The 51875-nt window shown below is 61.3% G+C and carries 69 protein-coding genes and 3 tRNA genes (2 of these 72 cut by a window edge); 18 read left to right on the top strand and 54 right to left on the bottom strand.

Annotated elements, in window-relative coordinates; translation table 11 throughout:
* A protein-coding gene (locus tag NKJ09_RS23730; protein WP_352496194.1) for an Rne/Rng family ribonuclease crosses the window boundary here: on the bottom strand, positions 1 to 709 show its 5' end (the start). Its footprint begins 2282 nt before the window's first position; 709 of the gene's 2991 nt are visible here — the first part of the coding sequence; the start codon lies at positions 707 to 709; the stop codon falls past the left edge of the window.
* A 667-nt stretch (positions 710 to 1376) separates the two neighbouring features.
* On the opposite strand from NKJ09_RS23730, the gene NKJ09_RS23725 reads away from it, so the two are divergent.
* From NKJ09_RS23725 to NKJ09_RS23700, 6 genes are all read left to right on the top strand, one after another.
* A complete protein-coding gene (locus NKJ09_RS23725; RefSeq protein WP_023717484.1) occupies positions 1377 to 2639 on the top strand; it encodes an N-acetylmuramoyl-L-alanine amidase in 1263 nt (420 codons plus the stop codon).
* A gap of 214 nt (positions 2640 to 2853) precedes the next feature.
* Positions 2854 to 5310 (top strand): penicillin-binding protein 1A, encoded by a 2457-nt coding sequence (locus tag NKJ09_RS23720; protein ID WP_023717485.1) that lies wholly within the window; start codon positions 2854 to 2856, stop codon positions 5308 to 5310.
* 150 nt (positions 5311 to 5460) lie between these two features.
* Positions 5461 to 6592, top strand: a protein-coding gene (prfB, locus tag NKJ09_RS23715; protein WP_352496193.1) for a peptide chain release factor 2 whose coding sequence is annotated in 2 segments (ribosomal slippage) — positions 5461 to 5526 and positions 5528 to 6592 — 1131 coding nt in all. Because the reading frame shifts where the segments join, the coding sequence is not laid out codon by codon here.
* A 473-nt stretch (positions 6593 to 7065) separates the two neighbouring features.
* A complete protein-coding gene (locus NKJ09_RS23710) occupies positions 7066 to 7452 on the top strand; it encodes a hypothetical protein (RefSeq protein ID WP_023717488.1) in 387 nt (128 codons plus the stop codon).
* 200 nt (positions 7453 to 7652) lie between these two features.
* A complete protein-coding gene (locus NKJ09_RS23705; protein ID WP_352496192.1) occupies positions 7653 to 8021 on the top strand; it encodes a GFA family protein in 369 nt (122 codons plus the stop codon).
* Between the two features lie 174 nt (positions 8022 to 8195).
* The gene (locus NKJ09_RS23700) at positions 8196 to 8843 is read left to right on the top strand and encodes a YiaD family glycine zipper/OmpA-like lipoprotein (protein ID WP_023717490.1); all 648 of its coding nucleotides are present in this window, start codon (positions 8196 to 8198) and stop codon (positions 8841 to 8843) included.
* A 90-nt stretch (positions 8844 to 8933) separates the two neighbouring features.
* On the opposite strand, the gene NKJ09_RS23695 is transcribed toward NKJ09_RS23700, so the two are convergent.
* Both NKJ09_RS23695 and NKJ09_RS23690 read right to left on the bottom strand, forming a co-directional pair.
* Positions 8934 to 9206 carry a DUF2798 domain-containing protein gene (locus tag NKJ09_RS23695; RefSeq protein WP_023717491.1) on the bottom strand — a complete coding sequence of 91 codons (273 nt, stop codon included), beginning with the start codon at positions 9204 to 9206 and terminating at the stop codon, positions 8934 to 8936.
* 48 nt (positions 9207 to 9254) lie between these two features.
* Entirely contained in the window at positions 9255 to 10139 is an 885-nt protein-coding gene (locus NKJ09_RS23690; protein ID WP_352496191.1) for an NmrA family NAD(P)-binding protein, read from the bottom strand.
* Positions 10140 to 10220: 81 nt separating this feature from the next.
* Here NKJ09_RS23690 and NKJ09_RS23685 point away from each other — a divergent pair, with 81 nt between their 5' ends.
* Positions 10221 to 11153: a LysR family transcriptional regulator gene (locus NKJ09_RS23685; RefSeq protein ID WP_352496198.1), complete on the top strand. Its 933-nt coding sequence runs from the start codon at positions 10221 to 10223 to the stop codon at positions 11151 to 11153.
* A 25-nt stretch (positions 11154 to 11178) separates the two neighbouring features.
* Here NKJ09_RS23685 and NKJ09_RS23680 read toward each other — a convergent pair whose 3' ends face one another.
* Entirely contained in the window at positions 11179 to 11421 is a 243-nt protein-coding gene (locus NKJ09_RS23680) for a hypothetical protein (protein WP_352496190.1), read from the bottom strand.
* A gap of 175 nt (positions 11422 to 11596) precedes the next feature.
* Here NKJ09_RS23680 and NKJ09_RS23675 point away from each other — a divergent pair, with 175 nt between their 5' ends.
* Entirely contained in the window at positions 11597 to 13609 is a 2013-nt protein-coding gene (locus NKJ09_RS23675; RefSeq protein WP_352496189.1) for a BTAD domain-containing putative transcriptional regulator, read from the top strand.
* Positions 13610 to 13689: 80 nt separating this feature from the next.
* Here the strand turns inward: NKJ09_RS23675 and NKJ09_RS23670 are convergent, their stop codons facing one another.
* The 7 genes from NKJ09_RS23670 to NKJ09_RS23640 form a co-directional block, all read right to left on the bottom strand.
* On the bottom strand, positions 13690 to 15285 hold the full coding sequence (locus tag NKJ09_RS23670) for a DEAD/DEAH box helicase (RefSeq protein ID WP_031193535.1): 1596 nt from the start codon (positions 15283 to 15285) through the stop codon (positions 13690 to 13692).
* A 190-nt stretch (positions 15286 to 15475) separates the two neighbouring features.
* On the bottom strand, positions 15476 to 16249 hold the full coding sequence (locus tag NKJ09_RS23665) for an NAD kinase (RefSeq protein ID WP_352496188.1): 774 nt from the start codon (positions 16247 to 16249) through the stop codon (positions 15476 to 15478).
* Between the two features lie 448 nt (positions 16250 to 16697).
* Positions 16698 to 17456 carry an MBL fold metallo-hydrolase gene (locus tag NKJ09_RS23660; protein ID WP_352496187.1) on the bottom strand — a complete coding sequence of 253 codons (759 nt, stop codon included), beginning with the start codon at positions 17454 to 17456 and terminating at the stop codon, positions 16698 to 16700.
* Positions 17457 to 17458: 2 nt separating this feature from the next.
* Positions 17459 to 18523 (bottom strand): ABC transporter ATP-binding protein, encoded by a 1065-nt coding sequence (locus NKJ09_RS23655; protein ID WP_352496186.1) that lies wholly within the window; start codon positions 18521 to 18523, stop codon positions 17459 to 17461.
* On the bottom strand, positions 18520 to 19302 hold the full coding sequence (locus NKJ09_RS23650) for an ABC transporter permease (RefSeq protein ID WP_352496185.1): 783 nt from the start codon (positions 19300 to 19302) through the stop codon (positions 18520 to 18522). Before NKJ09_RS23650 ends, NKJ09_RS23655 begins: the two co-directional genes overlap by 4 nt.
* A gap of 2 nt (positions 19303 to 19304) precedes the next feature.
* The gene (locus NKJ09_RS23645; RefSeq protein ID WP_352496184.1) at positions 19305 to 20150 is read right to left on the bottom strand and encodes an ABC transporter permease; all 846 of its coding nucleotides are present in this window, start codon (positions 20148 to 20150) and stop codon (positions 19305 to 19307) included.
* 13 nt (positions 20151 to 20163) lie between these two features.
* The gene (locus NKJ09_RS23640) at positions 20164 to 21270 is read right to left on the bottom strand and encodes a polyamine ABC transporter substrate-binding protein (protein WP_352496183.1); all 1107 of its coding nucleotides are present in this window, start codon (positions 21268 to 21270) and stop codon (positions 20164 to 20166) included.
* Between the two features lie 91 nt (positions 21271 to 21361).
* On the opposite strand from NKJ09_RS23640, the gene NKJ09_RS23635 reads away from it, so the two are divergent.
* Positions 21362 to 21976, top strand: a complete 615-nt coding sequence (locus NKJ09_RS23635) for a TetR/AcrR family transcriptional regulator (RefSeq protein ID WP_352515795.1) — start codon at positions 21362 to 21364, stop codon at positions 21974 to 21976.
* Positions 21977 to 21982: 6 nt separating this feature from the next.
* Here the strand turns inward: NKJ09_RS23635 and NKJ09_RS23630 are convergent, their stop codons facing one another.
* The 4 genes from NKJ09_RS23630 to NKJ09_RS23615 all read right to left on the bottom strand — a co-directional run bounded on the left by NKJ09_RS23630 (position 21983) and on the right by NKJ09_RS23615 (position 23669).
* Positions 21983 to 22621, bottom strand: a complete 639-nt coding sequence (locus NKJ09_RS23630; RefSeq protein ID WP_352496181.1) for a cupin domain-containing protein — start codon at positions 22619 to 22621, stop codon at positions 21983 to 21985.
* A gap of 107 nt (positions 22622 to 22728) precedes the next feature.
* Complete coding sequence (locus tag NKJ09_RS23625) at positions 22729 to 22926, bottom strand: hypothetical protein (protein ID WP_352496180.1); 198 nt, start codon at positions 22924 to 22926, stop codon at positions 22729 to 22731.
* A 275-nt stretch (positions 22927 to 23201) separates the two neighbouring features.
* On the bottom strand, positions 23202 to 23441 hold the full coding sequence (locus tag NKJ09_RS23620; protein WP_031193539.1) for a hypothetical protein: 240 nt from the start codon (positions 23439 to 23441) through the stop codon (positions 23202 to 23204).
* 152 nt (positions 23442 to 23593) lie between these two features.
* A tRNA-Thr gene (locus NKJ09_RS23615) sits at positions 23594 to 23669 on the bottom strand.
* A gap of 156 nt (positions 23670 to 23825) precedes the next feature.
* Between NKJ09_RS23615 and NKJ09_RS23610 the strand changes: the two genes are divergently transcribed.
* The 3 genes from NKJ09_RS23610 to NKJ09_RS23600 all read left to right on the top strand — a co-directional run bounded on the left by NKJ09_RS23610 (position 23826) and on the right by NKJ09_RS23600 (position 25333).
* Positions 23826 to 23993 carry a hypothetical protein gene (locus NKJ09_RS23610; protein ID WP_023717505.1) on the top strand — a complete coding sequence of 56 codons (168 nt, stop codon included), beginning with the start codon at positions 23826 to 23828 and terminating at the stop codon, positions 23991 to 23993.
* Positions 23994 to 24036: 43 nt separating this feature from the next.
* Positions 24037 to 24480, top strand: a complete 444-nt coding sequence (locus NKJ09_RS23605) for a BA14K family protein (RefSeq protein WP_245278519.1) — start codon at positions 24037 to 24039, stop codon at positions 24478 to 24480.
* Positions 24481 to 24976: 496 nt separating this feature from the next.
* The gene (locus NKJ09_RS23600) at positions 24977 to 25333 is read left to right on the top strand and encodes a hypothetical protein (RefSeq protein WP_352484569.1); all 357 of its coding nucleotides are present in this window, start codon (positions 24977 to 24979) and stop codon (positions 25331 to 25333) included.
* Positions 25334 to 25373: 40 nt separating this feature from the next.
* On the opposite strand, the gene bhcR is transcribed toward NKJ09_RS23600, so the two are convergent.
* Positions 25374 to 26231 (bottom strand): HTH-type transcriptional regulator BhcR, encoded by an 858-nt coding sequence (gene bhcR / locus NKJ09_RS23595; protein WP_352496179.1) that lies wholly within the window; start codon positions 26229 to 26231, stop codon positions 25374 to 25376.
* Positions 26232 to 26433: 202 nt separating this feature from the next.
* Between bhcR and gcl the strand changes: the two genes are divergently transcribed.
* From gcl to NKJ09_RS23580, 3 genes are all read left to right on the top strand, one after another.
* Entirely contained in the window at positions 26434 to 28215 is a 1782-nt protein-coding gene (gcl, locus tag NKJ09_RS23590) for a glyoxylate carboligase (RefSeq protein ID WP_352496178.1), read from the top strand.
* 23 nt (positions 28216 to 28238) lie between these two features.
* On the top strand, positions 28239 to 29036 hold the full coding sequence (gene hyi, locus NKJ09_RS23585) for a hydroxypyruvate isomerase (protein WP_352496177.1): 798 nt from the start codon (positions 28239 to 28241) through the stop codon (positions 29034 to 29036).
* Positions 29037 to 29262: 226 nt separating this feature from the next.
* Complete coding sequence (locus NKJ09_RS23580) at positions 29263 to 30150, top strand: 2-hydroxy-3-oxopropionate reductase (RefSeq protein WP_352484573.1); 888 nt, start codon at positions 29263 to 29265, stop codon at positions 30148 to 30150.
* A gap of 86 nt (positions 30151 to 30236) precedes the next feature.
* Here the strand turns inward: NKJ09_RS23580 and NKJ09_RS23575 are convergent, their stop codons facing one another.
* On the bottom strand, positions 30237 to 31085 hold the full coding sequence (locus NKJ09_RS23575; protein WP_352496176.1) for a TrmH family RNA methyltransferase: 849 nt from the start codon (positions 31083 to 31085) through the stop codon (positions 30237 to 30239).
* 201 nt (positions 31086 to 31286) lie between these two features.
* Here NKJ09_RS23575 and NKJ09_RS23570 point away from each other — a divergent pair.
* A tRNA-Tyr gene (locus NKJ09_RS23570) sits at positions 31287 to 31371 on the top strand.
* 67 nt (positions 31372 to 31438) lie between these two features.
* Positions 31439 to 31512, top strand: a tRNA-Gly gene (locus tag NKJ09_RS23565).
* A gap of 84 nt (positions 31513 to 31596) precedes the next feature.
* On the opposite strand, the gene NKJ09_RS23560 is transcribed toward NKJ09_RS23565, so the two are convergent.
* The 31 genes from NKJ09_RS23560 to NKJ09_RS23410 are packed head-to-tail and all read right to left on the bottom strand — an operon-like array spanning position 31597 to position 47956.
* Complete coding sequence (locus NKJ09_RS23560; protein ID WP_352763937.1) at positions 31597 to 32820, bottom strand: site-specific integrase; 1224 nt, start codon at positions 32818 to 32820, stop codon at positions 31597 to 31599.
* Positions 32813 to 33139 carry a hypothetical protein gene (locus NKJ09_RS23555; protein ID WP_352763935.1) on the bottom strand — a complete coding sequence of 109 codons (327 nt, stop codon included), beginning with the start codon at positions 33137 to 33139 and terminating at the stop codon, positions 32813 to 32815. Before NKJ09_RS23555 ends, NKJ09_RS23560 begins: the two co-directional genes overlap by 8 nt.
* Positions 33136 to 33483: a hypothetical protein gene (locus tag NKJ09_RS23550; protein ID WP_352763933.1), complete on the bottom strand. Its 348-nt coding sequence runs from the start codon at positions 33481 to 33483 to the stop codon at positions 33136 to 33138. The genes NKJ09_RS23555 and NKJ09_RS23550 overlap by 4 nt, the downstream gene beginning before the upstream one ends.
* A complete protein-coding gene (locus NKJ09_RS23545) occupies positions 33480 to 33878 on the bottom strand; it encodes a hypothetical protein (protein ID WP_352763932.1) in 399 nt (132 codons plus the stop codon). Before NKJ09_RS23545 ends, NKJ09_RS23550 begins: the two co-directional genes overlap by 4 nt.
* A complete protein-coding gene (locus tag NKJ09_RS23540; protein ID WP_352763929.1) occupies positions 33879 to 34343 on the bottom strand; it encodes a hypothetical protein in 465 nt (154 codons plus the stop codon).
* On the bottom strand, positions 34343 to 35341 hold the full coding sequence (locus tag NKJ09_RS23535; RefSeq protein ID WP_352763927.1) for a hypothetical protein: 999 nt from the start codon (positions 35339 to 35341) through the stop codon (positions 34343 to 34345). Before NKJ09_RS23535 ends, NKJ09_RS23540 begins: the two co-directional genes overlap by 1 nt.
* The gene (locus NKJ09_RS23530) at positions 35338 to 35670 is read right to left on the bottom strand and encodes a hypothetical protein (RefSeq protein ID WP_352763925.1); all 333 of its coding nucleotides are present in this window, start codon (positions 35668 to 35670) and stop codon (positions 35338 to 35340) included. The genes NKJ09_RS23535 and NKJ09_RS23530 overlap by 4 nt, the downstream gene beginning before the upstream one ends.
* Positions 35663 to 35905: a hypothetical protein gene (locus NKJ09_RS23525; RefSeq protein ID WP_352763922.1), complete on the bottom strand. Its 243-nt coding sequence runs from the start codon at positions 35903 to 35905 to the stop codon at positions 35663 to 35665. The genes NKJ09_RS23530 and NKJ09_RS23525 overlap by 8 nt, the downstream gene beginning before the upstream one ends.
* The gene (gene ybiA / locus NKJ09_RS23520; RefSeq protein ID WP_352763919.1) at positions 35905 to 36513 is read right to left on the bottom strand and encodes a riboflavin biosynthesis intermediates N-glycosidase; all 609 of its coding nucleotides are present in this window, start codon (positions 36511 to 36513) and stop codon (positions 35905 to 35907) included. The genes NKJ09_RS23525 and ybiA overlap by 1 nt, the downstream gene beginning before the upstream one ends.
* Positions 36513 to 36755: a hypothetical protein gene (locus tag NKJ09_RS23515; protein WP_352763917.1), complete on the bottom strand. Its 243-nt coding sequence runs from the start codon at positions 36753 to 36755 to the stop codon at positions 36513 to 36515. The genes ybiA and NKJ09_RS23515 overlap by 1 nt, the downstream gene beginning before the upstream one ends.
* Positions 36752 to 37165 carry a hypothetical protein gene (locus NKJ09_RS23510; RefSeq protein WP_352763914.1) on the bottom strand — a complete coding sequence of 138 codons (414 nt, stop codon included), beginning with the start codon at positions 37163 to 37165 and terminating at the stop codon, positions 36752 to 36754. The genes NKJ09_RS23515 and NKJ09_RS23510 overlap by 4 nt, the downstream gene beginning before the upstream one ends.
* Positions 37162 to 37563: a DUF968 domain-containing protein gene (locus tag NKJ09_RS23505; RefSeq protein WP_352763911.1), complete on the bottom strand. Its 402-nt coding sequence runs from the start codon at positions 37561 to 37563 to the stop codon at positions 37162 to 37164. The genes NKJ09_RS23510 and NKJ09_RS23505 overlap by 4 nt, the downstream gene beginning before the upstream one ends.
* Positions 37563 to 38411, bottom strand: coding sequence for a DUF5131 family protein (locus tag NKJ09_RS23500; protein WP_352763908.1), 849 nt, complete (start codon positions 38409 to 38411; stop codon positions 37563 to 37565). The genes NKJ09_RS23505 and NKJ09_RS23500 overlap by 1 nt, the downstream gene beginning before the upstream one ends.
* A complete protein-coding gene (locus NKJ09_RS23495; protein ID WP_352763905.1) occupies positions 38401 to 38571 on the bottom strand; it encodes a hypothetical protein in 171 nt (56 codons plus the stop codon). The genes NKJ09_RS23500 and NKJ09_RS23495 overlap by 11 nt, the downstream gene beginning before the upstream one ends.
* A 14-nt stretch (positions 38572 to 38585) precedes the next feature.
* Positions 38586 to 40184, bottom strand: a complete 1599-nt coding sequence (locus NKJ09_RS23490; protein WP_352763903.1) for a hypothetical protein — start codon at positions 40182 to 40184, stop codon at positions 38586 to 38588.
* 28 nt (positions 40185 to 40212) lie between these two features.
* Positions 40213 to 40647 carry a Ros/MucR family transcriptional regulator gene (locus NKJ09_RS23485; protein WP_352763901.1) on the bottom strand — a complete coding sequence of 145 codons (435 nt, stop codon included), beginning with the start codon at positions 40645 to 40647 and terminating at the stop codon, positions 40213 to 40215.
* Positions 40648 to 40661: 14 nt separating this feature from the next.
* Entirely contained in the window at positions 40662 to 41249 is a 588-nt protein-coding gene (locus NKJ09_RS23480; RefSeq protein ID WP_352763899.1) for a hypothetical protein, read from the bottom strand.
* A complete protein-coding gene (locus NKJ09_RS23475) occupies positions 41246 to 41581 on the bottom strand; it encodes a hypothetical protein (RefSeq protein WP_352763897.1) in 336 nt (111 codons plus the stop codon). Before NKJ09_RS23475 ends, NKJ09_RS23480 begins: the two co-directional genes overlap by 4 nt.
* Positions 41578 to 42066, bottom strand: a complete 489-nt coding sequence (locus NKJ09_RS23470) for a TrmH family RNA methyltransferase (RefSeq protein WP_352763896.1) — start codon at positions 42064 to 42066, stop codon at positions 41578 to 41580. Before NKJ09_RS23470 ends, NKJ09_RS23475 begins: the two co-directional genes overlap by 4 nt.
* Positions 42066 to 43181 (bottom strand): ATP-dependent DNA helicase, encoded by a 1116-nt coding sequence (locus tag NKJ09_RS23465; protein ID WP_352763894.1) that lies wholly within the window; start codon positions 43179 to 43181, stop codon positions 42066 to 42068. Before NKJ09_RS23465 ends, NKJ09_RS23470 begins: the two co-directional genes overlap by 1 nt.
* On the bottom strand, positions 43178 to 43861 hold the full coding sequence (locus NKJ09_RS23460; RefSeq protein ID WP_352763892.1) for a hypothetical protein: 684 nt from the start codon (positions 43859 to 43861) through the stop codon (positions 43178 to 43180). Before NKJ09_RS23460 ends, NKJ09_RS23465 begins: the two co-directional genes overlap by 4 nt.
* Positions 43854 to 44234: a hypothetical protein gene (locus tag NKJ09_RS23455; protein WP_352763890.1), complete on the bottom strand. Its 381-nt coding sequence runs from the start codon at positions 44232 to 44234 to the stop codon at positions 43854 to 43856. The genes NKJ09_RS23460 and NKJ09_RS23455 overlap by 8 nt, the downstream gene beginning before the upstream one ends.
* Positions 44234 to 44500: a hypothetical protein gene (locus NKJ09_RS23450; RefSeq protein ID WP_352763888.1), complete on the bottom strand. Its 267-nt coding sequence runs from the start codon at positions 44498 to 44500 to the stop codon at positions 44234 to 44236. Before NKJ09_RS23450 ends, NKJ09_RS23455 begins: the two co-directional genes overlap by 1 nt.
* A complete protein-coding gene (locus NKJ09_RS23445; protein ID WP_352763885.1) occupies positions 44500 to 44730 on the bottom strand; it encodes a hypothetical protein in 231 nt (76 codons plus the stop codon). The genes NKJ09_RS23450 and NKJ09_RS23445 overlap by 1 nt, the downstream gene beginning before the upstream one ends.
* A complete protein-coding gene (locus NKJ09_RS23440; protein WP_352763883.1) occupies positions 44723 to 45154 on the bottom strand; it encodes a hypothetical protein in 432 nt (143 codons plus the stop codon). Before NKJ09_RS23440 ends, NKJ09_RS23445 begins: the two co-directional genes overlap by 8 nt.
* Complete coding sequence (locus NKJ09_RS23435) at positions 45151 to 45828, bottom strand: hypothetical protein (RefSeq protein ID WP_352763881.1); 678 nt, start codon at positions 45826 to 45828, stop codon at positions 45151 to 45153. The genes NKJ09_RS23440 and NKJ09_RS23435 overlap by 4 nt, the downstream gene beginning before the upstream one ends.
* Positions 45825 to 46364, bottom strand: a complete 540-nt coding sequence (locus NKJ09_RS23430) for a DUF1643 domain-containing protein (RefSeq protein ID WP_352763878.1) — start codon at positions 46362 to 46364, stop codon at positions 45825 to 45827. Before NKJ09_RS23430 ends, NKJ09_RS23435 begins: the two co-directional genes overlap by 4 nt.
* Positions 46361 to 46801 carry a hypothetical protein gene (locus tag NKJ09_RS23425; RefSeq protein WP_352763876.1) on the bottom strand — a complete coding sequence of 147 codons (441 nt, stop codon included), beginning with the start codon at positions 46799 to 46801 and terminating at the stop codon, positions 46361 to 46363. Before NKJ09_RS23425 ends, NKJ09_RS23430 begins: the two co-directional genes overlap by 4 nt.
* Positions 46794 to 47009, bottom strand: coding sequence for a hypothetical protein (locus NKJ09_RS23420; protein WP_352763875.1), 216 nt, complete (start codon positions 47007 to 47009; stop codon positions 46794 to 46796). The genes NKJ09_RS23425 and NKJ09_RS23420 overlap by 8 nt, the downstream gene beginning before the upstream one ends.
* Positions 47002 to 47691, bottom strand: coding sequence for an FAD-dependent thymidylate synthase (gene thyX, locus NKJ09_RS23415; protein WP_352763872.1), 690 nt, complete (start codon positions 47689 to 47691; stop codon positions 47002 to 47004). The genes NKJ09_RS23420 and thyX overlap by 8 nt, the downstream gene beginning before the upstream one ends.
* Entirely contained in the window at positions 47684 to 47956 is a 273-nt protein-coding gene (locus NKJ09_RS23410; RefSeq protein ID WP_352763870.1) for a hypothetical protein, read from the bottom strand. The genes thyX and NKJ09_RS23410 overlap by 8 nt, the downstream gene beginning before the upstream one ends.
* A gap of 44 nt (positions 47957 to 48000) precedes the next feature.
* On the opposite strand from NKJ09_RS23410, the gene NKJ09_RS23405 reads away from it, so the two are divergent.
* Positions 48001 to 48378: a hypothetical protein gene (locus tag NKJ09_RS23405; protein ID WP_352763868.1), complete on the top strand. Its 378-nt coding sequence runs from the start codon at positions 48001 to 48003 to the stop codon at positions 48376 to 48378.
* On the opposite strand, the gene ssb is transcribed toward NKJ09_RS23405, so the two are convergent.
* The 6 genes in view from ssb to NKJ09_RS23375 are tightly spaced (at most 50 nt apart) and all read right to left on the bottom strand, a layout consistent with a single transcriptional unit that may run on beyond the window.
* The gene (ssb, locus tag NKJ09_RS23400) at positions 48375 to 48896 is read right to left on the bottom strand and encodes a single-stranded DNA-binding protein (protein ID WP_352763866.1); all 522 of its coding nucleotides are present in this window, start codon (positions 48894 to 48896) and stop codon (positions 48375 to 48377) included. The two genes, NKJ09_RS23405 and ssb, sit on opposite strands and share 4 nt — an antisense overlap.
* The gene (locus tag NKJ09_RS23395; RefSeq protein WP_352763864.1) at positions 48896 to 49129 is read right to left on the bottom strand and encodes a hypothetical protein; all 234 of its coding nucleotides are present in this window, start codon (positions 49127 to 49129) and stop codon (positions 48896 to 48898) included. The genes ssb and NKJ09_RS23395 overlap by 1 nt, the downstream gene beginning before the upstream one ends.
* 50 nt (positions 49130 to 49179) lie before the next feature.
* The gene (locus NKJ09_RS23390; protein WP_352763862.1) at positions 49180 to 49641 is read right to left on the bottom strand and encodes a DUF5662 family protein; all 462 of its coding nucleotides are present in this window, start codon (positions 49639 to 49641) and stop codon (positions 49180 to 49182) included.
* Positions 49642 to 49643: 2 nt separating this feature from the next.
* The gene (dnaN, locus tag NKJ09_RS23385) at positions 49644 to 50759 is read right to left on the bottom strand and encodes a DNA polymerase III subunit beta (protein WP_352763859.1); all 1116 of its coding nucleotides are present in this window, start codon (positions 50757 to 50759) and stop codon (positions 49644 to 49646) included.
* Positions 50756 to 51676, bottom strand: a complete 921-nt coding sequence (locus tag NKJ09_RS23380; RefSeq protein ID WP_352763856.1) for a DNA polymerase III subunit epsilon — start codon at positions 51674 to 51676, stop codon at positions 50756 to 50758. Before NKJ09_RS23380 ends, dnaN begins: the two co-directional genes overlap by 4 nt.
* Positions 51673 to 51875, bottom strand: partial view of a hypothetical protein gene (locus NKJ09_RS23375; protein ID WP_352763853.1) — the 3' end only. The gene runs 1000 nt beyond the window's last position; only the last 203 of its 1203 coding nucleotides appear in the window; the start codon falls outside the window, past its right edge; the stop codon is at positions 51673 to 51675. Before NKJ09_RS23375 ends, NKJ09_RS23380 begins: the two co-directional genes overlap by 4 nt.

Raw genomic sequence — 51875 nt, 5'->3', positions numbered from 1 at the left:
CATTGTCTTCGGACGTCGCTTCGCCGCTCGTCTCGGCCCCGCCTGTCTCGACCTCCCTTGTCTCTACTTGCGGGACGGCTTCCGAGATTACGTCGGCGTCGACGCTGGCAGCGATGGAACTGGATCCGCCTTCGGACGGCTCGGTCTCGCCGCTATCGGCGACTTCATCACTCTGTCCGGCGGCATCCTCGCTCTGTCCGACAGTATCGGACATGGTGTCGCCGCCGTCGGCAGCGGCATCCAGGTTCTCTGCGACGGCATCTTCGCCGCTCTCGCCATTCTCACCGTCGGACGCGCCTGCCTCGCGCCTGTGCTCGCCGCGGTCGCGGCTCTTGCCGCCACGCCGGCGTCCGCGCTTGCCGCGGTCGCGGCTCTGGCGGTCGTCGCCCTCGGCGGCTTCCTCGTCCTCTTCGTCCTGGGCTTCCTGTGCTTCCGCACGCAGCAGCGCCTGACGGTCGGCGACCGGAATCTGGTAATAGTCGGGGTGTATTTCACTGAAGGCGAGGAAACCGTGACGGTTGCCGCCATATTCGACGAAGGCTGCCTGGAGGGAAGGTTCGACGCGCGTTACGCGGGCGAGATAGATGTTTCCTTTGAGCTGCTTCTTGTCCTGGGATTCAAAGTCGAATTCTTCAATACGGTTACCGCGAACGACGACAACGCGTGTTTCCTCCGGGTGGGAGGCGTCTATCAGCATTTTGTTGGGCATTATTTCGTTTCCCCCCGGCAGCCGTCGGCCGCAGCTTGCGGGGCAATGCCCGCTGCCGTGGACCTGGAACATGGGTGCCGGACAATTGAACGTCCGCCGGCCGCTGCCTGAGCGCCATGGCGGTGCCGCCCGCAGCCGTAGTGGCGCGGTTTGTTGCGGACCTTTCCATGATTGCGCTTGAAGCCATCGTAACCAGCAGAACCTTTTGAACCAAAGCCCGGGAAAAACCGGACCAGCTTGTTTGCTCATACAGAGCCGGCACGGGACAATCCCGGCCGTTTTGCTCACGCAGGCGATTCCCCCGCCACGGGAGCACGCCTGCGAAAATCGTCGCGATCACCGATGCCTTCTTCGCCTGAAGCGAAAGGAGCCGTCTTGCGTCTGACCTGTAGCAGGAAGCTGCGGAGGAGGACGGTTCCAGGATTGCAGTGATCCACCATCGCTTTTATGATTTGGCGGGTTGGAAGGCAACCCCGATTCCCGACGCCGGCAAAAAGCCGTTCCGCAACGGAAGCCCAGGTTCCAAGCCTTCCATGAAAAGGCTTGGTTAACCTTCTCTGGATACCAATCGTTAATCGAGTTCGCGGCCTGCCGGCACTTTGACAAGCAATAGGGCACTTTGACGAACGATCGGGCATGACGCCAAACAGGAGCGACTGGTAGAAAGATGGGACTGGCAGGCTTCGCAGACAAGGGCCGTCATCATGGAGGCTGGTTGTTCCGCACCGCCTGCCTGCTGCCGCTGATCCTGGCTTGCCTAGTCTTTCCGCCACTTTCGCGTGCTGCCGACGTACCGATCGGCGCCACAAGCTACAAGATGGCCGGCGATGCCACCAAGATGCGCATCGTCATCAATTTCGACCGCGATCCCGACATCAAATGGTTCCTGCTGCGCGGCCCCAATCGTCTGGTCATCGATCTGCCGGCCACGAGATTCGCCCTAAATGCCAAGGATGTGAAGCCGCGCGGCCTTGTCCGCGCCGTGCGTTACGGCGGACTCGGCGAGGGAAAATCGCGGCTGATTCTCACCGGCAAGGGACCGTTCGCCGTCGACAATCTCGACGTGCTGAAGAACGATGACGGCAGTGGCTACCGCATCGCCATCGACATGTCGGCGGCGTCGCAGCGGGAATTCGATGCAGCGCTCGCCAATCAGGCGCTGACCACCGGCTCGACAGTCTCTGCCGACAAGGCTGGCAGGGTCGGTACCGGGCCGGTCTCCAATCCGGGCCATCGTTTCACCGTCGTCGTCGATCCCGGCCACGGCGGCATCGACGGTGGTGCCGAGGGCCTGAACGGCACTGTCGAGAAGAACGTGACGCTCGCCTTTGCCATGGAACTGCGCGACAAGCTCACCGCCAGCGGCAAATATGACGTGTTCCTGACGCGCGAAACGGACGAGTTCCTGCGGCTCGACGATCGCGTGCGCATTGCTCGCCAGCATGAGGCCGACCTGCTCATCTCGATCCATGCCGACACGATCAGCCTCAAGGGCATTCGCGGCGCAACCGTCTACACCGTGTCCGACAAGGCTTCCGATCCCGAGGCACAGGCGCTTGCCGACCGTGAAAATCTTTCCGACCAGTTCGCCGGCATGGAGATCAAGGACGACAGCAAGGAAGTGACCGATATCCTGATCGACCTGATCCGCCGCGAGACGCATAATTTTTCGATGAGCTTCGCGCACACTCTTGTCGGCCAGCTTTCCACCAGCGTCGGCCTGATCAACAACCCGCAGCGTTCTGCCGGCTTCAAGGTGCTGAAGGCGCCGGACGTTCCGTCCGTGCTGGTCGAACTCGGCTATCTGTCGAACGCCAAGGACGAAGCGCAGTTGCTCAGCGCCGATTGGCGCAACAAGGCGACCCAAAGCATAACCAACGCCGTTGCACTGTTTGCTTCGGCCAAGAGCGGAACGGGGGCCGGAGGCTGAAATGCCCGCCGGCGCCCACAACCTGAGGCAGCGTTGCACGGCGACAACACCCTGTGCTTTTATTTCCGGCATTCGAAACCGAAATTCCACGCTGCCGTATTTTGCCCACATGGTCGCGACATGGCTTTTGCGATTACGGGTTGGGATCGTCCCGAAAGCTTGCGCGAAGGGCGGCTTCGTTTAGGAAATTCCCGAACCAAGGACTGGAGCGGGTATGATTCGTCTCATTGGCTATTTCTTCGGCATCGGCACGACGCTGGCCCTTTTGGTCGCGGCGGGCGTGGCGATCTATATCGGCCATTTGTCGAAGGACCTGCCCGATTACGAGGTGCTGGCCAAATACGAGCCGCCGGTGACGACCCGCATCCACGCGTCGGATGGCGCGCTGATGGCCGAATATGCGCGTGAGCGGCGGCTTTATCTGCCGATTCAGGCGATCCCGGATCGAGTCAAGGCGGCCTTCCTGTCGGCCGAGGACAAGAACTTTTACAATCATCCCGGCATCGACGTGACCGGCCTTGGCCGCGCCATTGTCGTCAACCTGCAGAATCTTGGCTCGGGAAAGCGCCAGGTCGGCGCCTCGACCATCACCCAGCAGGTGGCGAAGAACTTCCTGTTGTCTTCAGACCAGACCTACGAGCGCAAGATCAAGGAGATGATCCTCGCCTTCCGCATCGAGCAGGCCTATTCGAAGGATCGCATTCTCGAGCTCTATCTCAACGAGATTTTCTTCGGTTTCGGTGCCTATGGCGTCGCCGGTGCTGCGCTCACCTATTTCGACAAATCAGTGAACGAGCTCACCGTGGCCGAGGCTGCCTATCTTGCCTCTCTGCCGAAGGGGCCGAACAACTATCATCCCTTCAAGCATGCCGATCGCGCCTTGGAGCGCCGCAACTGGGTCATCGACCAGATGGTCGAGAACGGTTACGTCACCCATGAAGAAGGCGAGAAGGCCAAGGCCGAGCCGCTCGGCGTCACGCCGCGCCGCACCGGCAACTATCTCTTCGCCGGGGAATATTTCACCGAGGAAGTGCGTCGCCAGATCATCGCGCGCTACGGCGAGAATGCGCTCTACGAGGGCGGCCTTTCCGTCCGTACCACGCTCGATCCGAAGATGCAGTTGATTGCCCGCAAGGCCATGCAGAACGGTCTCATGAAGTTCGATACGCTGCGCGGCTACCGCGGGCCGGTCACGAGCATCGATGTTTCCGGCGACTGGGGCGTGCCGCTGGGCAACGTCAAGCGACTGGAGGACGTGCCGGAATGGTCGCTTGCCGTCGTGCTCGATAGCTCGGCCACCGGCCTGTCCATCGGCCTGCAGCCGACGCGCCAGATCTCCGGCGAAATCGTCAAGGACCGCCTCGAAGGCACCGTCAGCAAGGAAGACATGAGCTTCGCCATGCGCCACGTGGTCGACGGCAAAACCGTCAAGGCGAAGTCGCCGGCCGACGTGCTGAAGCCGGGCGACGTGATTTTCGTGCAGAGGAACGACGGCTCGGACAACAGCTACAGCTTGCGCCAGGTTCCCGAAGTGGAAGGCGGCCTGATCGCCATGGATCCGCATACCGGACGCGTCCTGGCCATGGTCGGCGGTTTCTCCTATGCGCAGTCGGAGTTCAACCGGGCGACGCAGGCCATGCGCCAGCCGGGGTCGTCGTTCAAGCCGATCGTCTATTCGGCCGCCCTCGACAATGGCTATACGCCCGCCTCTGTGATCATGGACGGGCCGATCACCATCCAGAGCGGCAACACGACCTGGACGCCCAAGAATTACGACGGAACGGTGGCCGGTCCGGCGACCTTGCGCTCCGGCATCGAGAAATCGCGCAATCTGATGACGGTGCGGCTTGCCAACGACATGGGCATGAAACTGGTCGTGGAGTATGCCGAGCGTTTCGGCGTCTACGACCATCTCGCGCCGTATCTGCCGATGGCGCTGGGTTCCGGCGAGACGACGGTGATGCGCATGGTATCGGCCTATTCGATCATGGCCAATGGCGGCAAGTCGATCAAGCCGTCGCTGATCGACCGCATCCAGGACCGCTACGGCAAGACCGTCTTTAGGCAGGACGAACGCGGCTGCTCAAACTGCAACGCCGCAGAATGGCAGAACCAGCCAGAGCCGGAGTTGGTCGACAATTCCGAGCAGGTGCTCGATCCGATGACCGCCTACCAGATCACATCGATGATGGAGGGCGTCGTTCAACGCGGTACCGGCGCCACCATCAACGAACTCGGCCGTCACATCGCCGGCAAGACCGGAACGACCAATGACGAAAAGGACGCCTGGTTCATCGGCTATACGCCGAACCTCGTTGTCGGCCTTTATATGGGCTACGATCAGCCGAAAGGTCTTGGCAAGGGCGCGACCGGCGGCGGCCTTGCTGCGCCGATCTTCAAGGATTTCATGCGCGTAGCGCTGGACGGCACGCCCAATGTCGACTTCAAGGTTCCCGAAGGCATGAAGCTGATTGCGATCAATCGCAAGACCGGCATGCGGGCCAACGAGGGTGACGCCGGAACCATCATCGAAGCCTTCAAGCCGGGTACCGGTCCCGCCGACAGCTATTGGGTGATCGGCATGGGTGCGGACGGCTCCAACGCCACCGGCGGGGCGCTGTCGCCGCAGGCCAACCAGGCTATCCAGTCGGGCGGCGGCGGGCTCTACTGACAATCGTTACATCCGGTCGGGCCGGCTTGACGATCATGGTCGAGCCGGCCCATCCCGATTTACAGGGGCCGGTGCTTTACAGGGGACATTGCCGTCCCTATGTATCGCGCCACCAAACCGCCATTCAGCAACAGGACAGAACAGCCAGCCATGCGCGCGGAAACGCAAAATATTGTCGACGAGATCAGGCAGGCGATCACCCTGCTGAGGAGGCATCTTTGACTGGGACCAGGCCATAAAGCGGCTTGAGTACCTGAATGTCCGCGCCGAGGATCCGAGCCTCTGGAACGAGCCGTTGGAAGCGCAAAAGCTGATGCGCGAGCGTCAGGGCCTCGAGGAAGGCATTGCCGCGGTCAAAGGCCTCACCCAGGCTCTGGAAGACAATATCGGCCTGATCGAGCTTGGCGAGGAAGAGGGCGACGAGGGCGTCGTCGCGGAGGCCGAGGCGGCGATCCGCTCGATGCGCGGCGAGGCCAAGGCGCGCCAGATCGAAACGCTGCTGTCGGGCGAGGCGGACGCCAACGATAGCTATCTGGAAGTCCATGCCGGCGCCGGCGGCACCGAAAGCCAGGACTGGGCCTCGATGCTTCTGCGCATGTATACGCGCTGGGCCGAGCGCCGCCGCTTCAAGGTCGAGGTGCTGGAAGTGCATGACGGCGAAGAGGCCGGCATCAAGTCAGCCACGCTGCTGATCAAGGGCCACAACGCCTATGGCTGGCTGAAGACGGAATCCGGCGTGCATCGTCTCGTGCGTATTTCGCCCTATGACAGCAATGCGCGCCGCCACACCTCCTTCGCCAGCGTCTGGGTCTATCCCGTCATCGACGATACGATCGACATCGACGTTTCCGAATCTGACGTCCGTATCGACACGTATCGTTCTTCGGGATCGGGCGGCCAGCATGTCAACACCACCGATTCGGCGGTCCGCATCACCCATCTCGCCACCGGCATCGCGGTTGCCTGCCAGGCGGAGCGCTCCCAGCACAAGAACAAGGCCAAGGCCTGGGAAATGCTGCGCTCGCGGCTTTACGAGGAAGAGCTGAAGAAACGCGAAGCGGTGGCGAACGCCACCGAAGCGTCGAAGAGCGATATTGGCTGGGGCCACCAGATACGGTCCTACGTGCTGCAGCCCTATCAGCTGGTGAAAGATCTGCGCACCGGCGTCGAGAGCACCAGCCCGTCGAGCGTGCTCGACGGCGACCTCGACGATTTCATGGAGGCCTCGCTGTCGCAGCGCATCGAGGGTGGCGCCGGAGAAACGGTGGCCGACATCGACTGAAGGCGGGCACCAACCCGGCAATTTCAATCCATCACGCGAGAGTTACGGCCACGGCGCGAGAGTGACGAGTTCTCAGCTTGAACTTACCTGTCGTTCTACAACTTTGTTTTTCATCAGAATTTCCAAAATCGATTTCCGCTTTTGACGCGAATGCTTCGAGCCTGCCGGTGCCGAGCCCGGAACCACTGCGAGCCGAATTCCGTTATTGGCAACCCTCGCTGCCGGGGGTGATCGTACCAGTCTCGTCAACCCGGCCGGCAGGCTGGTTCCGGCCGCAGAGGTCGGCGTTCGGTTTGCGACAGCAATTCCTTGCGCCGACCAAGGAATCAGCCCAGCATCCAAGCGCTGGGGAGGAAAAAAGCATTTATGGCCGGGCGCGGCGTATCTGCGACCTGACGATCCGGCCACTGGGAAGACACGTTCCGGGAACGGGCAAGCGAGATGCTTGACAACCGTTGATAGGAACTGCGCCCATGCCTGCTCTTACAACCAGACCGGCCCATGCCGTTCACACGGCGCGCCGATTTCTGAATTCCCTTGTCGCGGCAGTGGTTTTGATAGCTGCCGCGATGCCATTCGCGGCGCCTGCTCTGGCGCATGATGCCAAGCCGACCGCGGCGATGCCGCAAGGCTGGAGCTATCCGTTCTCCTGCTGCTCGGGCTATGACTGCCGCGAGGTTGCGCCGATATCTATCGGCGAGCGCCCCGAAGGCTATGTCATCAAGGGGACAGGCGAAGTCGTGGCCTATAGCGACAAGCGCATCAAGAATTCGCCCGACGGCGCATATCACTGGTGCTCGGTCGCCGGCGCCAATGACGGAAAGACCATCTGTCTGTTCGTGCCGCCATCGTCCTATTGATGCATGTCGCCCCCAAAGGCTTGCCCTTGGGCTTGACCCGAGGGTGTGCAGGGTTTTTGGGATCGACACGCCCTCGATTGGGTTACAACACTTTTGAAACTGCGCATTGCAGACGACAGATCTGCTGACGGAGAGTTGTCAGGAGCGTTTCTTTATGGTGCCTTGCCGTAGGGGCGGCGGGCATTGTGAGGGACTAATCCATGACCATCAAGGCAAGCTGCCACTGCAAGGCGACCACGTTCGAGGTTTCGCAAGCGCCGCAGACGGTGACGCGATGCACCTGTTCCTTCTGTTCGAAACGCGGGTCGTTGTGGGCCTATTACACGCCATCGCAATTCAGACTTACCAGCCCGCCGGAGAATGTTTCGTTCTACCGATGGGGATCGAAAACCATAAAACACGGTTTTTGCGCCACCTGCGGCTGCGGCACCTTCACCGAAACGCCGGACTGGTCGACGGGCGAGCCGAATTTCGACAATCCGAAGATCAGCGTGAATTCGCGGCTGTTCGACCATTTCGATCTCGACAAGGTCGAAGTGGTGGTCATCGACGGCAAGAACCTCTGGTAGACGGTCGAATTGCGGTGGTCGCGCGAGCCGCTGGCAGCCGGGTGGAATGAGCCGGGGAAAGCCGCCGCAGCGGCTTTTGCTGGTCCGCTTTTCGCCGCATTTCATGTTACAAGTCGCTGGAAGGGCTGATGCGGTGCGCCATTGCGCGGCCGTGGTATGGAGAGGGACCACCATATGAAAAAGATTGTGCTCGCCGTCGTGGCGACGGCTGTGCTCGTGAGCGCATGCACCACCGATCCCTACACCGGGGAGCAGAAGGTTTCCAACACCGCTGCCGGCGCCGGTCTGGGAGCGTTGGCTGGTGCCGGGCTCGGCATGCTTGCCGGCGGCAACGACCGCCGCAACGCGCTGATCGGCGCGGGCATCGGTGCGCTTGCCGGCGGCGCCATCGGCGCCACCATGGACCAGAACGAGGCCGAACTGCGCCGGCAGCTTGAGGGCACCGGCGTCAGCGTCACCCGCACCGGCGACCAGATCATCCTCAACATGCCGTCCGACATCACTTTCAACGTCGACCAGGATGCGGTGAAGGCTGGGTTCTATCCGGTGCTGAATTCGGTTGCCCTTGTGCTGAAAAAGTTCCGGCAGACCACCGTCGACGTGTTCGGCCACACCGACTCGACCGGCGGCGACGAGCACAATTTCGACCTGTCGCAGCGCCGCGCTTTGGCGGTCGCCAACTATCTGTCCGGGCAGGGCGTCGATTCCCGCCGCTTCGCCGTCACCGGCTTCGGCAAGACGCGTCCGATCGCCTCCAACGCGACCGCTGCCGGCCGGGCTCAGAACCGCCGCGTCGAGATCCAGCTGTCGCCGCTCACCTGAGGCAAGCGCATGAACCGAGAGCGGCCCCGTCCGGGGCCGCTCTAATGGTTATGCCGGACCGCCGGCCGCCGGCGCGCTGCGTTTGTGATATCAGGACCGGGCCGGCTGATCGACAATCGCGGCAACGATCCGGCGCACGATCGGAAGCACAATCAGCAGGCTGGGAAACGCAACAAGCCATGAAGCGCCCCATGCATAGCTCCAGGCCGCAATAAACCCGTCCGTCCAGCCTGCGCCGATTGCCGTCGAAACCGCCGAGACAATCGAGGACATCAGAATCGAAAGAACCAACGGCATCACCACCGCGCCGTAGGAGGGCGGCAGCTTTCTCAATTTGAAGGCTCGGTCCGGTGATGCTTGCATCGAAATCTCCTAATCAGAAAGTGTGCGTAAGCGTTATTGTGAGGACGATCAGGCGGCACGTGCCACCGGCAGCGCCAATTCCCGAATGAAGCTTCGCAGCGAACGCGGCTCGCGGCCAAGCGCGGCGCGCAACGCCAGGCTGTTCCCGCCGAGGCCGTATTTGGCGTAGTGGCTGTGTACTTTGGCCAGCATCTGCAACTGCCGGTCGGTATAGGGAAGGCGGGCTTTCGCCGCCCAGTCCTGAAATGTCGGCTCGCCGGCTGAAACCGGCCGGCCAAGCGCTTCGCTCATCATGGCAACGACCTCTTCGCGGCTGTGCATACCGTCGGCGCACAGCTCGAGGGTCGCATAGGACAAACGCGTTTCGGTCAGTGCGATCGCTGCCACTTCAGCCACGTCGCGATAGTCGACGCGGGCCAGCTTCGCCGTCTTTGGAAACGGCTCGGCGAAAACGCCATGCTCGACGACGGACGGCCAGGCCGCCGCGATATTTTGCATGAAATTGGCCGGGTGCAGAATGGTGTATTCCATGTTCGTCGAATAGAGGGCAGCTTCGACCGGTACCTTGCTTGCATGGTTTTCCAGCCTCGTATTGGTGGGCTGGATCACAGATGAGAAGACGAATTTCCGAACGCCTGCTCGCGCCGCTGCCTCAACCATGGCAACCCCCATGGCAGCTTCGTCGGGAGCAAAGGCCGGTCCGATGTGGAAGACACCGTCGACACCTTCGACGGCCTGTTCAACGCTTTGATGGTTGCGCAGATCCCCGATCGCGATCTCGGTTGCGCCGGCTTTCCGGGCTTTTTCGGCAGCCGCGGCGTCACGAACAAGCGCTCTAACCCTGGCATTGCGGCGGGCGAGTTCAGGCACCACCAAACCGGCAACGCGGCCTGCGGCGCCTACGACCAGGACGGTTGGACTGGGTGTTCGCATGACGATCTCCTTCCCTCGAGTCTGCCTTTCGGCCTGTGCAGGGAAGATAAAATCTAGCGAACTGCGTTACAATTGATCGATGTGGCGATAGTTTATCCCGATTTTCGGGAGAAATACGCGATGAGCCGGATAGATGATTTCGAAGCCTTCATTGCCATTGTCGAGCATGGCAGCCTAACGGCTGCCGCACGCCGGCTGAATCGCTCACTGCAGTCGGTCAGTCGGTCTTTGACGACATTGGAGGAATCCATCGGGGTCGAGCTTCTGCACAGGACGACGCGCCGCTCGACGCCGAGCGAAGCCGGTGCGGCCTTTTTCCAACGCATCAAGCCCGCCATCGAGGAAATAAACGAAGCCAGGCTTCAGGCGGCCAACCGACGATCCGAGCCGTCCGGCATCCTGCGTGTGAGTGCCCCGGTTCTGTTCGGCCCGGATTTCCTGATGCCGGTCATCGCCGACTATATGCGGACATATCCCCAGGTTGAGGTTGACCTCCAGCTTTCCGATGAATTTGTCGATCTGGATGCCGTGGGTCTCGATCTGGCGGTCCGGATCGGCGATTTGCCGGATTCCAGTCTCCGGGCGAAGCGGCTGGGGGCGCTGCGGCGCGTCGTGTTCGGCGCACCTGCCTACTTTCGACAACACGGCCGACCGGCCCATCCGCTCGAATTGCGTGAGCATGAATGCATCGTACGAACCGTTGACGGCCGCCCGGGCGAATGGATGTTTCAGATTGAAGGCAAGCCCCGGCCGGTGAAGGTCGCGGGCACCTTCCGGTCGAATTTGATGATATCGATCTATGCAGCCGCGGTTCACGGATTGGGTTTGGGCTACTCCCCGCTTTGGCAGGTAAAACACCTGGTGGACGATGGCCGCCTGGAGCTGGTTCTGACCGAATTCGAGCCGGTGCCGGTGCCGATACATGCCGTGTGGCCGGAAGGCAGGTCGTCCTCGGCCAAAGTACGCGCTTTTCTGGACCTGTTGGCATCTCGCCTGGAACTCAGGAACCTTTAGGGCCAAACCAAACTGAGCGCCGATCTTACCTCATCGATATCAAGTTCGTGATCAGAACTGCCTTGACGGCGTCGGGTGCTGGTTGATGGACCTCCAAATGACCGATGTCGTTCAGCTGATCGATCGTCAAATCTGCCAGTGCCCTGCGTCTTGCGGCGGTCCGCCGCCATCCCGTGAAGGCAGCGATCATCATTGCTGCGCTTTTCAGGCTAGACCCAAGCAAGCGTTTGGACATGCTGCGGGCGGCGCGAGTTTCCGTGTGAGCCATTGTTTTGGTCTCCCATTTCGAGTTTGCGGATGGGAGCGTGCCACGCAGGTGTTTTCGGGCTGTTCGGCTGTGTGTGAACAATTGGGAGGAGTCCGACGATCCGCCGTTAAATCGGTGTTAAATCGATCCACCGAGATGCTATTCTGTCGCCGCGGTCAAAGTCTGGAGACGATTTGTGCGCATCCGGTTGCTTGGTGGCCTGGAGGTTACTTCCCCGGAGCGCCGGCCCGTCCGGTTCGCCACACGCAAGACTTCGCTTCTTTTTGCTGCTCTGGTTCTCGCAGGCCGCCGCGGCCATCGTCGCGAGCAGCTTTCCGAAGCCTTTTGGCCGGGGCGAAGCAATGGGCAGGCCCGCAATAGTTTGCGTCAGGCGCTGGTCGACATCAGGCGCACGTTCCCCGCCAACTCGGATGCCACCGTCTACATCGATGGGGATCAGGAAACCGTCGCGCTTATTGCCGGTCCGGATGAGGCGGACATCTCGATCTTCGACCGGAAGCTGGAGGAGGGCCGGACCACTGATCTCGACTTCGCCGCCGATCTGTACCGCGGTGAGCTGCTTGCCGGGCAAGCCATTCCTGACGAACTGGACGAGTGGTTTAGACCTTATCTGAGCAAGTATCAGCGCAAAGCGCTGCAGTTGGTCGATCGGCTGAGCCTGGCGCTGCCCGCACCCGGCTCAGCGGAAGAGACGGCCTGCGAAGGGCTCGCGGAGAGATTGCTCGCCCCGGATCCGACGGCGGAGGCGGCCCATCGGGCGCTGATCCGCATCCACGCTCATCGAGGTCACGAAAACGCCGCCTTACGCCAGTTCGAGCTGTGTCGGGCAGCTTTGAAAAAACATCTGGATGCAGAGCCTGAGGAGCAGACAAGCTCGCTGGCGGCTTCTCTGCAGTCCCGTGAACGACCTGAACGTCCGCGGCCGGAGCCAAGCTCCGGCGTCGCATCACTGGCGCAGGTTCTGGCGGCCCCGACGAGGCGCGACGACCACCCATCGATAGCGGTGCTGCCGTTTCAGAATCTAAGCGGTGATATGGAGCAGGAATATTTTGCCGACGGTATGGTGGAAGACATTGTCACGGCCTTGGCTCACTTTCGTCATCTGTTCGTAGTCGCACGGAATTCGAGCTTCACCTACAGGGGACGGTCCGTAGACATAGAGCAGGTCGGGCGTGAGCTGGGCGTGCGCTATGTGGTCGAGGGAAGTGTTCGCCGGGCTGGCGACCGCCTGCGCATCGCCGGGCAGCTCATCGACACCTCGACAGGGGCCTATCTCTGGGCCGACCGTTTTGACGGAGCGCTCGCCGAAGTCTTCGATCTGCAGGACCAGGTCGCCTCGAGCATTGTCGGCGCAATCACACCGAAAATGGAGGAGGCTGAGATCGAGCGTGCCAAACGCAAACCGACTGAAAGCCTCGACGCCTATGACTACTATCTCCGCGGGCTGGCGGCCTTTGACCGGACGATCACTAGTAGGTCGGCCATTGACGATGCCTTGCGCCTCTTCATGAAGGCGATCGACGGTGACCCGGAGTTTGCCGCAGCCTATGCGCGGGCGGCGCGGTGCTATGCTACCCGAAAAAGCAACGGCTGGATGGTCGACCGCGCGAAAGAGAATGCCGAGGCTACTCGACTGGCCAGGAGAGCGGTCGAACTCGGAAGGGACGATGCGATTGCGCTTTCCTTCGGTGGATACGTGCTCGGCTACGTAGGTGGCGACCTTGACGACAGTGCGGCTTGCATCGATCGCGCGCTCGTTCTCAACCCGAATCTAGCGGCCGCGTGGGGCCTAAGCAGCTGGGTCAGGGCTTGCTTTGGCGAGCCAGGCAAGGCCGTCGAGCACGCCGCGCTTGCCATGCGCCTAAGCCCATTGGATCCACGCCTGTTCGCTTGGCAATTCAACACCGGGCTCGCTCATTTTTGTGCCGGCCACTACGATGACGCCGCCACTTGGGCGGGAAAGTCGCTGCGGTACCAACCGAACTACGTGAGCGCGATGCGTGTAGTGGCGGCGAGTCATGCCCTTGCGGGGCGCCTGTCGCAAGCGCAGCAGATGATGGCCCGGGTCTGCGAGCTCGATCCCTCGCTGCGGCTTTCGAATCTTGCCGAGGTGCTGCCGCCGTTTTATCGACCGGACGATCGCAGCAGGTACATCGAAGGCCTTCGCAAGGCGGGCCTGCCGGACTAACGCCATCTCAGCGTGAGGCGAGGCCGTCTTATGCCGGCTTCGTGCTTCGCGCGTCGGCGGGACGCGCGAGCGCTGTGGTATCAGACCTTGGCGACGATCCGCATGAAGGCCGGCATGTCGTCGCCGAAGCCCACGGTCGCGTCATTGTCTTCCTGGCGCTGACGGGCAGGGCGCTCGCGCTGTGGCCTGGTATCGCCGCGTTCCGGCGCGCGCCGCTCGCTGCGATCGGGCGAAGCCTTCCGTTCAGGTGAAGCTTGGCGCTCGCTGTTTTCCGAGCGGATCGCCTCTTTGCGGGTACGCCGCTCGCCGATGTCGGCGACCGCGGCTTCGGCCACGACCGGCTGTTCCTCGCTCACCGCTTCCGGCGCCGTTTCCTCGCCACGTTTGGCGTGGCGTTCACGCGGCTTGCGCTCGCCCCTGTCCTTGGCGTCGTCCTTGCGCCCGGCGCGGCGTGGCGCACCACGGCCACGGCGGGGGGCCTCATCCTCGCCGCCTTCGCTGACGACGACCGTCGACAGGTCGCCGTCATGCCACTCGATCTTGGTGCCGATCAGCCGTTCGATGGCGTCGATGTATTTGGTGTCCGATTTGGTCGCGATGGTGAAGGATTTGCCGGAGCGTCCGGCGCGGCCGGTACGGCCGATGCGGTGGACATAATCCTCGGCGTGGATCGGCACGTCGTAGTTGAAGACATGGCTGACGTCGGGAATGTCGAGGCCGCGCGCCGCGACGTCCGAAGCAACGAGATAGCGCAGCTTGCCGTCACGGAAATTGGCCAGCATCTGCATGCGCGCGCGCTGGTCCATGTCGCCGTGCAGGGCGCCGGCGTCGAAATCATATTTCAGCAGCGAGCGGAACAGCTCCGACACCTCGACCTTGCGGTTGCAGAAGATGATGGCGTTCTTCAGCTCGGCATCCTCGGCCTTCATCAGATTGCGCAGCGTCTCGCGCTTGTCCCAAGGCTTTGGCCCGGATTTCACCAGCCGCTGGATGATGTTGGTGGCGGCCGATGCAGCCTTCGACACTTCGACGCGCACCGGCGCGTGCAGGAACTTCTCGGTGAGCTTGGTGATCTCCGGCGGCATCGTCGCTGAGAAGAACAGCGTCTGCCTGGTGAACGGGATCATCTCGCAGATGCGCTCGATGTCGGGGATGAAGCCCATGTCGAGCATGCGGTCGGCCTCGTCGATGACGAGGATCTCGACGCCATTGAGCAGGAGCTTGCCGCGCTCGCGATGGTCGAGCAGGCGGCCGGGAGTCGCGATCAGCACGTCGGCGCCGCGCTCGAGCTTCTTGTCCTGCTCGTCGAAGGACACGCCGCCGATCAGCAGCGCGATGTTGAGCTTGTGGTTCTTGCCGTATTTGACGAAGTTTTCCTCGACCTGCGCGGCTAGCTCGCGCGTCGGCTCGAGGATCAGCGTACGCGGCATGCGGGCGCGGGCGCGGCCCTTTTCCAGCCGGGTGAGCATCGGCAGGACGAAGGACGCCGTCTTGCCGGTGCCGGTCTGGGCAATGCCCAGCACGTCCTTGCCGAGCAAGGCGTGCGGGATAGCACCAGCCTGGATCGGCGTCGGCTCGGTGTAGCCGGCATCGGTAACTGCGGAAAGGACCTTCGGCGACAGGCCGAGGTCTGCGAAGGTCAACGCTTCTTGAGCGATCTGGGTGTCTGAGGACAAGTTTGGCTGTCTTTGGCTGGTTCGGGGGCGCAACATAGGCAGTCGCGGCAAGCGCCGCGCGCCTGCAAGATTGGTATTGCAGGTAGGCGCAAGCCTACGATTTGTCAACACAAACGGGCGGCATTGGCGCGATTGTGAAGTCGTAACCTTAATCGCGATGCTTAATTTGCGCAGTGGCTGCTGCGCCGGCTCAGTAGCGGAACTGTTCGGCGAGAATGCGCTCGTTCCACGAATGGTTGGGATCGAACAGCAGCGTCGCCGTCGCCGTCGGCGATTCCCTCACCGTGACCGTCGTCACCGCCTTGACCTCGGTGTGGTCGGCGGCGGCATTCACCGGCCGCTTTTCCGGCTCCAGAATGTCGAAACGCACGATCGCCTTGTTGGACAGCAGCGCGCCGCGCCAGCGGCGCGGACGAAACGGGCTGACCGGGGTCAGTGCCAGCAGCGGAGCGTCGAGCGGCAGGATCGGCCCGTGCGCCGACAGATTATACGCGGTCGAGCCGGCCGGCGTCGCAATCATCACGCCGTCGCAGTGCAATTCCTCCAGCCGCTCTTGCCCATCCACGGTGATGCGGATCTTGGCCGTCTGGTAGGATTGGCGCCAGAGCGCGACCTCGTTGATCGCCAGCGCCGAAATCGTCTCACCCTCCGCCGTCACCGCCTGCATCTCCAGCGGACGGATCGTTTCGGCGACCGCAGCCGCGATGCGCCCGGTCAAGCCGCTGGCGCGGTATTCGTTCATCAGGAAACCGATGGTGCCACGGTTCATGCCGTAGACCCTCTTTCCCGTGCTCATCGTCTCGCGCAGGGTCTGTAGCAGAAAGCCGTCGCCACCGAGCGCCACGACGATTCCGGCATCCTCGACGGATGCCTGGCCGTAGCGTGCCGAAAGGCTTTCCAGCGCTGCATTGGCGTCGGCTGTACCGGATGAGACGAAGGCGAAACGGCTGGCGGTTTTGCTCATGGCTCTCAACGACAACCGATTGGCAACGACCGATTGGTGGCGACCGGTTGCGGGGTCGCGCCAGCGCCGGGTTAGCATGGGCGGGCATTTCTGCAAAGGGAGGGAGGTGTCTTGAGATGGCGGCCAAACAGGCGCGCTCGCGCATCATGTCGTGGGACAAAATGATGTGATGGTTAAGACCTGCCTTAAACTCTCGTAAAGCCGTATCGATCATGTTAGCCGGCAGTGGATGGGCGGCGTGGGGCTAACCAGTCGAGGCCGATCTATTGCCGCTGGCACGCTTGATTATCGTCTTCCTGATGCTGGCAAGTTTTGCCCTGGCTTTCGCGGAACTGGTGCGTCAGTCGGAGGAAAAGAGTTTTAGACCCGAGCCCACGGCCTCACGCTGCGGCGACGCGGCGGGCACACCCTGCCCGCAAAGGGCGCTTTGACGCTACAACGCTAGTCCCTATCGGGCGAGCAGATGGCAGCCGGCCTGGCGCTTCTGCGCGAGATACTCGTCGACAAGCTGGCGATAGCGGATTTTGCCGAAGCTCGGGAAATGGCCGCCATGCACGACCGAGACATCGAGATCGCGCATGCGCAGCAGCGTTTCGACATAGTCGTCGATATCGGAGTGATAGACATCGTCGATCAGCGGGCCGTCATAGATGATGTCGCCGGAAAACAGGATGCCCGTCCTGTTTTCGTAGAGCGCAATGCCGCCGGGTGAATGGCCGGGCGTATGGATGACCTCGAAGGTACGGTCGCCAAGATCGACGATGTCGCCTTGTTCGAGCAACCGGCCGGCTGGTGCGGGTAGGATCCGGTAGCGATTCGTGTCCCAGCCTTGCGGCATGCCGTCGAACATCTCCTCGGTGGCATAGCGGTCGGCAACCGTCCATTCGTTGCGCGGGTCGGCGAGGATCTCGGCCTCGGCCGGGTGCACGCAGCGGTCGGGAAATTCGTGATGGCAGCCGATATGGTCGAAATGCGTGTGGCTGGCCACGCAGGTGAGCTTGCGTTCCGTGACCAGCGGTACGTGGCGGCGCAGGCTGAAATGGCCGAGGCCGGTGTCGAACAGCAGGTCGCGGTCGCGGCCCCGCACATGCCAGATGTTGCAGCGGAAGAACGGCTTGATCCACGGCTCGTGGATCAGCGTCACGCCATCGCCCATGCGGATGCTCTCGTACCAGTTAGGAGCGTCGATAATTGGAAGCGTGTTCATGTTCAGTCCGCAAGCAGGATGATGTCGCCAGCATCGCACGATACGGCGACCACGTCGCCGGGCTGGACGGCCGATGCGGCGGGAACCTTGGCGATGAAGTGCAGCGCCGGGTCGGTCGTGGAGGTCCCCAGCACACGCTTGAAGCTACCCTGGAAGACGACGTCGCTGACCTTGATCATGCCAAGCGCTACAGCGCCGCCGATCGCACCGAGGACAAGATGCTCCGGCCGGATAGCCAGCGCAACCGTCGAGCCGGCCGGCAATGTGCCGGCCAGGGAGAGCGACCCAAGCTTCGTGGTGACGGTGATTTTGCCGCTCTTCGCCTCCGTCACCGTTCCCGATAACAGCGTGCTTTCGCCCATGAAGGTCGCGGAAAAGCGCGTCGCCGGCCGTGCATAGACGCGCTCCGGCGGTCCTTCATCCTCGATGCGCCCGTCATTCATCACCACGCAATGGTCGGCCAGCGCCATCGCCTCTTCCTGGTCGTGGGTGACGTGGATGAAGGCGGTGCCGACACGCTTCTGGATCGCCTTCAACTCGTCCTGCATCTGCCGGCGCAATTTGAGGTCGAGCGCACCGAGCGGCTCGTCGAGCAGGAGCACCGCCGGCTCGACCACCAGGGCGCGCGCCAGTGCCACGCGCTGCCGCTGCCCGCCGGAAAGCTGGTGCGGCTTCTTGTCGAAGGCGGTGGCCAGCCCAACCAGCGCCAGCGCCTCGCGCGCTCTCGCTGCCCGGGTTGCGCCATCGACGCCCTGCATGCGCAGGCCGAAGCCGACATTGCTGCCGACGCTCATATGCGGGAACAGCGCATAATCCTGGAACACGGTCGTGGTCGGCCGCTTCGCCGGTGGCACGGCAGTGCAGTCCTCGCCGCGGATCAGCACCTTGCCTTCGCTCGGCGTGACGAAGCCGCCGAGGATGGACAAAAGCGTCGTCTTGCCGGAGCCGGACGGCCCAAGCAGGATCGTGTAGCTGCCCGGCTCGATCGTCAGCGAGACGTTCTTCAGCACCGTGTGCTGGCCGAAGCGATGCGAGACAGAGCTTATATCGACCAGTGGCGCGGTCATGCCGGCTTCCTCCGCAACAGCATCAGCTCGAACAATACCACCAGCACGATGGAGACGGCGAAGACCAGCGAGCCGACGGCGTTGGTCTTGGGATTGAGACCGGAGCGCAGCAGGTTCCAGATCTCGACCGGCAGCGTCGTGTCGAAGCGCGTCAACAGGAACGAGATGACGAATTCGTCCCAGGAGAAGGTCATCGACAGGAAGAAGCCGGCGAAGATCGCCGGTGCCATCACTGGCACGGTGATCAGCAGCAGCACCTTCCATTCGGGCGCGCCGAGGTCGCGCGCCGCGCGCTCGATATTGATCTGGTGGTCGCCCATCTGGCTGTAGACGATGGCGAAGCAGAGCGGCAGGTTGATCACGACATGGCCGATGCCGGCGGCAGTGAGCGACTTCGGCATGCCGGCCCAATTGAACAGTACCAGCAGCCCCATGCCGATGATGAGATAGCTGACGGTCAGTGGCAGCGTGATCAGCCCACGCATCAGGCCCGAGCCCGGCAAGGCGAAGCGTGCAAAACCCCAGGCTGAGAGAAAGCCGAGCGTGACGGCGACAGCCGAAGAGAGGACGGCCACCAGCAGCGAGTTGACCAGCGCCGAGGTGAGCCGCGTATCGGCGAGCACGGCCTCGTACCAGCGCAGCGACGGCCCGGTGAAGGGCGGGATCGGAAACGACGTCGCCTGCAGCGAAAACAGCACCAGAACGACGACCGGCAAGAAGATGAAGCCATAGATGGCGATGGCGTAAAGGCCGGAGACGAGGCGGATGAGAGCGCGCATGGTCAGGCCCGCTCGATCTTCAACCAACGGGCGCAGGCGAGATAGGCGATGGTGACGACCGCCATCAAGATGATCGACAGCGCCGAGGCGAGCGGAAAATCGCCGCGCCGGCCGATCTGCATCATGACGAGCTGCGGCATCAACAGCTCATTGTTGCCGCCGAGGATCTGCGGTGTGATGTAGTCGCCGATGCACAGCACAAAGGTGAGGAAGGCGCCGACCATGATGCCAGGCAGCGTCAGCGGCAGAACGACATGCAGGAATGTCCGGATCGGCCCGGCGCCGAGGTCGGCTGCGGCCTTGCGGTAGCTGGGGCTGAGCTGCTTCAGATTGGCGAAGATCGTCAGCGTCAACAGCATGACGAAGAAATGCACGAAGCCGGTGACGGTCGCTAGCCGCGTATTGGCAAGCTGCAGCGGATCGCTGAACAGCCCGGAGCCGGTCAGCGCGCGGTTGACGACGCCGTTCTGCGCCAGCACCAGCAGCCACGAATAGGAACGCACGACATAGGAGGTCCAGAACGGCAGCACCGCCAGCATCAGCGCCAGCCGCTGCCAGCGCTCCGGCACCTGCTCGGCCAGGATCCAGGCGAAGGGATAGGCAAGCAGCACCGAGATCACGGTGACGATGGCCGTGACCTGCAGCGAGTTCACCATCGCCTGCCAGTAAGATGGATTGGCAAAGAACTGGCTGTAGTTGGACAGCGTGAAGCCGCCGCCTTCATGCGCCGTCAGGCTGGATACCGCCATGGCGACGAAGGGCAGCACGAAGAACAGCAACGTCCAGCCGAGCGCCGGCGTGACCAGCGCCCAGGGCAGGGCACGCCCGCCCTTGCTGGAAAAGTTCACGACCGGCAGCCGGTCATTGCGCCTGCAGCATTTCGGTCCAGACGTCCTGCATCTTCTTGTCGAGATCGGCGTTCGGCGCCGGATAGGACTGGGCGCGGGCAAGGAACTCCGGCTGCTCGTCGAAGCGCAGGATCTTCTTCTGCTCGTCGCTCAGCGCCGCTTTGGTGTTGGCCGGCATGCCCCAATAGCAGGACGAGGTGGCGAGCCGCGCCTGGCCTTCGGGGCTCATAATGTACTGGATGAATTTAAGTGCCAGGTTCTTGTTCTTGGAATCCTTGAACATTGCCAGCGACTGCGACCACAGCACGGCGCCTTCCTTCGGGATCGAGAAGTCGAGCGCCGGGTTTTCCTTGGCCAGCCCCGCCGTCACCCATTCGCCACCTCCGACCAGTATGTCGACCTCGCCGGTCGCCAGCGCTGTCTGGCTGGCGGTCACTTCGCCGACCAGCTTGGCATTGGCCTTCATTTTGAGCAGCTGTTCCTTGATGGCGGGAAGGTCGGCTTCGGTCAGTTCCGCCGTCTTCTTGCCGATCGCCAGTGCGGCCATGCCGATGACCGGCAGGTAATAATCGTAGATGGCGATCTTGCCCTTGTATTTGTCGCCGGTCAGCGCGGCAAGCGACTGCATGTCGGCCGGGTCGACTTTAGTCTTGTTGTAGCCGATCGTGTTGTAGCCGAACTTTTCGGTGATGCCGTAACGCTTGCCGTCGACGACGGTGGAGCTATCCATCTTCACCTGCGGAAACAGGTCGACCAGCGGCAGCTTGTCTTCCGGTAGCGGCTCGAACAGGCCTTTTTCGACGCCGCGCGGTACGTCGATGCTGTCGATCACCATCACGTCCCAGTCGCCGGGCTGTGATTGATCGACGATGGCCAGGCCGGCGCCGGTGCCTTCGAACTCCTTGACATTGACCTTGACGCCGTTGGCCTCCTCGAACGGCTGCAACAGCGCCGGATCGGCGTGATCGCACCAGATCAGCGCGTTCAGGTCCTGCGCCTGAGCGAGGCTGCCAGCCGCCAGCAGCAGTGCTGCCGCGGCGCACGCGCCTTGGAGATGGCTCTTCAGAACGGAAAGCGGGTTCCTGGTAATTGGATTGGGGGTCTTTGGATTGATGGACATCGAGTGTTCTCCCTTGCCTTTTTGGCTTGTGGCAAAAAATTGAACCAATTCTAAAATTGAGTCAATTCTGTTTTTGTGGCAAACAGCCGCTATGAGCGGATTGCGGGCAAGGCAGAAGGCGGATCGGCACCGCCGCATCATCGAGGCGGCAGCGGACCTATTCCGCGATGCCGGTTATGAAGGCGCCAAGATCGAGACCATCGCGGCGCAGGCCGAAGTCTCGGTCGGCACGATCTACAATTACTACCAGAACAAGGGCGACATCCTCGGCGCCATCGTCTCGCTGGAGGTCAACGAGGTGCTCAATGCCGGGCGCGGCGTCGTCGCCAACCCGCCGGCCAATGTCGGCGACGCGCTGGATACGCTGCTCGGCATCTATATCGAACATTCGCTGCATTATCTCAGCAAGGAGATGTGGCGGCAGGCGATGGCGATCTCGACGCAACTGCCGGACAGCCCGTTCGGCCAGGCCTATACCGCGCTCGACCGGGCACTGACCGAGCAGATCCGTGCGCTGATCGCCCGCCTGCAGGCGCTCGGCCTGGTGCGCCGCGACATCGATGGACACGCCTTGGGCGAACTGGTGTTCAACAACATGAACATGATGTTCATCGAGTTCGTGAAGCGCGACGGGGCGAGAATTGCCGAACTGCGCACGGCGATACGCAGGCAGAACAGGATATTGGTGGCGGCGATTGGGGTTTGACTGCAGTCACCCAGCCGAAAGACCTGCCCGAGCGAGGGCTTCGGGCGCCGGCGTGACGTGCCCGTGCGGCTTGCAGTAGACGGGGTCGATCGCGTGATAGCCAAGCAGATGGCCGAGTGGCGCCAGGATCCCCAGCGCCACTCGCTGAATCGCAGGTGGCGGGTGCGTGAAGACGATCACGTCGGCAAATTCCCTGGCGATGACTGCTGCCTGAAGCGGCGAAGGCCTGCCTTTTTTGTCCACCTTGCCGGCATTGGCCAGGCCGAAGAGCATGCCAATCAGCAGCTCGAAACGGTTCGGGTCGATATCATCCGCACCTGGTGCCCGGTCGACTTCGACCAGGACATGCGCTTCTTCGGTTTTGCTGCTGTTCCACCAATCATGTGCGACGCCTGCTTCGATCGCGGCGGATTGGCCAGGCCCCAGAGACAAAGTCTTTCCGGCGATGCAAGCGTCGAGCCGGCCGCCGAGGACGGTAAACCGTTCCGTCAGGTTCGGGTGGAAGTGCTCGCCCACCACTGCGGCTCCCGGCCGAGCGGTCAGATGGGCGATGCCTGGCCCATCTCCGCGGTCTTCCGTGCCACGCAGGATGACAGCATATTCGCCGGTCACCTTGTTCTCGTAGACATCTCCACAGCGTGACATGGATCAGCTCGTGGGTTCATAGCATCAGCGCCGCCAACTATACGGTTGAAGGCATGGTGCTTCAACGACTACAGGCGCCGACGTTCTGTTAACACAGGCGCGACGCCCTACCGAATATGCTTTGGAGGCCGCGCTCGCGGAAACGGCACGACCGTCAGCGGCGCCTTGCGGAATTCTGCGATGGCTATTTCTTCAATCAGCGCGTCGAGGGCCTCGTTGACGCGCCGGCTCGTTTCATCCGCGCCGCAGAGGCGGTTTTGTGCGCACTCCAAAAGCTCGCGCGCCGCGGCGAAATCACTTCGCATGACAACACCCTTTGGTTTTTGGCCCGCCGCACCGACATTGTCGGCGCGCTTAATTGAGCGAGTGCTAATATACACAGGAGCAATTTAATCGAATGGTACGAGATGGCCGAGGCCCCGAGAGCGGGCCGAAATGACGGCTCTGCAACGGCGAAGACACGCCCGGGCTCAGCGTTTCCAGATATGAGATGCTAGCTCGTTGTCTGGCGACAGATTTTGCCAGCAATTTCACGGAAGTTTCTGGTGACCCGACGAGGACGGTCCCGACACGTACGCCCCTAGTACGATCTTGGGCGGCTTAGATATTCTCTGGCGGCGGCAATCTGGCGTCGATGCTCGCGGAGGAAAGCCGCGCCGAAACAAATCGCAAAGGCCAGTACGGAAAGGCTTGTCGTTGCTCTTGATGCTGGATCGGGATCGGGACTTATCAGGAAACGGAAACCAAGCGCGAAGGCGAAGACGATAAGGCCGCCAAACATACCGTTGATGAAGGGGGCGGTCGTGCGTTTCTGCTCCAACGAAGACTCCTAGGTTTTCCGCTAGGGAACTATGGTTTCCGCTAGGGAATATATGCGTTGAAGCTGATGTGCTACCGATCTGACGGCCCCGGCCTGTGGATATCGGGGACGAGCAGATATCAAGCGCCCCCGAGGTCTCAAGAAGCCCGCACTGGTGCCCCCGGACGGAATCGAACCGCCGACCTTCGGTTTACAAAACCGCTGCTCTACCAGCTGAGCTACAAGGGCACGGCGCTCGGGTTAGCATATTTGCTGCGCCAGTAAAGACAAAACTCCGTTTTCGGCTGCCGCGACCGCGCCGGTTCTGCCGCCAGGGCGTCCTGAAAACGGCCAATTCGCTTCCTATATTGACCGAAGGTGCAATCGCATCAGCGAGGCTGTCGCATGATCAGGTTTGTCATCATTCTCCCGCTCGTCGTCGTGGCCTGGGTTCTCCTGGTGAAGCTCGTCAGGGATCTGAAGCGCGCCAATATCGACTGGACCGGCGTCACCACCATCATCGGCTTCATCGCGCTCGCCTTCTGGCTTCGCCATATCACCGGCATGGGCTGAGGTCTGCCGATTGTTCCGGTGAACTGTCGACCGGCGACTGTTCGTGGTCGCGGCCGACGCATCAGGCCGGGCGATTTCTCCCTTCGAGAAAAAATCCAAAAAGATCTTCGAACCTTTTTCCTTGTTGCGACGACTGACGGTCAAGAGGCGGTGGGTCGCCTCTCACAACAAGGAGATCGTCATGTTCAAACGCACCATCGTTTCCGGCCTCGTCGCCACCACCGTCGCCGCCGCCATGCTGGTTGGTACGGTTCAGCCTTCGGCCGCCCATCACAAGCACTACAACAAGCACCTCGGCATCGGCATTGCTGCAGGTGTCGGCGGCTTCCTGCTCGGCAGCGCGCTCGCCCAGCCGCGCACCGTCTATATCGAGGAAGACGGCGGCTCCTGGCATGTCCGGCGCTGCCTCAATCGCTACCAGAGCTACGACCCGTACTCGGACACCTATGTCGGGTACGACGGTTATCGCCATCGCTGCCACCTTTGAGAGCCACTACCGCCCGTTTTGAGAGGAGGTGACCGTTTCAGGCAACCGGAAGAAGGGGCATCCCACCGCCCCTTTTTCTGTATGTCTGAGTTCCTATTCGAATGGTCGACTGCCAATGTCGGCATAGCTCATCATTTTTGAATTGGGCGCCGTCGACGAAACTGCCAATCTCCCCCCTTGCGGGGGAGATGCCCGGCAGGGCAGAGGGGGTGCTGCCCCGCACTACTTGTCAATAGATGACAGTCAAGCCTACGCCAATTCCCAGTTGGAGTGGCTGAACATCGACGTCGGCGATCCTTCGCACCCCCGTCTGTCCTGCCGGACATCTCCCCCGCAAGGGGGGAGATTGGATTGCCGCACGGCTTTCGCCAATCGCCAACACTGAAAACTGCCTTATCCCGCCGTTCGGCTCTTGCCGATGTACAGGGGTCTCCCAGCAGCCTAATCTACAAGCCGAACAGCAATCTACTGCCGAGCCGAAACAGGGAGAGGGCGCTTGGGCGAACACGATCCGAACGAAGAGCCGATCGAGACGATTTTCCGCAACGGCACAATCACCACCGTCGGCATCCTGCTGGCGTTCTCGCTGGGCTTCATCACGCATTGGGCCGCCAACCCGATACCATGGGAAATCTATCACCTGGCCGCCGTCGTGCCGATTTTGATCGGCATTGCCCTGCAGATACGAGCGCTGCGGTTGCTGCTCGATATAACGTCTCTACAACGGCGCGTTTATGAACGCGCCAATCGTATCTTCATTGCCGGCCTCATCTTCACCGCCTGCGGAGTTGGGCTGGCGATGCTGCTTGATTTCTACGACCTGTCGACCAAGAGCGCGGTGCCCGGGGCCTAGCTCTGGCCATCCTGGCAGATGTCGCACCATTCGGCGCTGGTCAGCGCTGCCATGCGCTCGGTTCGCTGCCAAGGCCGGGAGGGGTCGGCAGCCCGCCGATCATCCTCGTCACCTCCGCCGCCGCATCGCGCACCAACGGGCCGATCTCGGCCAACCGTTCCGGCGTGACGCGCACCGTCGGCCCGGAGACCGAAACGCCGCCAATCGGCTCGCCGAATTCGTTGAAGATGGCGGCGGCAACGCAGCGCATGCCCGGATGCCGCTCCTCGTCGTCGACCGACCAGCCGCGCAGCTTGATCGTCACCAGGTCGCGGGCGAGAGCCGAGATGTCGGACAGCGTGTTTTCAGTGAAGCGCTCCAGGCCGGCTCGGCGCAGGATGGTGGCGACGCGTTCCGGCTCGAGATGCGCCAGCACTGCCTTACCGATGCCCGAGGCATGGAAGGAACTGCGCGTGCCCGGCCGGAAGAAGGCGCGGATCGCCTGGTGTGTTTCGACCTGGCTGACGAAGACGACGCAATCGTCCTCGGCGACGCCGAGATTGGCGGTCTCGCCGGTCTTCTCCATCAATTCCTGCATGACGATGCGGGCGCGGTCGACCAGCTTGCGGCGGCGCAGGAACGCCGCGCCCATGCGATAGGTTTCGACGCCGATCGACCACAGCTGGTCGGTGCCGTCGAACTCGACCATGCCATGGTTCTCCAGCGTCGTCAGCATGCGGTAGGCGGTGGATGCTGGCAGACCGGAATTGGCGGCGATCTCGCTCAGCGACAGGCCACTGCCATCGGCCACGATCGCCAGGATGCGCAACGCCCGGTCCAGCGACTGCACCGAGGCGGCCTCGGACGGCCCGTTGAAGGCGCGTGGCCGGCCGCGCTGCCGTTTTTCAGTGGTTTCCATGGATCCATTCTTCCCCTGTTCGCCCAAGCAAGCAATGAAAAAGTTTTTCATCGATTTGCGAAGCGAATTCATGGAAAACAGAAAGGCCAATTAATTCAATTCACAAGAGCCGCTCTCTAGAAATGAAAAAATATTCTGAAAAAATTGAAAAGTAGTCGGCGCACTGGCATCATCGGCCATCAACAATTCCGTGGAGGCTGACATGGCCAAGATGCGCGCAGTCGACGCAGCGGTTCTCGTCCTCGAAAAGGAAGGCATTTCCTGTGCCTTCGGCGTGCCGGGTGCTGCGATCAACCCGCTTTATTCGGCGCTGAAGGCGAGGGGCAGTATCCGCCACATCCTTGCGCGGCACGTCGAGGCGGCTTCGCATATGGCCGAAGGATTTACCCGCGCCAGATCGGGCAATATCGGTCTGTGCATCGGCACTTCGGGTCCCGCCGGCACCGACATGATCACCGGCCTCTATTCGGCCGCTGCCGATTCCATCCCGATCCTCTGCATCACCGGGCAGGCGCCGCGGGCTCGCCTCAACAAAGAGGATTTCCAGGCTGTCGACATCGCCGCCATCGCCGCGCCCGTCGCCAAATGGGCTGTTACCGTCATGGAACCCTATCTGGTGCCGATGGCGTTGCAGAAGGCGTTCCATCTGATGCGCTCGTCGCGGCCGGGGCCGGTTCTCGTTGATCTGCCGGTCGATGTGCAACTGGCTGAGATCGAGTTCGACATCGATGCTTATGAGCCGCTGGTGCCGTTCAAGCCGGCAATGTCGCGCGCTCAGGCGGAGAAGGCCCTGAAAATGCTCAATGCGGCCGACAAGCCGCTGATCGTCGCCGGTGGCGGCATCATCAACGCCGATGCGTCGGACCTGTTGATCGAATTCGCCGAAGTCACCGGCGTGCCTGTCATTCCGACGCTGATGGGCTGGGGCGCGATCCCCGACGACCACCGCCTGATGGCTGGCATGTGCGGGCTGCAGACCTCGCACCGCTACGGCAATGCGACGATGCTCGAAGCCGATTTCGTATTAGGCATCGGCAACCGCTGGGCCAACCGCCACACCGGTTCGGTCGACGTCTACACCAAGGGCAAGAAATTCATCCACGTCGATATCGAACCGACGCAGATCGGCCGCGTCTTCGCGCCGGACCTTGGCGTCGTCTCGGACGCCGGTGCGGCGCTTAAAATGCTGCTCGACGTCGCCACCGAATGGAGGACGGCCGGGAAATTGCGCGACTGGTCGGGCTGGGCCGGCGAATGCCGGCAGCGCAAGAAGACGATGAAGCGCAAGACGCATTTCGACCAGGTGCCGCTGAAGCCGCAGCGCATCTACGAGGAGATGAACAAGGCGTTCGGCCGCGACACCACCTACGTCACCACGATCGGCCTGTCGCAGATCGCCGGGGCGCAGTTCCTGCATGTCTATAAGCCGCGCAACTGGATCAATTGCGGCCAGGCCGGGCCGCTCGGCTGGACATTGCCGGCGGCGCTCGGCGTTCGCGCCGCCGATCCGGACCGTACCATTGTCGCACTTTCCGGCGATTATGATTTCCAGTTCATGATCGAGGAACTGGCAGCCGGCGCGCAGCACAGACTGCCCTACATCCATGTCGTCGTGAACAATGCCTATCTCGGCCTGATCCGCCAGGCGCAGCGCGGGTTTTCGATGGATTTCGAAGTCAGCCTGGCCTTCGAGAACGTCAATCGACAGGGCGATGCCGAAGCTGGCTACGGCGTCGACCACGTCGCTGTCGCCGAGGCGATGGGCTGCAAGGCCGTCAGGGTGCGCAAGCCGGAGGAATTCGCCGGTGCCTTCGAGGAGGCGCAGCGCCTGATGAACGAGCACCAGGTTCCGGTTGTGCTCGAATTCATCCTCGAGCGCGTCACCAACGTTTCGATGGGCACCGAAATCGACAAGATCACCGAGTTCGAGGAGCTTGCCGAGCATCACGAAGACGCGCCGACGGCGATCGTCATGCTCGACTAGCTGTTTTATGAGGAATTACTGCCATGCCACGGTTTTCAGCCAATCTTTCGATGCTCTTTGGCGAGCACGACTTCCTCGACCGCTTCGATGCCGCCGCCCGAGCGGGCTTTAGGGGTGTCGAGTATATCGGCCCCTATGACCATGCGCCGGATGTCGTTGTGGCAAGGTTGAAGCAGAACGGGTTGACGCAGGTCCTGTTCAACCTGCCTGCCGGTGACTGGGCCAAGGGCGAGCGCGGCATCGCGATCCTGCCGGACCGCATCCCGGAGTTCCGGCAAGGCATTGCCAAGGTCGTCACCTACGCGCACGCGCTGGGTTGCGAGCAGGTCAATTGCCTCGCCGGCATCGCGCCGCAGGGCGTCGATCGCTCCGTGCTGGAAGACGTCTTCGCCGAAAATCTGGCTTTCGCGGCGGAAAAGCTGGAGCAGGCCGGCATCCGGCTGCTGATCGAGCCGATCAACACCCGCGATATCCCGGGCTTCTTCCTGAATTACTCGGACCAGGCGCTGGCGCTGATCGACCGCGTCGGCTCGAAGAACCTGTTCCTGCAATACGACATCTATCACATGCAGATGATGGAGGGGGATCTCGCCCGTACCATCGAGGCAAACCTCAACCGCATCGCGCATATCCAGCTTGCGGACAATCCTGGCCGTCATGAGCCGGGGACGGGCGAGATCAATTTTCCTTTTTTATACAAGCACATCGACAGGATCGGGTACCCCGGCTGGGTCGGGGCGGAGTACAAGCCGAAGGGCGGAACGGAAGCCGGGCTCGGGTGGTTTCGGGACGGGGCCGGGCAGGGGAGTGCGGCGGCATAGACGCTACGTATCGCACGTCGCGTTCCTGCGCGCCCCCTCTGGCCTGCCGGCCATCTCCCCCACAAGGAGGGAGATTGGATGTCACCGCCGCTTTCGCCAATTTTCGAGGTCGGGAAAGTTTAACGGCCGGAGCGCGAACTGCCGATCTCCCCACTCGTGGGGAGATGGCCGGCAGGCCAGAGGGGGGCGCGCAGGAACGCCGCCTTAACAAGAAACGGAGAAAGACATGGAAACCATCGGCTTCATCGGACTCGGCATTATGGGCGCGCCGATGGCGGGGCATCTGCTCAATGCTGGCTATCACCTCGTCGCCAGCGACCACCGCTCGAAACCGCCGGCGGATCTGGTCACCAGGGGATTAAAGACCATCACCGGCCATGACGCTGTCGCCCGTGCCGCCGACATTGTCATCACCATGGTTCCCGACACACCGCAGGTCGCCGACGTGCTGTTCGGCCAAAACGGCGTCGCATCCGGCCTGAAAAGAGGCAAGCTGGTCATCGACATGAGCTCGATCTCGCCGATCGAGACCAAGGCCTTTGCAAGAAAGGTCAACGATCTCGGCTGCGACTATCTCGATGCGCCGGTGTCGGGCGGCGAGGTCGGCGCCAAAGCGGCATCGCTGACCATCATGGTCGGCGGCGAGGAAACAGCCTTCGAACGCGCCAGGCCCATCTTCGAGAGGATGGGCAAGAACATCACTTTGGTCGGGCCCAACGGCGTCGGCCAGACCACCAAGGTCGCCAATCAGATCGTCGTCGCGCTGACCATCGAGGCCGTCGCCGAAGCGCTTGTCTTTGCTTCAAAAGCCGGCGCCGACCCGGCCAAGGTCAGGCAAGCGCTGATGGGCGGGCTGGCCGCCTCGCGCATCCTGGAAGTGCACGGCGAGCGCATGATCAAGCGCACCTTCGCACCCGGCTTCCGCATCGAACTCCACCAGAAGGATCTCAATCTCGCGCTGGAAGGCGCGAAAGCCCTCGGCGTGGCGCTGCCCAACACCTCAACGACGCAGCAATTGTTCAATTCCTGCGCCGCTAATGGCGGGGCCAAGGAGGATCACTCGGCGCTTGTTCGAGCGCTGGAGCGGATGGCGGGATGTGAAGTAGGGAAGTAGGGAATAGGAGAGAATAAGGGAGTAGAGACGTGCAGTTAGCGAATACCGTGAATATGCTTTCCCCTACTCCCTTATTCCCCTATTCCCTAACCTAGAAACTTCCTCGCCGCATAAAGCGCCACCGCCGCCGCATTCGACACGTTGAGCGAGCGGATGGCGCCGGGCATGTCGAGCCGGGCCAGCGTCGTCACCGTCTCGCGCGTCTTCTGGCGCAGGCCCTTGCCTTCGGCGCCGAGCACCAGCGCTATTCTGTCGCCGGAAAAACTCTTTTCAAGCTCCGCCGGTCCATCCGAATCGAGACCGATGGTCTGGAATCCGGCATCGTGCAGCTGGCCGAGCGCATCGGCGAGGTTCTTTACCTCGATTTGGTCGATATGCTCGAGCGCGCCGGAGCCCGACTTCGCCAGCACGCCGGATTCCTGCGGGCTGTGGCGCGCCGTGGTGATCAGTGCGCCGGCACCGAAGGCCACCGCCGAGCGCAGGATCGCGCCGACATTGTGCGGATCGGTGATCTGGTCGAGCACCAGCACCAACCTGGTGTCGCCGAGCGCATCGAGGCGTTTCGGTTTCAGCGGCTCGGCCTCGATCAGCACGCCCTGGTGCACGGCATCCGAGCCGGTGACCTTGTCGATGTCCCTGGGTTCGACCAACTCCGCCTTGAAGGGCAAAGCGCCGAGATCGGCGATTGCCAGCCGCTCGGCAGCGTTGCGCGTCACCAGCATTTTCTTGATCTTGCGGCGCGGATTGTCGAGTGCGGCCCGCACCGTGTGCAGCCCGTAAAGCCGCACCAGCCCGTCCGCCGCGTTCTCCCCGGGCGGCACCGGCTGGCGTGGCCTGAACGCCGGCGCGCCGCCGCTCTTCTCGTCGCGATGCGCGCGGCGCAGCTTGGCGTAGTGGGTATCTTTCGGGGTCTTCGATTTGTTATCGTTGCTCATGGCGGCCTCTATAGCCGTGTCGTCCGGCGATGGATACAGCTGCACAAGGTGCTTGTCAGGCGAGGTGCGAAATTCAGCGCTTTTTGCCGGGCTGTTGTGGTTGACAGTTTTGGGCGCTGCCGCCATAAGGCGCTTCGCGGAAGGGCTGCTTTGGCGGCCGCGACGCGTCGATGCCTCGTTGCATGGCTCCGGCGGCAGACTGGAGAGGTGCCCGAGTGGTTAAAGGGGACGGACTGTAAATCCGTTGGCTATGCCTACGTTGGTTCAAATCCAACCCTCTCCACCACTGCCGGCCCGGAAGCCCTGAAACGCAGAGCGAGCGTCGGAGCGTATCCGATGCTTGACTGAAAGGCGCGGGTATAGCTCAGTGGTAGAGCAGCAGCCTTCCAAGCTGAATATGCGGGTTCGATTCCCGCTACCCGCTCCAAGAAACCCTTTGAAATCATTAGAAAAACCGTCCTATTCTAAAAGAGCCGTGCCACTGCGTGCCACTGCCGTGCCACTCAGTTGTTTACGACCTGTTCTGTCGCAGTTTCGTTCGCGCGTCGGCAACCTTGCGATTGTTGTCGAGATCGCCGTTCCGGACATAGCCCTGCGTGGTCTTAACGGTCGTGTGTCCGGCCATTTTGCGAGCCGACTCGAGATCGGTTGCTTCCTCGGCCTCGGAGATCGCACCGGCCCGAGCATCCATCGACCAGACCTCTTTCGGGACGCCAGCCTTGGTGGCGATTTCGCGCCAATCGGTGGCGTAGTAGTTCTCCCGATAGGGTAGGCCAGTCGATTCCGAGACGATCAGAGGACCAAGTGCCGGCAGCCGGACGCGCTTCAGCACCATCTGCACCAACGGACATTTGGCAAGATCGTGGTCGGTCGCGGCCTTGCCTTTGCTGGTGAGTTGCACGTTGAGCACCATCTTGGCGGAGATGTCGGCGACCGTCAGACCTCGCCATTTGGTGTTGCCGCGGATGATGCCGCCGCCGTCGCCTTCCTGAAGAGGAAGCCACTCGCCGATGATGTGGATGCGACGCAGCGCCGTATCCCACTGCAGCGCCTGGGTGATGGCAATGGAAGGCCGTCCATCTCGGATTGCCCTTGCGCAGATCCGGAGCGCGTGAAGGTATTCCATCTTGACGCGGCGAGCGTCCGGCGTTTCGAACTCCATGAGAGACAAGATCTCGCGAGCATCGCGGCATCCGTCAAAGCGTTCCGTCGCACCAAAAGACAGGATTGCCCTCAACTTCCGGATCGCGCCGTGAGCCCGTCGGCTGCGCCCACCAGACCCCCACTCGTTAAACCAGCGGCGGAAATCCTTACCGACCAGCTTGCGGACTAGCCGCGCGCCGACCGTGTCTTTGATCACCTTCAGGGTCGGATCATAATCTCGGATGCGTGTCGAGTGCTTCAGCGCTTTGTATGGAGATTCATCGTCGGTCCGATAGACATCGATCAGCGAGGCGATCGTGCCGTCATATTTTGCCTTCTTGCCGATATCGGTCATGTCGGCAGCCAGTTCATCCGTCCAATTCCGGCAGATCCTGGCAATCGCCTGGTCAGCATTGCTGGCGTCAGGGAACTCGAGAAGGGCTGTCGCGATCATCGGTTCGGTGATCGGCCGCACCTCAAGCGATTTTGGCGCGTCCTTGTTGGCCCGCTGGGGATACCAATAGTGAGCCCTTGTCCCATCGGCCCGGGGTCGGTAGTGATACCCCGGCCGGTCTCTTCGTAACTTAGCCATTGAAGTTCTCTTCTCCATCTTCGACGACTTGGTTGCCGTCAACCGGAGAACCTGACGTCAACCCGGCCCGCGCGTCAAAGAATTTCTCGACTGCCTTCCTGTCAGTCTTGTCGACAAGCGCGTCTTTTCTGGGGAAACCTTTTGTCAATCGCAGGCGTGTCAAGGCGCGCTCGGATAGTCCGAAGTGCCTCCGCAACTCGCTTTCTGTCATGAAGCGCGCCGGTCGCAGCCCGGCCTCAATCGCGTTTACAAGCGACATCACCTCGCCTTGAAAGTCTGGCGACCCTTCGCCGGCGGGCACGGCGCCGCGAGAGATCATGGTCTGCTGAGCTCCTTTTGCAATTGCCGCAGAGCGGCGTTTGTTTCATCAATGCCTTTCGGCAGATCGATCCATGACCAGGAGACGCGCACTCGGAACCACCGGCGTTCGCTGTTGAGAGGCGTAAATTCTCGATTGCAGAGCCGTCGGCGCTCGCTCGCCAATGGATGCTTCCATTGGAAGCTCTGCAACTGTGCGCCGAACCATCCGCTGAAAGTGTATAGCTGGCCGTTTTCGCGGCGGCCGTTCTTGGTGTCGGACAGCCAATAAAAGACATCGTCGAAGTAGGGCGACTTCAGCCCATGGCCGTTTCCGAAAAGGCGGTGGTCGAGCCAGGCGATCATGCCGTCGGCTCTTGCATCAGTTCTTCGGCGATCCAGAGCATGGCCGCCATGACACTGCGAAATGGCAGAGGGCTCTCGCGCGGGTGCGGCTTGTGCGGATTCCAGCGCTCATCCATGACAACGACGTTCCCAGGCTCGCCTCGGATGCGGAAGGCTCGCTCCCTTTCGCCGTCCTTCCCGCTCGTGCTCGAGCCCGGGTTTGCGTGCAGCCATGCGGAGACCTTGCCAGGCACCTGCCGAGCATAGATGTCCCAGTGGCCCGGGTTGCGGTAACCGACGGAGAATCCGAGCGGGTAAAATGGCTGAGCGGCGTCGAAGAAATGCTTCTCAGCCTCAATTTCAGCCGCGCGCCGGGTGGCATACTTTGTCTTCTCGTTCAAGGTCAGGTCGGTCAATCAATCCTCCTTCACATGCGTGAGTGCGATAGACCCGACGCCATAGACGTAGATCACCGCGGTGTGGCCGCTCATGACGCAGGCCGGGTATCTGATCCTGTAAGCGGCTGGCTTGCCTTCGCGGGGGCCGGTCCAACAATGAATGATGTCGCCGACGGCGTGCCGCTCGTTAAAACGGTCGCAGGCGGCCTGCATCTCCTTGCCGGATGGTTTTGCCGGAGGGTTGGAAATGGCGTCCGACCACTCAGCGATCTCGGTTTCAGCATCGCGCAGTTTCTGCGTCGCCATGGCCGCCCATTCGACGGGATAGTCCGGCCAGGTGTCAGGCTTCCAGTCGAGACGGAACTTGGCGGCGAGCGCGTAGTGATCGTTGTCGTCGAGGTAGACGTCGCCAGCCATAGCGTCGGTTTCAGCGGCGCATAGCGCCACGCGCACGCTGTCGACTGTTCGGATCCGGATGGCCACTATTGTTTCCCCGCCCACATTATGGCGTTGTGAAAGTCCTGCATCTCCTTGAGACTCTGAAACACGAACTTGACGTATGGTTTTCCATCGCCGGACGTGGCCGTGATGAACGCATCAGGCGGCACTTGGACCATGCCGACGATCTCATCCGCGAATGGCGCAGGATATGGATCGCCCGGGAAGACATCGTTCAGCCCATACTGCGCCTCGATGGCGGCGCGCGCAGGGATCGACCGGGTGTCCAAAGATTGTATATGTTTTTCGGTCAGTCTGGCCCCACAGATATCGCACGTCTCGCCAGTCCGGATGCGACATTCACCGCAAGGCTCCTTGCCTTTTCGGTTGCGGTCTGGCTGCGGGAACGGCTCCACCCCCGCGTCTATCGGAGCCTTGGGGAGAGGGGCGGCTTGGGCCTTGGAGAGGGCGGCGCGCGTGGCGGCGTCTTCTATTTTCTCCTCATGCTCCTCGATAATTTGGGTAAAACCGTCCCATTCATCATCGCGAGGATCGGCAAGACCGCGATACACAAGCCAATCCCAAACCTCCTTATGGAATGCTTCGAGGTTGGCAATCCGTTCTGCTTCTTCCCCATCCACCGCCGATGTTGGGGCGGGCTGAGCGTGCTCGCGAAGGCGACTTTCTATAGCTGCGAACCCTTCTGCCATAGAACTGGCAACTGCCAAGGCCGTGCTATCCTGCTTATGTTGAGCATCGCCTATGGCTGCATTCCAGAAACAGCCCAGAGCGTCAGCCAACATTTCGGCCGTCAATGCCTTGCCGCTGGCGGCCGGCGGCATCCCATCAGTCATGTGGCGGACCATCGCCTCGGCCTGCACTGCATCGAACAGGTTGGTCCCGACCGGCTCATGCTTCATCGGATGAGAGGAATGCTCGTTGTAGGCCGCCTTGAAGCTGATGCCGCCGTCAGGGCTGAAGTTTTCTGGTAGCCGCCACATGAGGAAGCGACCCACCATGTGCTTGATTTGGTCTTCAGTCATGACGCGCTCCGCACGGAGTAAGGAGCATCAGTCTGTGCCCGCCACCAGCCGCGAAAATTGTCAGTGTCGGCTGGTTCGCTCATGACCATCAACAGACTTGGGGCTAGAGGCCCGCCGAAGTGGAGCAGTTCTAGATAGATGTCTGCGCCGTCGGCGATAGCCTGGCGCTGACTGTCCGTCAGGCCAAATCTGGCGATGGCGCTCACCCCCTTGCGACCCGGCAGGGTGCGCAGCGGCCGATACTGTGGCTGATCCTTGGCATAAACGGTTTCGAACTTCTCAAGACCTGGAATGACCGGTCCGTTAAATGGGTCCAGTATGTCAAACATGGGTTGTTTCTCCTTTGTTGTAGCCGCGCCCTTTGCCGTGGTTCGGATACCAGTTGCCGTACCAGCCGCCGCGCCGGATATGGCCATAGGCGGTCTCCCAACGAGCGGTTCTGCCCGTCGGCTCTACGTCCTGCCGACAGCGCGGGCAGACGTTCTCTTCGTCTGTGATTGCGGTTTCGCAGCATGTCGTGAATAGGGTGCTGTTATTCGGGCCGTCGAGGAATACGGTAGCCATCACGCCGCTCCTGCGGCTGCACGAAGCTCAGCGCGGACTTCCATCCACAGTTTGCCGAGCATGTTTTTGCCGTCTCCATTCGGGCCGATGCCCCACCAAGCATCGCGCCAGGAATTCTCGACAAGTTCACGGTCGCCGGTCGCCAGCAGCTTGCGATGCACGTATTCGTGCTGAGCGGCTTTGGCGCGCAAGATGTCGCGCATGATGCCGACCTTGACGTCATCCCAGTCGTTGCGTCTGAAAAGCTTGTTGTCGTTGGCCCACTTGAACGCAAGATGGGCAGATGGTGCGGTGCGGAGGCGTTCGGAAATGATCTGGCATTCTAGGCCGTCGGCGATTGGGCCTTGGAACTTCTCCCAATGGTAGGCGGCCTCAGATGTGTCGAATCGAAGCCCCTTCCACTGCAAGGTGAATGCCGAGAAATTCGACAGGACATAGAAATCCTGCTCGTAAAAGCAAACGCGCTCTTTTGTGTCGAGGCCGTGACATTCGATGCTCGGGAGAGGCGGCTTCGGGCAAGGCCCGCTGTAGCCGTGGAACTTGAACATCTCCTCGCTGGCCGGCATCGGCTCGCCGCAGATTTCGCATGTGGCTGGTTCATTCGTCATTAGAAATCGTCTCCGTTGCGGGGATTGCTGGCTTCAAATTCGCGGTCTTCCCGACGCTGTTCCATCAGTTCATCCGGATCTGGCTCGCTCTCTTCCCAAGGGCAGATGCCCCCGCTCTCTTCCATGAGGTCGCATTGTTTGGGCGAATAGGCGCCGCAGAAAGGGCAGAGCGTGCCGCCTCGAGACTCGTGGTCCTCGTCGGGCGTCATCGTCTTCCATACGTCGTAGCCTGGGATGCTCATAATGACCCCGCTGTGCCAACTGCTTCTCGTGCCTGCTTGAGCGCCCTATCAACCATCGCTTGACATGGCCCGGCGACAAACTCTCCCCCGACGGGGCCACCTCTATTCTCCAGTGCGGCTCGCCACGAAGCGGACGCTGACGACATCAGGGCGCCATATCCGATGCGGCTCCCGAGATCGCGAACCACCTCGCCATGCACCGGATCGGTGTGCGATGGGTACTCGACCAACGCCAGCGTCTCGATGCATTCTTTCAAAGCACCGAGCATGGTTAGATTGGCGGTGGCGACGACGGCAAGCACCGTCCCTTCATCTACATATTCCAGAATCGCCTTGGCCTGCTCATCGGTGATGCCGAGCCCATCACATTCGCCTTCTATGGCGTCCTTCAGTCTTTCCAACCTGCTCATGGCTTCCTCGCATTTCGAATGATCAGTTCCCCCTGCTCGTCGTCCCCGGTGACGTTGTAGAGCGCGAGGGCGACACGGAGCGGGTCGATGCGGTGCTTCTCCCAGAAGGCGACCTCGGAGCCCGCGTGCTGGGCGCCAGGGCCTTCCGTGTGTAGCGAACGATGCAGGGGGACTGTCCAGCGGTCGTCCGCCTTCTCTGCGCCGCCGGTCTCCCTCTTCCCATAGGCTTGATCGGCATAGCGGACGTGTGCTGCGTCGACCGGCCGTTTTCCGCTGATCACGCAGGGCAGGGTGCGGATCCATCTCAAGTGCGCGCCGTCTTCCTTGCGCGGCCGCTTCTGGCCTTTTACCGGAGAGTTGCTGAAGGCTTCGCGGTGGTAGGGGACACGACCGGCCATCAGTGGCCCTTCGGCCATTGGCGGACCATGAGGTCGGCGGGGATCATGGCATCCGTCGGCCGGAAGGCGGCGACTTGCTTCATGAAGAACGGCACGCCGTAGGCCGAGCAGAGATTGTTAACATCAACCGCCCATTGGATATCGAAGGGTCCGTCGTTCCATCTGGAGCCGCTTTTCCCGCCGAAAATGATCCAGTCGAGCTTCGCAAGCCTGGCAATCGAAGGAGTGATGTCCTCGCCGTGGCTGTTAAAATTTCGGCTGCCCGAAAGGTAGTCTTCGAAATTGACGTATTCCTGCGCCGGCTCGTAACTGACGCCGACCCATGGGATTCCGAAGCGCCTCTTCATGCCGAGCAGTCGCGGAATGTCGCGATCGGCCTCTTTCTGAGTGACGACGGTGATCAGCACGCCGATGTGCTGCGGCCACGCCTCTTCCCACCGCGGCCAGATCATTTTCGGGAGATTGCTGATGCGCTTGGTGCAGATCTGCCATTCGAGCCGATCGCAGTCTTCCATGACTCCCATGTGATCGCTGCGCCACTGCCTGTCGACCTCGTTGTCAAGCAGATCACCCATGGAGAGGGTGAATACACGCTGGGCCCGGCCGTGCTCAGCGAAGAACTTGTCAGCGTTCTTTTGCCAGCGGTATGGCTCGTTGCGGGCTTTTTCCGAAACTCGGCGCCGCGCCGCGCCGTGTCCCCAATGAAGAGGCTGGTCTTTGGCGGTTCCGCGCTTGTCGACATCCTCGGCGTAGCAATCCAGGCACGCCGGCGCGCCCTCAACCTTCGTACACCCCCACCATGGATTGCTGGTCGAGTCCGTCCACTTGATGCCGGTTTCAATGGCCATTGTTTTTTCCTTCTCTGACCGCGCGGGCCAAGCTGCTTTCTGCGTTCGACAGATCGATCAGCTTGGCGCGGTATTCGACGTTTCCCATGGGATAGATCGATGCTTCGATGCATGCCGCTCGGGACCGCTCCCATTCGATCGCCGCATCGATCACCCGCATCAACCACGGCGACATCAAATAAAATCCGGCGACAGACGGTAGCCACCACCATGGGTCTTCACGATGAGCTCAAGCGCCACGAGTTCCTTCAGCCCCGCCGACAGGCCGCTGGATGTGCGCGACACGCCAGAGCGTTCAGAGATGGCGTCCAAGTCGAGATGTGCGCCCTGTGCGCTCTCCATGACGTCCAGCATGCGGGCATACGCCGGCGGCAGGCGTTCCTTGAAGGCCGACAGGCCTGCCGGCGCCGACAGGCCGGTCTCTGCCTCGACGGCCACGTAGCGGCCATCCCCGCGGTCCTGAATGCGTGGCGATGCCGCCGCCTCTGTCAGATATTTGCGGAACGCGCTCGAGCGAGCTGACAATCCCGCCCGCTTCGCCGCCGTCTGCAGGCTGATTCCCATCGGATAGGCGGACACGACGGCGTCGACCACCTTGCGGGAGCTCGGCGACATGGTCGGCTCACCTACCGTCACCTTCGTCACCTTCGGCACACCACCGTCCATCGTGGCCACAGCGATTGCCACCCGGTCCGGTCCTTTAGCGAGATCGACGCCGAGATGCATTGGCTTTGGCGGCCGCGGCCGATTGAGAAATTCCTCGATCGCTGTCTTGATGTAGTCGGCGCCGACGGAGAAACCGTTGTCGCGACCTTCCTCGAATCCTTTCGCATAGCCTTGGGCGTGGCCGCGCTTCTCAGCCGCTGCAATCTCCGCAGGGTCGGCGACACGCGAGACCTGAGACGCCGGCGCCGGCGCCCCGCTTTCGGCCGGCGGAGTTTTTGAAGCCTTCACCAGTGAGGCGAGGGCGCGTTGGATGGCCGCCGGCGTGGCCGACGGCAGCACCGTGCTGCCCGGCGCCGGAACTTCTGTCGCCGGTTTGTAGAGGCGGTCGAGAACCGGCATTGGGGAAAGGGCTGGTCCGACGCAATAGAAGTCGCCCGGGCGGAAGGCTTGCATGGCAACAGCCTCAGGCGATTTGGCGGTGAACCCCAGTTGGTCAGCGGCAGCTCGGCGATCGGCGCTTTGCTCGACGCGACCGAGAAACTTGTTTGCGCAGACGCCGAGGATGTCCTTGCTGAACAAGCTCAGCCGCTGAGTGGCGAAGATTGCGCCGAAGCCGCGCTTGCGACCGGCCGTGGCGTAATGCTTCAGCGGTTCTGATGAGACCTCGACCGATGATTCCGGAACGAAGAGGTGGCTCTCATCGAGCATGAGGTTTACCGGATGCCACAAGTCCCGCGGCGCGGTCATGAGTCCGCGAACGAAATTGGCGACAAACTGCCTCTTCTCGGAAAGATCCAGGTCGTTGATCTGAAGGATGGCAGGAACGCCAACCTTCAGAAGGGTAAGTGCCAGGTCGCCGGCAGCATCGATCCGACCAAGCGGAGCATCGCCGTGATCTCCGCCAATGATGGCATAGTCGCACCCTTCCTTGCGGAGAGTGTGAAATTCATCCTCGACGTCCAGAATGATGTTCTGGAACCGGCCATAGCACGCCTCGAGCAGGAGTCGCGCGCCAGTGCTCTTCCCGCCGCCAGGCGCTGCCTGAAAGATGGCGCGCTGGCCGCGGAAGACGTCGAGATTGAAATCGACATTGTCGGCAATCTTCATGCAATAGTCTCCTAGCAGGTGGCGTTAACTACGCCGCCTTCTTCAAACCCAGTCCGCTCGCCTTGGCCAGCGCAGACCTCTTCGCCGCATAGTTCGGCGCCACCATCGGATAGCTTGATGGCAGGCCCCACTTCGCACGATATTCATCCGGAGATAGTCCATAGTGCGTCGAAATGTGACGCTTCAGGGACTTGAACTTATTACCATCTTCAAGACAGACAATATAGTCCGGGTGGACAGACTTTTTCGGGTCCACTGCCGGCTCCTTCTTCTCGGCAGTCGGCGCCGCGTCGAAGCCGGCCAGTTCCATGAAGGTCGCATGGATCGTCCTGATGAAAGCTGGCACTTCTTCCGATTTCGTGAGCAGGCTTCTCCCGATGGCGGCCGTCACGATCTGTGCCGTGAACCCCATAGCCATCACCGAGTCTTCTGCCTCCAGTAATTCGCCGTGTACGTCGGTCATTGATATTCTCCTTTTCAGTTGGCTGTGAGGATTCCCATCTCGCACGCGCGCCAGATCACGTAGTCGACCGTGGCGACACGATCGCCAGACTGATCTGAGATGATCTTGCAAAGAGTGTGAGTGTCGGTGCCGGCCGCCTCGGCGGCGCGCACTAGATGTCTGTCTGGCTTAGCGCAGTCGACGCCGAAGTTCTTCGCCAGATGGTACTTGGTGATGGGTCCGATCCAAGGCAGTGTTCCGCACCATTCCAGTGCGGCCGCGTCCCCTTTGTGTGCTGCCGCACGGAACTCCGTGAAGTAGGCGGTGCGCCTTTCCCATATCTTATCCATCGCCGATCGCTTGCCCGGATGGCGAAAGGTCTCGCCGACGCAACCGTGCTCCTCGATGTGCGGCCGCAGGCGCTGCCAGATGCCTTGGCAGACCTTCCACTTCATGCCAGAATTTAGGATCACATAGATGCACTCAAGCGCGAAATCATCGGCGTCTGTTGGCGCCTTGACGTTCTGAGACCAGGATATGTCATCCCCAAACTCCAGCCTGACAAGGAGCCTCAGTTCATCATAATGTGACGGCCAGTCAGAGAGTGACGTCGGAAAGTTCAAAGGCCAATCTCCTCGAGGAAGGCGTCGATCCCGGCAGGCTTCTCAACCGGCCGAAAGAATGCGTCCACGTCTGCGTTGATCCTGTCCGAAGATCGCTGCACGATGTCGACCAACCGGTTCCATTGTTCGACCCGACCGTCGATCTGGATTCGGTTCGCGAGCTTGCTCAGCTTGCGGTCGCGCGCGAAGAACGTTTTGTGCCGACGCTGCAGTGATGCCGGCAGGAGACGAAAGCACGGGCGACAGATCACGGTATCAGCTTCCGGAAACCTCGCCTTCGGCGCGGTGCGTCGACATGCGGGATTGGTGCATGGGACCCGGCCGGCGATCATGCGCTCACCTGGGCGAGATCAGAGTTGCGGACACCGCGCGCGTAGCGATCGGCCTTGGCCGAGCGGTCATAGAGGATGACGTTCACCGTCGCTGCCAAATTAGAACATCCCCGCATCGGGATCATGATCCTCTGCGGGCACCAGTCGAGATGCCTGTGGCCAAGCGTCCCATCCTCGGGCCCGAAGATATAGAAAGCCCGGGCTGGATGCTGAAATGAGGGGAGCGGAATCGCGTCCTCCACCAAGTCGACGGCGACAGGCACGCAGCCATGCGGGATCAATGACCGCAGCTCTCCGAAGAGCGTCGGCACATGCTTCCAGGCGTTCGGGGTGTCCAGCGGGCTGCCCATGAAGAACTTGCCGTGAGTTCGGTCGGACTCGATTGCGACCATCGCGGCGCCGTAGCAGTGCGCGGCGCGCATCACGCCGCCGACGTTCGCCGGTGACTTGGGACTGACGAGCCCTATTGCCGCAAAGCCGCGCATCACATCACCACCGTGATTTTCTCGGCGGCGCGGGTCAGACCGGTATAGAGCCAGCGGGCGCGGCTGTCGGCGAAGGCGCCGCCCTCATCGAACAGGCAGACGTTGTCCCACTGCGAGCCCTGCGCTTTGTGCACGGTCAAAGCATAGCCATAATCAAATTGCTGAGTGCCGCGCAGTTCCTGCCAGTTAACCTCCTTCAATCGACCGTCGAAGCATTCCTTGCGGGCTTTGACCTTGACTGGCGTTGTCATCTCGAAGTCGAGCGACGTGACATCCATAGCGACGCAATGGTCCTCGATATGGCCGGCTCTGCGCTTGCCGACATAGAGGACGTTCCACAGTCCGCCGTTGAACAGGCCCATGCCATGATCATTCTTCAGGCAGACGAGACGGTCACCCTTCTCCGGCAATGTCTGCTTTCTGCCGAGTATCTCTCGCATGCGCTGGTTGTACCCGGACCTGGTCTTGTTCGTGCCGACAAGAACTTGGTCGGCCTTCATGACGTGGTCTGGCACGAGATAGGAACGCTTGATGACTTCGCTTGCCCCATAGGCCCCATATTGGAGACGCCCGCCTTCGCGGACGATCGTGGCCATTTGGATGATCGGACTCTCGGCCGCCTGCCTGTGGATCTCAGTCAGCATGACGTCGGGGTCGCATTCGGTGAAGAAACCCGCTCCAGGCGAGACAGGCGGCAACTGTGCAGGATCGCCAAGGACAAGGACCGGGATGCCGAATGAAAGGATCTCTTGACCGATGTCCTGATCGACCATCGAGCACTCGTCGATGACTAGAAGGGCCACGCCCTCGAACTCGCCCTTGTGCTTGAGGATGAACTTGGTGGCGCCGGTGGTCTTGTTGACGTCGACGGCATAGATTGTTGAATGAATTGTGCTGGCGTTGAGGCAGCCGTTCTTCCGCATCATCATGGCGGCCTTGCCGGTGTAGGCGGCATAGAGCACGCGGCCTTTCAGCCCTTCGGCGAAGTGCCTTGCGAGCGTCGTCTTCCCGGTGCCGGCATAGCCGAACACACGGAACACCTGCTTTTCGTTCGCCTTATGCCAAGCGCTAACGGCGTCAATCGCGGCGGATTGCTGTGGCGAAAATTGCATCATGCTGCCACATCCCGCTCGAACAGGCCCATTTCGGCGAACCTGAAGTAGAGGGATTTCATTGTGACCATGTCGGTCCAGGCATCCCTCAGTCCTTCAACTGCCGGCTGGCCGAGAATGATCGAGCCGGCCTCGTCGAGTGACGGCCACTTATAGTCCCCTGAGCCGCCGCCCTCGAACTCGCTCGGCAGTTTGCAGAGTTGCTGGGCATAGGGCTTCTGCAGATCGATGAATTCGATCAGCGGGCGCCGCAGCCAGAGTCGATCGTAGGCGTCAGACTTCTTTCCACTCGCCAGGGCGAATCGCGCGAAAAGACTCGCGACGACCATGCGGTCCATTTCGCCAAATGTGACGACCTTAATGTGTGAGTCCAAGGGTGCCGTCTTCAGCATATCCGAAAGCGCTCCCAAAACCCGCGGCTCGGGTATGCCGACCTGCGAGCTGGCGCGCGCGGAAATGCCGTGGACCTTCTCGGCGTTCTCCTTGATCGTGCGGCCGTCGCTCTTCACCATGTGGGCGAAGTGGTTGGTGATCATGCCTGATCGGTTGGAGAGCGCCGCCGCGATCTCAGGGCACCAGGGTTGTGCCGAGTCGTCGATGGAAATGTCCTTCCGGTAGAGGCCTGACGTCTCCAGCTTCAGAAAGAGTATTTCGGGCGCCGAGAGGTTGCGGGGCTCAGTCATCGTAATCTCCGCCGTCGTCCCAATAGGTTCCGGCCTCTTTTTCGAGCTCGTCGTTTTCTCGTTTGATGCAGTCATCGCAGACCTCGTAGACGCGGCCTGCCATACCCTCCTCGTAGTCGCGCCTCGGCCGTAGGCGGGGCATATGCTGCTTGCACCAGTCGCAGACGCCGGAGTGATCAGCGTTCTTCATCTCCTCGCGGTAGGCATCGAGGCATTCCTGGCACATGTCGTTCATCTCGCTGCCGAAGCTATCGGTCTCGCCTTGGATGCGCGCGACGGCTGGCCGGTCGGGATGGTCGTCGCACATCGTTCCGTCCGGATAGTCATGTGACGCCCCAGGAAGCGTTGAGATTGGGCCGGTGACGTCAGCCATCAATTCCCTCCAGGAATCGAGACAGAGAAGCCGACAGCCTTGCCGTCGAATTCCTCGTCACTGAAAAGGAATGGAAAGACTGCCTCTGAGCCATCGATTGCGACTGTTGGATGAGATTGGTTCAAACCGGCAGGCCCGCGAAAGGAGACGGCGCGGTTACAGACATTGCAAGCTCCCTTCACCTCAAGATATTTGATGTTGGTGTCGCCAAAGTGCTGAAGGTTGAGGTGCCACTCGACGTTCTCGGCGCAGACGTGTTCGGCCATCATACGTCGCCCGTCAGCGTTGGCTGTGTCTTCCGCTGCTGAAGTGCGGCGATCACATCGTCGATCGTGTCGTTCGTGAGTATGAAGTCTTGGCTGCCATCCGAAGCCTCGGGTCGGCGCACAAGGACTGCGATCTTCGCGCCAGGCTTGAAGAATTTTAGGATGGCATCCATGTGATCAGCGACTTGCTCGCTTATGTTCTGAACGATCAGCGAAGGGTGATCAGCCATTGGTCGCTCCATAGGTTGAGAAGACAGCGAAGGCGTTCGCTATGGCTTGAGTGATCGTATCGCCGGTGAACACGCGCTCCTCAAATCCGGTCCAGTCCGCGCAGACGATGATCTTGGTGTTGGGTTGGCCGTTGAAATCCGGGTTGTCGCAAACCAGCGTAACCGAGTTTCCTTCTCCTTCACGGAAGCGTTCAAGCATGGCCCAGTTCCGACCGGCCTGCTGATAGCGATTATTCGCTTCGAGCAGATCCTGAACGCGCCGCTTGTTCCCCGCTTCCATGGCGGCGCCGACGGCCGCAATCATCATGCGGTACTCGTCGGCTCTTTCAGCCTTGAGCTCGGTCACATAGTCGTCCGAAACACGCTCGTCGATCACCTTCATGAACGCGAGCAGGCCGGGTTCGAGATATTCCTGTTCGGTCATGGTTTCACCTGGTCGATGTTCTGTTTAATGACGGAGAATGAGACGGCGACAACCCAGGGGTTGGTGTCCCAGCCGAAGCCGCGCGGCTCGTTGAGCCCATTCCAGAGGCTCTCATATGCCGAGGTGGCAGAAAGCGCGGTGCGTGGTTTGCTAGGATCGCTGTAGAGGTATTGGCCTGGGATCAGGAATTCGGACCCGATCGGCCGACAACCCTCAGCGATGGCGTCGGCCTCGCTGATCTCCTGCAGGCGCTGCACTCGCACCTGGGCGACGGTCAGCGTCAGCCGCGATGCCCACCGCGGCATGTGCATGCCTTGGCGGAACTTGCCGAAGGCCCAGAGAGGATTTCTGTTCTCGGGGTCGGCCTCATATGTGACCTTACTCGAGTCATCAGCCAATTGACGCGGCGCGAGACAATCGTTCGCGTGCAGAGTTCGCCACGCCTCGCGGACATAGAGCAGGTCACCAACGGCGAAGCGGGGCAGTTGAATAGGCCCGCCGCATTGCTGGTTAAACCCGCCGATTGGCCAAACTAGGCCATCCAGAATGGTCCTCACGACCTCGGCGTCCCAATCTGGCTGGGGATTGATCACGCGGCGGGTCTGGGTCTTTGCGCGGGCGAGCAGGGCTCTCACCATCGGCGCGCTGAAAAGCACTGGCCGATCCTTGCTCATCGTGATCTCCATGTTATCGGTTTCTGGTCTCGCGGAATGCGATGAAGCCCGCGCGCCATAGGGTGCTTCGGGGCACCGCTTTGCGTGGTGCCAAGGCAGATCAGTTCGACGCCGAGATTGAGGGCGCGCTCAATGGTCCAAAATGCCTTCTCGTTGCCATCATTGCCCCATGCAGCCAGCATCTTGCCGCCATTGTCGCGAGCGTAGAGAATTGCGGCGTGGAGATAGTGGCCGTTCCTGAGTCCGACGGGCTCCTCAGCTTTGAACATCACTGCGGGCGACGAGGACCGGAAGGCATACAGGTTGACGATCAGCAGGCCGCCATAGCCCCACAGCTTTGCAAAGTGGATCAGCGCCAGGATTGTCGGGTCGTTGGTGTGGTGGTCCGCTGTGCTCGGATTGAGCATGCACACGACCAAAAGCGGGAGCTTGTCGTCCCAAATACGGCGGAGCTCGTACCGATAAATGTTGTCCCAGCCGCCGAATACAGCCGTCATCTGCATGTCGAATAGACCAGGCTGCGGGTGCGCCGTCATGCCACGGCCCTCCAGTTCGGGAAGGGGATTTCCTGCACGCGCAGCCAGGAACAGTATCTCCACCCCTGAAATCCATTTATGGGTTCCGGGATCGTCACGGCGACCGCATCGCCTTGCCGGCAGATGCACCATTGGTCGACCGGGTGATAGGGCGGCGAGGCTTCGATCTCGGCAGCATCCAGATAGACGCCGCGGACGCCGTCGCCGCCGTGCTTGGCGTCGAAGCTCAAGCCACGGAGCGCGGTGACCGGCGCATAGCCGCGCAGCCGTCCATGGGCTACGACATAGAGGCGATCGCCTACGTTGATCGGCGGCCGCGCGCGGGAGATCATGTACCAGCCCCACTCCTGGCCTGACCATGCGGCGCCGGCCGGGTCGCCTTCAGCGATCCACTCGTGCCAGAAGGTCTTGGGGCAGGTTACGACCAGGTCAGCCATCGACCCCCGCAACCTTGAGCTTGTCGCGCAGCGCTTGGACCTCGTATCCGAGCGCCAAGACAATGTTGGGGATGGATTGACCGGCGGGATATGCGGGCCAGTCCTCGCCATGCCGGAGCAGACGGCAGGAGCCGTCCTGTTTCTGGATGATTGTGTACCTGCCGTCAGAGACGCTGACGTTGAGGCGATCGGCGCTCATTTCAGCCACGTCCATTCTCCCACGCTTCGATGCACACCGGCGCAATGGTCTTTGCCAGATCCCTCATGGCGTCGGCGTAGACCCTGATCTCGTACTGCGCATGGGGATCACAGCGCAGGTCAAGGAAGCCGAACAGATTGCGTAGGTCGATTTTCGCGAACATGTGGCTGTAGGTATTGACCGGCAGAACGGAGCGCGCCAGTTCGCGAGGCCACCCTTTGCCGAGTAATTCACGGTACAGGGCAAAAGCCTGTTCGCAATGCTGGCGCAACATTGACGCCTCGACGCGCCGATCGACCAAAGCCTTGCCGTCCGCCTCATCAATATCGCGCGCCTGCTTGCTCGATGTGGATTGCACGCCGACCTGCGCGGGATCCGGCACGTAGAATTCCTCCGGCAGTTCACGGTAGCGCGCCGACAGTTCATTGAACGACCAAGTCCGGTGACGATGCCACTGCCGGAAGACGAAGATCGGCGCCTTGACCTCGAACTGGAATTCGACCGCCTCAAATGGCGAGGTGTGTTTGTGCTTCCAGAGATAGCGCAGTAGGCGAGTGTCGCTGCCCTCGCTGTCGCCGGCCCGCCATGCGGCGTCATATGAGACGCGCGCCGCGCGCACTACTGACAAGTCGCTGCCCATGTGATCGACCAGGCGAACGAATCCGTGGTCGAGGACGTCGATTTTATCCATTTCTTTTCTCCGGCAGCCGATCGAATGCTTTCTGGATCCAGTGCGCTGCCTTCAGCAGATCCCGGTGCTCTTCGCCTTGGCGCTGTGACGTCCCGAAGCGCGCCAGGTATCGCTTGGCCTGCTCGATGCAGTCGCGGGCGTCGTAGAACTTGGCCGGCTCGTCGTCGTTCAGGTCGTCGCCGTACTGCGGGATGACGTAGTCGCGGATATGCGCCGCTACTTTTGCTGCGAAGACAGTCCACTTTGATTCTTGTTTGCTCGCCATTGTCAGCCTGCCTTCTTCTTACCTTCGAGTTCTGGAAACAGGGCATGGAGTCGATGATGGCACTTCGGGCAAAGCCAAACGACTTCCAGCGGTTTGGTGTAATCCCTGTGATGAGCGTGTACCTCATCGTCTCCGCAAAATTCGCATGGCTGCTTGAAGAGCCTGCCGTCGCGCACCGCATTGCTAACGGCGGTCTGCGCCCTATAGGCAATAGGATTCTCTTCTCGCCACTCCACTGTTATTTTCCTCGCCCGCGCTTTCCGGTCTGGACGTTTGGCGCGTTGGCGATCGTATTCCTGCACCGCCCGGTTTGTTCTTGCTCGCTCCCGCACACGTCTCTTAACGCACTCTTTGCAGGTTCGCTGTTTGTCGTAGAAATCATCGACGCTCTTATTCTCGGAACAGTTCTTGCAAATCATTAGAAGGGCACTTCATCATCCAGGCCGCCACCACCAAAGCCGCCGCCGCTGGATCCGCCGCCGCCGCCGGACGAGCCGCTGCCCCGCGAAGATCCGCGATCATCCGACGACCTCGACCGGCTGCTGTCGCGGTCATCACCGCGGCCGCCGCCACTCTGCCGATCGCCATCGCCCCCGCCTGAGAGCATGATCATCTGCCCGCCGAAGTTCTGGATGACGACTTCGGTCGAATAGCGGTCATTGCCGTTCTGATCTTGCCACTTGCGCGTCTGGAGCGCGCCCTCGACATAGACCTTCATGCCCTTCTTCAGATACTGCTCGGCCACCTTGGCAATCCCGCCGAAGATCACGACGTTGTGCCACTCCGTCTTTTCTTTCTTCTCGCCGGATTGTTTGTCACGCCATGACTCGGTCGTGGCGATCCGCATATTGGCGATCGGGTCGCCGGAGTTGTTCTTCCGGATGTCCAGATCGGCACCCAAGTGACCAATCAACTGGACCTTGTTCAGACTGCCGGCCATCAGAATCCTGCTTTCTTGTTGAGCGCGGCATTGACTTCGTCGGCCGTCGCGTTTCGATCCTCTGTGACGTAGGCGTCCACGATGGTCGTGCACTTGCCGCACAGACACTGCTCACCCTGGACAGATGACAGGCCGCCTTCGCGCGGCGTGCCAGCGCGGACAGTCTCGATCGCGATGTCGTGCAGAGACGTGCCCTTGTTGAGCACTTCTGCCGGATCGAGGTCGAATGTCATGGCGCCAACGCAGCCGTCGCAGCGAAAGTGGGCTCTGATTGACGACAGAGTCATTTCACAGCCCATCCGAGTTCCGCAGCGGTGTTGCGGAGGATCTGTGCCAGCGACGGCTCGATCTTGTACTTCTCATAGGAGAGGTTCATCGGCTCTCCGGCGTCTCTGTCCAGGTTGGCGGCTCGCCAGTCACAGAACATCTCTGTCAGACTCAAAAGGCTCATGCCGGCGATCCCCTCGTCGCCGTAGTGCTCGATGTGATGATCGTTGTTCGCGTAGTGGTGGACGAGCATCTCGCTCAGCATTGCCGTGCGCCTGCGCGCTTCGTCGGTCCCGTGCGGCGCCGGACCGTCGGCTTCAATGATGGCTTTCAGCGCGTCCAGCGGTCCTTTTTCGACCGGCGTGAACTTCGATGCGTCATGCACCGAAGCCCGCCAGTACATCCGCCTGCAAAAGTCGCCAATTGATGACGCGACCTTTTCGATGTGGAAGCGTGTCGCTTGCGTAGAGTCGGCCATTGCTACACCCTCATTGGCATAAGGACATACAGCGCAGCTGGGTCCTTGTCGGTTGTGATGACTGTCGGGCTGCCGGCGTCCGTTAGGCTGATGCGCACCTCGCCGGCGCCAATGACGCTGCATATGTCACTGAGGTATTTGGCGTTAAAACCGATCTCGAGCTTGGCGCCGGAGTAGCCAATGTCGATATCCTCCTCCGCCGAACCGCTGTCCGGATTGTTGACGGCAAGGCTCAGCCTGGTCTCCTCGAAGGTGAGTTTGACCGCGCGACCGCGCTCGGAAGAAATGGTGGTGACGCGGTCTGCGGAAGCCGACAGCACCTTGGACTCGACAGTGGCGATCTGGTTGGTCAAAGCCGGGATGACGCGCCTGTAGTCAGGGAATGTGCCGTCAATCAATTTCGAGGTCAGCACCGTCGTGCCAGCAGTGATGCGTATCTTGTTCTCGCTCACTTCGATCTTCACCGGCTCGGCGCCGGCGCTCTTGGCAAGCGTAATGATCTCGCCGACGGTCTTGCGTGGAACAATGATGGGCGGGAAGTTCTCGACGTCACCATCCGGCGCGCGGAAGGACTTTGCAAGCCGGTGGCCGTCGGTGGCTACGAAGGTGATGGCGCCGGGGTGTTCGCCGTCATGATTCCAATGGACGCCGTTGAGGTAATATCTCGTCTCCTCGGTCGAAATAGCGAACTGGACCTTGGACAGAGCCTCAAGAAGGACATCGCCGGCGAACTCAATCGTGTGCGTATAGTTGCCATTCGACATCACAGGGTAGTCGGTCTCAGGCAACGTCTGCAGCCGGAACTTCGATCGTCCCGCCCCGACGCTGGCAACCTGGCCATCCTTATCGCTTTCGAACGTGACTTCGCCGGCTGCCATTTTGCGGAGGATGTCACTCAGAAGCGCGGCTGGAACGGTGGTGGAGCCGGATGCGGCGACTTGCGCAGCAATCGACATGGTCATTTCCATATCGAGGTCCGTCGCTCGGAGACTGATAGAGTCCTTTTCTGCGGATATCACAGCGTTCGACAGGATGGGAATGTTATTGCGCCTCTCGGAGATCTTCTGGAGAGACGCCATCGCCACGGCGAAGGTCTTTGCATCAGCGGTGAACTTCATAGCGGAAGGCTTTCCTGGTTCTCGTAAGCCGACAGCGGCGGCAGTTCCTGCGCCGGCGGCGTTTCTGGCAAGCTGTTGGTGCGAAACTGCCGGTTGAGGTCGACGCGCTCATTCTCAAGCCGCTGATCAATCTCTCGGCGCTCCATCTCGCGCCTGACCGTAAAGACGACGTCTTCACCAAAGTCCTTTTTCAGAATCCAGGTCAGCATTGACCACTCGACATCCTTCCAAGGTGTCCCCTTGCCGCCGTTGTAATAGGTATCGCCAATCTTGCAGGTTGGAACCGCCGCCGGATTGTTGGTGAATTTCACCAACTGATCGATGGAATGACCAGCGTTCAGCATGTCCCGCACCGTGTGTGCGGTGACATAGGAGTCTGGCTGCGCCCGGTGTGGAGGCATGCACAGTTCGCGCACAATGCCTTCCGGCCGCAGGTAATACCGCAAGCCGTTGTTCTTGAACGTCGGCGATTCCGGATAAGGGTTGAGCGCGCACCGGTAAGTGTCGATCCACGGCGCCTTGCCGGTGATCTCTTCGCTCAACCACTTGCGCTCGAATTCAGCGCCATGGGCAGCGTAGGCGACCACGTCGGCATCGAAGACCAGCGGGTGGACCTCGCGCCACACTGGCGCGCCGACAACGTCGCAATCTATGATGTGGTGCACCGCCATTGTCTCGGCCGGGATAGGCTGCAGCGGATTGACCAAGAATCCTTTCCCCACGCGCACCTCCCACTGCGTCGGCTCGCCAAACAGATCGGTTCGGGTGGCGACGACGTCAGTGTAGCCGATCTCTACAATGCCGTTCGGCTCAGGATCTGAGAACAGCGTTTCCAGATCGACCACGCGCACACGCGCGATCGACTCGACGGGAGGGTTGGTCATCTCGGCGGGATTGAAGGTGTCGTGAGCGGTCATAGTTCCGATCCTGCGAATGAGGTGTCGATCTCGGTGTTGATCTCGTCGAGCAAGCCTTCGGCGTCGATCTCGCCCTTGGCGCGCTTCATCTGCTTATCGTAGATCGACTTGGCCAATGCGCGATCGAGACCCTTCGGCGCGCCACCGTTCTCCGGCCAGAACTGCGCCGAGGCCTTCTCGACGTTGCCGTCGGTCTGCA

This window comes from Mesorhizobium sp. M0189, assembly GCF_040322135.1.
Classification (GTDB): Bacteria; Pseudomonadota; Alphaproteobacteria; order Rhizobiales; family Rhizobiaceae; genus Mesorhizobium.
This window is presented reverse-complemented; position numbering and strand designations above follow the sequence as displayed.

What these genes read in the sequence shown, in the direction of transcription:
- NKJ09_RS23655 (WP_352496186.1), bottom strand. Translation starts at nt 18,523, where the DNA reads ATGACCGCGCCACTGGTCGATATAAGCTCTGTCTCGCATCGCTTCGGC.
- NKJ09_RS23490 (WP_352763903.1), bottom strand. Translation starts at nt 40,184, where the DNA reads ATGAAGATTGCCGACAATGTCGATTTCAATCTCGACGTCTTCCGCGGC.
- ssb (WP_352763866.1), bottom strand. Translation starts at nt 48,896, where the DNA reads ATGGCCGGCAGTCTGAACAAGGTCCAGTTGATTGGTCACTTGGGTGCC.
- NKJ09_RS23460 (WP_352763892.1), bottom strand. Translation starts at nt 43,861, where the DNA reads ATGACTGAGCCCCGCAACCTCTCGGCGCCCGAAATACTCTTTCTGAAG.
- NKJ09_RS23440 (WP_352763883.1), bottom strand. Translation starts at nt 45,154, where the DNA reads ATGACCGAACAGGAATATCTCGAACCCGGCCTGCTCGCGTTCATGAAG.
- NKJ09_RS23515 (WP_352763917.1), bottom strand. Translation starts at nt 36,755, where the DNA reads ATGAGCATCCCAGGCTACGACGTATGGAAGACGATGACGCCCGACGAG.
- NKJ09_RS23690 (WP_352496191.1), bottom strand. Translation starts at nt 10,139, where the DNA reads ATGCGAACACCCAGTCCAACCGTCCTGGTCGTAGGCGCCGCAGGCCGC.
- gcl (WP_352496178.1), top strand. Translation starts at nt 26,434, where the DNA reads ATGGCCAAGATGCGCGCAGTCGACGCAGCGGTTCTCGTCCTCGAAAAG.
- bhcR (WP_352496179.1), bottom strand. Translation starts at nt 26,231, where the DNA reads ATGGAAACCACTGAAAAACGGCAGCGCGGCCGGCCACGCGCCTTCAAC.
- thyX (WP_352763872.1), bottom strand. Translation starts at nt 47,691, where the DNA reads ATGGATAAAATCGACGTCCTCGACCACGGATTCGTTCGCCTGGTCGAT.
- NKJ09_RS23665 (WP_352496188.1), bottom strand. Translation starts at nt 16,249, where the DNA reads ATGAGCAAAACCGCCAGCCGTTTCGCCTTCGTCTCATCCGGTACAGCC.
- NKJ09_RS23650 (WP_352496185.1), bottom strand. Translation starts at nt 19,302, where the DNA reads ATGCGCGCTCTCATCCGCCTCGTCTCCGGCCTTTACGCCATCGCCATC.
- NKJ09_RS23680 (WP_352496190.1), bottom strand. Translation starts at nt 11,421, where the DNA reads ATGGCTCACACGGAAACTCGCGCCGCCCGCAGCATGTCCAAACGCTTG.
- dnaN (WP_352763859.1), bottom strand. Translation starts at nt 50,759, where the DNA reads ATGAAGTTCACCGCTGATGCAAAGACCTTCGCCGTGGCGATGGCGTCT.
- NKJ09_RS23660 (WP_352496187.1), bottom strand. Translation starts at nt 17,456, where the DNA reads ATGAACACGCTTCCAATTATCGACGCTCCTAACTGGTACGAGAGCATC.
- NKJ09_RS23445 (WP_352763885.1), bottom strand. Translation starts at nt 44,730, where the DNA reads ATGGCTGATCACCCTTCGCTGATCGTTCAGAACATAAGCGAGCAAGTC.
- NKJ09_RS23725 (WP_023717484.1), top strand. Translation starts at nt 1,377, where the DNA reads ATGGGACTGGCAGGCTTCGCAGACAAGGGCCGTCATCATGGAGGCTGG.
- NKJ09_RS23635 (WP_352515795.1), top strand. Translation starts at nt 21,362, where the DNA reads ATGAGCGGATTGCGGGCAAGGCAGAAGGCGGATCGGCACCGCCGCATC.
- NKJ09_RS23560 (WP_352763937.1), bottom strand. Translation starts at nt 32,820, where the DNA reads ATGGCTAAGTTACGAAGAGACCGGCCGGGGTATCACTACCGACCCCGG.
- NKJ09_RS23525 (WP_352763922.1), bottom strand. Translation starts at nt 35,905, where the DNA reads ATGGCTACCGTATTCCTCGACGGCCCGAATAACAGCACCCTATTCACG.
- NKJ09_RS23430 (WP_352763878.1), bottom strand. Translation starts at nt 46,364, where the DNA reads ATGACGGCGCACCCGCAGCCTGGTCTATTCGACATGCAGATGACGGCT.
- NKJ09_RS23405 (WP_352763868.1), top strand. Translation starts at nt 48,001, where the DNA reads ATGGAGTCGATGATGGCACTTCGGGCAAAGCCAAACGACTTCCAGCGG.
- NKJ09_RS23630 (WP_352496181.1), bottom strand. Translation starts at nt 22,621, where the DNA reads ATGTCACGCTGTGGAGATGTCTACGAGAACAAGGTGACCGGCGAATAT.
- NKJ09_RS23410 (WP_352763870.1), bottom strand. Translation starts at nt 47,956, where the DNA reads ATGGCGAGCAAACAAGAATCAAAGTGGACTGTCTTCGCAGCAAAAGTA.
- NKJ09_RS23505 (WP_352763911.1), bottom strand. Translation starts at nt 37,563, where the DNA reads ATGGCCGGTCGTGTCCCCTACCACCGCGAAGCCTTCAGCAACTCTCCG.
- NKJ09_RS23700 (WP_023717490.1), top strand. Translation starts at nt 8,196, where the DNA reads ATGAAAAAGATTGTGCTCGCCGTCGTGGCGACGGCTGTGCTCGTGAGC.
- NKJ09_RS23470 (WP_352763896.1), bottom strand. Translation starts at nt 42,066, where the DNA reads ATGCGCGGCTTTGCGGCAATAGGGCTCGTCAGTCCCAAGTCACCGGCG.
- NKJ09_RS23465 (WP_352763894.1), bottom strand. Translation starts at nt 43,181, where the DNA reads ATGATGCAATTTTCGCCACAGCAATCCGCCGCGATTGACGCCGTTAGC.
- NKJ09_RS23555 (WP_352763935.1), bottom strand. Translation starts at nt 33,139, where the DNA reads ATGATCTCTCGCGGCGCCGTGCCCGCCGGCGAAGGGTCGCCAGACTTT.
- NKJ09_RS23575 (WP_352496176.1), bottom strand. Translation starts at nt 31,085, where the DNA reads ATGAGCAACGATAACAAATCGAAGACCCCGAAAGATACCCACTACGCC.
- NKJ09_RS23395 (WP_352763864.1), bottom strand. Translation starts at nt 49,129, where the DNA reads ATGACATTCGACCTCGATCCGGCAGAAGTGCTCAACAAGGGCACGTCT.
- NKJ09_RS23455 (WP_352763890.1), bottom strand. Translation starts at nt 44,234, where the DNA reads ATGGCTGACGTCACCGGCCCAATCTCAACGCTTCCTGGGGCGTCACAT.
- NKJ09_RS23710 (WP_023717488.1), top strand. Translation starts at nt 7,066, where the DNA reads ATGCCTGCTCTTACAACCAGACCGGCCCATGCCGTTCACACGGCGCGC.
- NKJ09_RS23530 (WP_352763925.1), bottom strand. Translation starts at nt 35,670, where the DNA reads ATGTTTGACATACTGGACCCATTTAACGGACCGGTCATTCCAGGTCTT.
- NKJ09_RS23485 (WP_352763901.1), bottom strand. Translation starts at nt 40,647, where the DNA reads ATGACCGACGTACACGGCGAATTACTGGAGGCAGAAGACTCGGTGATG.
- NKJ09_RS23425 (WP_352763876.1), bottom strand. Translation starts at nt 46,801, where the DNA reads ATGGCTGACCTGGTCGTAACCTGCCCCAAGACCTTCTGGCACGAGTGG.
- NKJ09_RS23450 (WP_352763888.1), bottom strand. Translation starts at nt 44,500, where the DNA reads ATGGCCGAACACGTCTGCGCCGAGAACGTCGAGTGGCACCTCAACCTT.
- NKJ09_RS23550 (WP_352763933.1), bottom strand. Translation starts at nt 33,483, where the DNA reads ATGATCGCCTGGCTCGACCACCGCCTTTTCGGAAACGGCCATGGGCTG.
- NKJ09_RS23535 (WP_352763927.1), bottom strand. Translation starts at nt 35,341, where the DNA reads ATGACTGAAGACCAAATCAAGCACATGGTGGGTCGCTTCCTCATGTGG.
- NKJ09_RS23475 (WP_352763897.1), bottom strand. Translation starts at nt 41,581, where the DNA reads ATGATCGCCGGCCGGGTCCCATGCACCAATCCCGCATGTCGACGCACC.
- NKJ09_RS23580 (WP_352484573.1), top strand. Translation starts at nt 29,263, where the DNA reads ATGGAAACCATCGGCTTCATCGGACTCGGCATTATGGGCGCGCCGATG.
- NKJ09_RS23390 (WP_352763862.1), bottom strand. Translation starts at nt 49,641, where the DNA reads ATGGCCGACTCTACGCAAGCGACACGCTTCCACATCGAAAAGGTCGCG.
- NKJ09_RS23435 (WP_352763881.1), bottom strand. Translation starts at nt 45,828, where the DNA reads ATGAGCAAGGATCGGCCAGTGCTTTTCAGCGCGCCGATGGTGAGAGCC.
- NKJ09_RS23720 (WP_023717485.1), top strand. Translation starts at nt 2,854, where the DNA reads ATGATTCGTCTCATTGGCTATTTCTTCGGCATCGGCACGACGCTGGCC.
- ybiA (WP_352763919.1), bottom strand. Translation starts at nt 36,513, where the DNA reads ATGACGAATGAACCAGCCACATGCGAAATCTGCGGCGAGCCGATGCCG.
- NKJ09_RS23610 (WP_023717505.1), top strand. Translation starts at nt 23,826, where the DNA reads ATGATCAGGTTTGTCATCATTCTCCCGCTCGTCGTCGTGGCCTGGGTT.
- hyi (WP_352496177.1), top strand. Translation starts at nt 28,239, where the DNA reads ATGCCACGGTTTTCAGCCAATCTTTCGATGCTCTTTGGCGAGCACGAC.
- NKJ09_RS23500 (WP_352763908.1), bottom strand. Translation starts at nt 38,411, where the DNA reads ATGGCCATTGAAACCGGCATCAAGTGGACGGACTCGACCAGCAATCCA.
- NKJ09_RS23510 (WP_352763914.1), bottom strand. Translation starts at nt 37,165, where the DNA reads ATGAGCAGGTTGGAAAGACTGAAGGACGCCATAGAAGGCGAATGTGAT.
- NKJ09_RS23495 (WP_352763905.1), bottom strand. Translation starts at nt 38,571, where the DNA reads ATGCGGGTGATCGATGCGGCGATCGAATGGGAGCGGTCCCGAGCGGCA.
- NKJ09_RS23625 (WP_352496180.1), bottom strand. Translation starts at nt 22,926, where the DNA reads ATGCGAAGTGATTTCGCCGCGGCGCGCGAGCTTTTGGAGTGCGCACAA.
- NKJ09_RS23695 (WP_023717491.1), bottom strand. Translation starts at nt 9,206, where the DNA reads ATGCAAGCATCACCGGACCGAGCCTTCAAATTGAGAAAGCTGCCGCCC.
- NKJ09_RS23705 (WP_352496192.1), top strand. Translation starts at nt 7,653, where the DNA reads ATGACCATCAAGGCAAGCTGCCACTGCAAGGCGACCACGTTCGAGGTT.
- NKJ09_RS23380 (WP_352763856.1), bottom strand. Translation starts at nt 51,676, where the DNA reads ATGACCGCTCACGACACCTTCAATCCCGCCGAGATGACCAACCCTCCC.
- NKJ09_RS23640 (WP_352496183.1), bottom strand. Translation starts at nt 21,270, where the DNA reads ATGTCCATCAATCCAAAGACCCCCAATCCAATTACCAGGAACCCGCTT.